The organism is Nostoc sp. (genome assembly GCF_036917575.1).
Lineage (GTDB): Bacteria > Cyanobacteriota > Cyanobacteriia > Cyanobacteriales > Nostocaceae > Nostoc.
The window spans coordinates 1-57,671 of sequence record NZ_JBALDC010000070.1; the positions used below are offsets into that span (position 1 = coordinate 1).

At 41.2% G+C, this 57,671-nt stretch carries 53 protein-coding genes and 3 pseudogenes (1 of these 56 running past the window's edge); 30 read left to right on the plus strand and 26 right to left on the minus strand.

The window, feature by feature from the left end:
- Nucleotides 1-7: 7 nt before the first annotated feature.
- A complete protein-coding gene (locus V7K79_RS19735; RefSeq protein WP_335049687.1) occupies nt 8-250 on the minus strand; it encodes a hypothetical protein in 243 nt (80 codons plus the stop codon).
- Nucleotides 251-578: 328 nt separating this feature from the next.
- Here V7K79_RS19735 and V7K79_RS19740 point away from each other — a divergent pair, with 328 nt between their 5' ends.
- The 3 genes and pseudogenes from V7K79_RS19740 to V7K79_RS19750 all read left to right on the plus strand — a co-directional run bounded on the left by V7K79_RS19740 (nt 579) and on the right by V7K79_RS19750 (nt 2,260).
- Entirely contained in the window at nt 579-1,211 is a 633-nt protein-coding gene (locus V7K79_RS19740; protein ID WP_335049901.1) for a ParA family protein, read from the plus strand.
- A 2-nt stretch (nt 1,212-1,213) separates the two neighbouring features.
- The gene (locus V7K79_RS19745; protein WP_335049688.1) at nt 1,214-1,843 is read left to right on the plus strand and encodes a hypothetical protein; all 630 of its coding nucleotides are present in this window, start codon (nt 1,214-1,216) and stop codon (nt 1,841-1,843) included.
- Between the two features lie 28 nt (nt 1,844-1,871).
- Nucleotides 1,872-2,260 (plus strand): annotated as a pseudogene (locus tag V7K79_RS19750) (tautomerase family protein).
- 32 nt (nt 2,261-2,292) lie between these two features.
- Here the strand turns inward: V7K79_RS19750 and V7K79_RS19755 are convergent.
- Nucleotides 2,293-3,234: pseudogene (locus tag V7K79_RS19755) on the minus strand (alpha/beta fold hydrolase).
- Between the two features lie 274 nt (nt 3,235-3,508).
- Between V7K79_RS19755 and V7K79_RS19760 the strand changes: the two are divergent.
- From V7K79_RS19760 to V7K79_RS19785, 6 genes are all read left to right on the plus strand, one after another.
- Nucleotides 3,509-3,820: a carbon dioxide-concentrating mechanism protein CcmK gene (locus V7K79_RS19760; protein WP_335049689.1), complete on the plus strand. Its 312-nt coding sequence runs from the start codon at nt 3,509-3,511 to the stop codon at nt 3,818-3,820.
- An 86-nt stretch (nt 3,821-3,906) separates the two neighbouring features.
- On the plus strand, nt 3,907-4,257 hold the full coding sequence (locus V7K79_RS19765) for a carbon dioxide-concentrating mechanism protein CcmK (RefSeq protein WP_335049690.1): 351 nt from the start codon (nt 3,907-3,909) through the stop codon (nt 4,255-4,257).
- A 1,008-nt stretch (nt 4,258-5,265) separates the two neighbouring features.
- The gene (locus V7K79_RS19770) at nt 5,266-6,453 is read left to right on the plus strand and encodes a HetZ-related protein 2 (RefSeq protein WP_335049691.1); all 1,188 of its coding nucleotides are present in this window, start codon (nt 5,266-5,268) and stop codon (nt 6,451-6,453) included.
- A 225-nt stretch (nt 6,454-6,678) separates the two neighbouring features.
- Nucleotides 6,679-7,944, plus strand: coding sequence for a pilus assembly protein PilB (locus tag V7K79_RS19775; RefSeq protein WP_335049692.1), 1,266 nt, complete (start codon nt 6,679-6,681; stop codon nt 7,942-7,944).
- Between the two features lie 187 nt (nt 7,945-8,131).
- On the plus strand, nt 8,132-8,815 hold the full coding sequence (locus V7K79_RS19780; RefSeq protein WP_334822408.1) for a Crp/Fnr family transcriptional regulator: 684 nt from the start codon (nt 8,132-8,134) through the stop codon (nt 8,813-8,815).
- Nucleotides 8,816-8,983: 168 nt separating this feature from the next.
- On the plus strand, nt 8,984-10,765 hold the full coding sequence (locus V7K79_RS19785; RefSeq protein WP_335049693.1) for a M61 family metallopeptidase: 1,782 nt from the start codon (nt 8,984-8,986) through the stop codon (nt 10,763-10,765).
- A 101-nt stretch (nt 10,766-10,866) separates the two neighbouring features.
- Here V7K79_RS19785 and pyk read toward each other — a convergent pair whose 3' ends face one another.
- Nucleotides 10,867-12,636 (minus strand): pyruvate kinase, encoded by a 1,770-nt coding sequence (gene pyk, locus V7K79_RS19790; RefSeq protein ID WP_335049694.1) that lies wholly within the window; start codon nt 12,634-12,636, stop codon nt 10,867-10,869.
- Between the two features lie 381 nt (nt 12,637-13,017).
- On the opposite strand from pyk, the gene crtR reads away from it, so the two are divergent.
- The 3 genes from crtR (at nt 13,018) to V7K79_RS19805 (ending at nt 15,171) form a co-directional block, all read left to right on the plus strand.
- A complete protein-coding gene (gene crtR, locus V7K79_RS19795; RefSeq protein ID WP_335049695.1) occupies nt 13,018-13,908 on the plus strand; it encodes a beta-carotene hydroxylase in 891 nt (296 codons plus the stop codon).
- 225 nt (nt 13,909-14,133) lie between these two features.
- Complete coding sequence (locus V7K79_RS19800) at nt 14,134-14,607, plus strand: TspO/MBR family protein (RefSeq protein ID WP_335049696.1); 474 nt, start codon at nt 14,134-14,136, stop codon at nt 14,605-14,607.
- 90 nt (nt 14,608-14,697) lie between these two features.
- Nucleotides 14,698-15,171: a TspO/MBR family protein gene (locus V7K79_RS19805; protein WP_335049697.1), complete on the plus strand. Its 474-nt coding sequence runs from the start codon at nt 14,698-14,700 to the stop codon at nt 15,169-15,171.
- Between the two features lie 5 nt (nt 15,172-15,176).
- Here V7K79_RS19805 and V7K79_RS19810 read toward each other — a convergent pair whose 3' ends face one another.
- Nucleotides 15,177-15,884 carry a M15 family metallopeptidase gene (locus tag V7K79_RS19810; protein WP_335049698.1) on the minus strand — a complete coding sequence of 236 codons (708 nt, stop codon included), beginning with the start codon at nt 15,882-15,884 and terminating at the stop codon, nt 15,177-15,179.
- A gap of 110 nt (nt 15,885-15,994) precedes the next feature.
- Here V7K79_RS19810 and V7K79_RS19815 point away from each other — a divergent pair, with 110 nt between their 5' ends.
- The 6 genes from V7K79_RS19815 (at nt 15,995) to V7K79_RS19840 (ending at nt 21,999) form a co-directional block, all read left to right on the plus strand.
- Nucleotides 15,995-17,467 carry an aminotransferase class I/II-fold pyridoxal phosphate-dependent enzyme gene (locus V7K79_RS19815; RefSeq protein WP_335049699.1) on the plus strand — a complete coding sequence of 491 codons (1,473 nt, stop codon included), beginning with the start codon at nt 15,995-15,997 and terminating at the stop codon, nt 17,465-17,467.
- Between the two features lie 106 nt (nt 17,468-17,573).
- Nucleotides 17,574-18,074, plus strand: coding sequence for a DUF2059 domain-containing protein (locus V7K79_RS19820; protein ID WP_335049700.1), 501 nt, complete (start codon nt 17,574-17,576; stop codon nt 18,072-18,074).
- 304 nt (nt 18,075-18,378) lie between these two features.
- Nucleotides 18,379-19,362: a choice-of-anchor A family protein gene (locus tag V7K79_RS19825; RefSeq protein ID WP_335049701.1), complete on the plus strand. Its 984-nt coding sequence runs from the start codon at nt 18,379-18,381 to the stop codon at nt 19,360-19,362.
- A 135-nt stretch (nt 19,363-19,497) separates the two neighbouring features.
- The gene (locus V7K79_RS19830) at nt 19,498-20,517 is read left to right on the plus strand and encodes an ABC transporter ATP-binding protein (RefSeq protein ID WP_335049702.1); all 1,020 of its coding nucleotides are present in this window, start codon (nt 19,498-19,500) and stop codon (nt 20,515-20,517) included.
- Nucleotides 20,518-20,675: 158 nt separating this feature from the next.
- Nucleotides 20,676-21,563 carry an ABC transporter permease gene (locus V7K79_RS19835; protein ID WP_335049703.1) on the plus strand — a complete coding sequence of 296 codons (888 nt, stop codon included), beginning with the start codon at nt 20,676-20,678 and terminating at the stop codon, nt 21,561-21,563.
- 37 nt (nt 21,564-21,600) lie between these two features.
- Entirely contained in the window at nt 21,601-21,999 is a 399-nt protein-coding gene (locus tag V7K79_RS19840) for a hypothetical protein (RefSeq protein ID WP_335049704.1), read from the plus strand.
- A 77-nt stretch (nt 22,000-22,076) separates the two neighbouring features.
- On the opposite strand, the gene V7K79_RS19845 is transcribed toward V7K79_RS19840, so the two are convergent.
- A complete protein-coding gene (locus V7K79_RS19845; protein ID WP_335049705.1) occupies nt 22,077-22,514 on the minus strand; it encodes a peroxiredoxin in 438 nt (145 codons plus the stop codon).
- Nucleotides 22,515-22,708: 194 nt separating this feature from the next.
- On the opposite strand from V7K79_RS19845, the gene V7K79_RS19850 reads away from it, so the two are divergent.
- The 4 genes from V7K79_RS19850 to V7K79_RS19865 all read left to right on the plus strand — a co-directional run bounded on the left by V7K79_RS19850 (nt 22,709) and on the right by V7K79_RS19865 (nt 25,492).
- Complete coding sequence (locus V7K79_RS19850) at nt 22,709-23,113, plus strand: Npun_F0494 family protein (protein ID WP_335049706.1); 405 nt, start codon at nt 22,709-22,711, stop codon at nt 23,111-23,113.
- 285 nt (nt 23,114-23,398) lie between these two features.
- Nucleotides 23,399-24,883, plus strand: a complete 1,485-nt coding sequence (gene cobQ / locus V7K79_RS19855) for a cobyric acid synthase CobQ (protein ID WP_335049707.1) — start codon at nt 23,399-23,401, stop codon at nt 24,881-24,883.
- A gap of 96 nt (nt 24,884-24,979) precedes the next feature.
- Nucleotides 24,980-25,216 (plus strand): 2Fe-2S iron-sulfur cluster-binding protein, encoded by a 237-nt coding sequence (locus V7K79_RS19860; RefSeq protein ID WP_322733411.1) that lies wholly within the window; start codon nt 24,980-24,982, stop codon nt 25,214-25,216.
- Nucleotides 25,217-25,273: 57 nt separating this feature from the next.
- Nucleotides 25,274-25,492, plus strand: coding sequence for a type II toxin-antitoxin system HicB family antitoxin (locus V7K79_RS19865; RefSeq protein ID WP_335049708.1), 219 nt, complete (start codon nt 25,274-25,276; stop codon nt 25,490-25,492).
- Between the two features lie 27 nt (nt 25,493-25,519).
- Here V7K79_RS19865 and V7K79_RS19870 read toward each other — a convergent pair whose 3' ends face one another.
- From V7K79_RS19870 to V7K79_RS19890, 5 genes are all read right to left on the minus strand, one after another.
- Nucleotides 25,520-25,762 (minus strand): hypothetical protein, encoded by a 243-nt coding sequence (locus tag V7K79_RS19870; protein WP_335049709.1) that lies wholly within the window; start codon nt 25,760-25,762, stop codon nt 25,520-25,522.
- A 102-nt stretch (nt 25,763-25,864) separates the two neighbouring features.
- A complete protein-coding gene (locus tag V7K79_RS19875) occupies nt 25,865-26,308 on the minus strand; it encodes an SRPBCC family protein (protein WP_335049710.1) in 444 nt (147 codons plus the stop codon).
- Between the two features lie 88 nt (nt 26,309-26,396).
- Nucleotides 26,397-27,836, minus strand: a complete 1,440-nt coding sequence (zds, locus tag V7K79_RS19880) for a 9,9'-di-cis-zeta-carotene desaturase (RefSeq protein ID WP_335049711.1) — start codon at nt 27,834-27,836, stop codon at nt 26,397-26,399.
- A gap of 276 nt (nt 27,837-28,112) precedes the next feature.
- Nucleotides 28,113-28,289 (minus strand): CopG family transcriptional regulator, encoded by a 177-nt coding sequence (locus tag V7K79_RS19885; RefSeq protein WP_292857258.1) that lies wholly within the window; start codon nt 28,287-28,289, stop codon nt 28,113-28,115.
- Between the two features lie 1,686 nt (nt 28,290-29,975).
- Complete coding sequence (locus tag V7K79_RS19890) at nt 29,976-31,607, minus strand: DUF6930 domain-containing protein (protein WP_335049712.1); 1,632 nt, start codon at nt 31,605-31,607, stop codon at nt 29,976-29,978.
- A 322-nt stretch (nt 31,608-31,929) separates the two neighbouring features.
- On the opposite strand from V7K79_RS19890, the gene V7K79_RS19895 reads away from it, so the two are divergent.
- From V7K79_RS19895 to V7K79_RS19905, 3 genes are all read left to right on the plus strand, one after another.
- Nucleotides 31,930-32,286 carry an iron-sulfur cluster assembly accessory protein gene (locus tag V7K79_RS19895; RefSeq protein WP_292857252.1) on the plus strand — a complete coding sequence of 119 codons (357 nt, stop codon included), beginning with the start codon at nt 31,930-31,932 and terminating at the stop codon, nt 32,284-32,286.
- A gap of 89 nt (nt 32,287-32,375) precedes the next feature.
- Nucleotides 32,376-32,798, plus strand: coding sequence for a tetratricopeptide repeat protein (locus tag V7K79_RS19900; RefSeq protein ID WP_335049713.1), 423 nt, complete (start codon nt 32,376-32,378; stop codon nt 32,796-32,798).
- Nucleotides 32,799-33,009: 211 nt separating this feature from the next.
- Nucleotides 33,010-33,255 carry a hypothetical protein gene (locus tag V7K79_RS19905; RefSeq protein WP_334894665.1) on the plus strand — a complete coding sequence of 82 codons (246 nt, stop codon included), beginning with the start codon at nt 33,010-33,012 and terminating at the stop codon, nt 33,253-33,255.
- A gap of 125 nt (nt 33,256-33,380) precedes the next feature.
- On the opposite strand, the gene V7K79_RS19910 is transcribed toward V7K79_RS19905, so the two are convergent.
- On the minus strand, nt 33,381-34,391 hold the full coding sequence (locus tag V7K79_RS19910) for a TIGR01777 family oxidoreductase (protein ID WP_335049714.1): 1,011 nt from the start codon (nt 34,389-34,391) through the stop codon (nt 33,381-33,383).
- 447 nt (nt 34,392-34,838) lie between these two features.
- On the opposite strand from V7K79_RS19910, the gene V7K79_RS19915 reads away from it, so the two are divergent.
- On the plus strand, nt 34,839-35,186 hold the full coding sequence (locus V7K79_RS19915; RefSeq protein WP_335049715.1) for a hypothetical protein: 348 nt from the start codon (nt 34,839-34,841) through the stop codon (nt 35,184-35,186).
- A 79-nt stretch (nt 35,187-35,265) separates the two neighbouring features.
- Here V7K79_RS19915 and V7K79_RS19920 read toward each other — a convergent pair whose 3' ends face one another.
- From V7K79_RS19920 to V7K79_RS19945, 6 genes are all read right to left on the minus strand, one after another.
- Entirely contained in the window at nt 35,266-35,697 is a 432-nt protein-coding gene (locus tag V7K79_RS19920) for an FHA domain-containing protein (protein ID WP_442938958.1), read from the minus strand.
- A gap of 636 nt (nt 35,698-36,333) precedes the next feature.
- Nucleotides 36,334-38,871, minus strand: coding sequence for a heavy metal translocating P-type ATPase (locus V7K79_RS19925; RefSeq protein WP_335049717.1), 2,538 nt, complete (start codon nt 38,869-38,871; stop codon nt 36,334-36,336).
- 602 nt (nt 38,872-39,473) lie between these two features.
- The gene (locus V7K79_RS19930) at nt 39,474-39,713 is read right to left on the minus strand and encodes a hypothetical protein (RefSeq protein ID WP_335049718.1); all 240 of its coding nucleotides are present in this window, start codon (nt 39,711-39,713) and stop codon (nt 39,474-39,476) included.
- Between the two features lie 283 nt (nt 39,714-39,996).
- A complete protein-coding gene (locus tag V7K79_RS19935) occupies nt 39,997-40,272 on the minus strand; it encodes a TM2 domain-containing protein (RefSeq protein ID WP_335049719.1) in 276 nt (91 codons plus the stop codon).
- A 747-nt stretch (nt 40,273-41,019) separates the two neighbouring features.
- A complete protein-coding gene (locus tag V7K79_RS19940; RefSeq protein WP_335049720.1) occupies nt 41,020-42,594 on the minus strand; it encodes a CPBP family intramembrane glutamic endopeptidase in 1,575 nt (524 codons plus the stop codon).
- A gap of 291 nt (nt 42,595-42,885) precedes the next feature.
- Nucleotides 42,886-44,814 (minus strand): alpha-amylase family glycosyl hydrolase, encoded by a 1,929-nt coding sequence (locus V7K79_RS19945; RefSeq protein WP_335049721.1) that lies wholly within the window; start codon nt 44,812-44,814, stop codon nt 42,886-42,888.
- Between the two features lie 478 nt (nt 44,815-45,292).
- Between V7K79_RS19945 and V7K79_RS19950 the strand changes: the two genes are divergently transcribed.
- Nucleotides 45,293-46,345, plus strand: a complete 1,053-nt coding sequence (locus tag V7K79_RS19950) for a hypothetical protein (protein ID WP_335049722.1) — start codon at nt 45,293-45,295, stop codon at nt 46,343-46,345.
- A 253-nt stretch (nt 46,346-46,598) separates the two neighbouring features.
- Nucleotides 46,599-46,772, plus strand: a complete 174-nt coding sequence (locus tag V7K79_RS19955; RefSeq protein ID WP_335049723.1) for a hypothetical protein — start codon at nt 46,599-46,601, stop codon at nt 46,770-46,772.
- A gap of 107 nt (nt 46,773-46,879) precedes the next feature.
- Here V7K79_RS19955 and V7K79_RS19960 read toward each other — a convergent pair whose 3' ends face one another.
- The 6 genes and pseudogenes from V7K79_RS19960 to V7K79_RS19985 all read right to left on the minus strand — a co-directional run bounded on the left by V7K79_RS19960 (nt 46,880) and on the right by V7K79_RS19985 (nt 51,684).
- Complete coding sequence (locus V7K79_RS19960; protein ID WP_335049724.1) at nt 46,880-48,025, minus strand: AI-2E family transporter; 1,146 nt, start codon at nt 48,023-48,025, stop codon at nt 46,880-46,882.
- Between the two features lie 101 nt (nt 48,026-48,126).
- Complete coding sequence (locus tag V7K79_RS19965) at nt 48,127-48,318, minus strand: hypothetical protein (protein ID WP_335049725.1); 192 nt, start codon at nt 48,316-48,318, stop codon at nt 48,127-48,129.
- 384 nt (nt 48,319-48,702) lie between these two features.
- Nucleotides 48,703-49,695, minus strand: a complete 993-nt coding sequence (locus V7K79_RS19970; RefSeq protein ID WP_335049726.1) for a hypothetical protein — start codon at nt 49,693-49,695, stop codon at nt 48,703-48,705.
- Between the two features lie 606 nt (nt 49,696-50,301).
- A pseudogene (locus V7K79_RS19975) lies at nt 50,302-50,427 on the minus strand (ATP-binding cassette domain-containing protein); the annotation flags it as partial.
- 136 nt (nt 50,428-50,563) lie between these two features.
- Entirely contained in the window at nt 50,564-51,124 is a 561-nt protein-coding gene (locus tag V7K79_RS19980; RefSeq protein WP_335049727.1) for a Uma2 family endonuclease, read from the minus strand.
- A 407-nt stretch (nt 51,125-51,531) separates the two neighbouring features.
- A complete protein-coding gene (locus V7K79_RS19985; protein WP_335049728.1) occupies nt 51,532-51,684 on the minus strand; it encodes a hypothetical protein in 153 nt (50 codons plus the stop codon).
- Between the two features lie 95 nt (nt 51,685-51,779).
- Between V7K79_RS19985 and V7K79_RS19990 the strand changes: the two genes are divergently transcribed.
- Nucleotides 51,780-53,225 carry an alpha-L-fucosidase gene (locus tag V7K79_RS19990; protein WP_335049729.1) on the plus strand — a complete coding sequence of 482 codons (1,446 nt, stop codon included), beginning with the start codon at nt 51,780-51,782 and terminating at the stop codon, nt 53,223-53,225.
- A gap of 359 nt (nt 53,226-53,584) precedes the next feature.
- Here V7K79_RS19990 and V7K79_RS19995 read toward each other — a convergent pair whose 3' ends face one another.
- Complete coding sequence (locus V7K79_RS19995; protein WP_335049730.1) at nt 53,585-55,354, minus strand: WD40 repeat domain-containing protein; 1,770 nt, start codon at nt 55,352-55,354, stop codon at nt 53,585-53,587.
- Between the two features lie 406 nt (nt 55,355-55,760).
- Nucleotides 55,761-56,156, minus strand: coding sequence for a hypothetical protein (locus V7K79_RS20000; protein WP_335049731.1), 396 nt, complete (start codon nt 56,154-56,156; stop codon nt 55,761-55,763).
- Between the two features lie 199 nt (nt 56,157-56,355).
- Between V7K79_RS20000 and V7K79_RS20005 the strand changes: the two genes are divergently transcribed.
- Entirely contained in the window at nt 56,356-57,033 is a 678-nt protein-coding gene (locus V7K79_RS20005) for an SDR family oxidoreductase (protein WP_335049732.1), read from the plus strand.
- Nucleotides 57,034-57,068: 35 nt separating this feature from the next.
- Here V7K79_RS20005 and V7K79_RS20010 read toward each other — a convergent pair whose 3' ends face one another.
- On the minus strand, nt 57,069-57,671 hold the final stretch of the coding sequence (locus tag V7K79_RS20010) for a xanthine dehydrogenase family protein molybdopterin-binding subunit (RefSeq protein ID WP_335049733.1). The gene runs 1,512 nt beyond the window's last position; the window shows 603 of its 2,115 coding nt (coding positions 1,513-2,115); the start codon falls outside the window, past its right edge — the gene reads right to left on this strand; its stop codon occupies nt 57,069-57,071.

Sequence of the window (57,671 nt, forward strand, 5' to 3'; positions counted from 1 at the left end):
TGTAATTCTACATCCATTGCCCTACCTCCCTTGCAGAGTTTTTTCTTCTAATCCTTTTATTTAGAATAACCGGAAAGTGACAGAAGAGGGATACTAGATGGTTATCCGAGCGATTACTCCTGATCGTGAAAGTGTCACCGTAAGTTTGGGCAAAATCATCCACATATTTTAGTGGCTGACTAATAAACTTGATCATCCATAACCAGCGCGGCATTTGAGGCCCATCGGGCAGATTGTAAGTTGTTGTCATAAAATTTTGTGGAGTTGATGGCTTCTGAATTTTATTGTTACGACTTTTCATGTTAATTAGGGTTACAGAAAGCGGTATATTCATGATTGGGGACTAGAGACTGGAAACTGGGCACTGAAAAAGAAAACAAAGAGGATAATAATAACTCTTGTACAGACGCGATTAATGAGCCAGCGCGTTGCGGGGGTTCCCACGGCAGTCGCTCATGGGGGAAACCCCCAAGACCGCGCTGCCTCCCCGTTGTAGCGACTGGCGTCGCGTCTCTACTCTTAACTCAGCACTCAGCACTCCTAACTCAGCACTCAAAAGGCAGCATCGGAAGCAAGCAGTGCCAAAAATCATCTCTATTCTCAACGGTAAAGGAGGAGTCGGTAAAACGACTACCGCAGTCAATCTGGCTGCAAACTTTGCGAAGAAAAAAAAGGTGCTGCTGATTGATGCAGATATTCAAGGTTCTGCCAGTTGGTGGTTTGGGCGCAGTCAGCAGGGAATGGGATTTGATTTATCTCAAGAAACAGATCCCACACTTTTAGGTGATTTAGCAAAGATAACAGGTTACGATTTAGTAGTGGTAGATACACCTCCCGCGCTACGCTCTGAAGCATTAGTGGCGGTAGTTGCGATCGCAGATTATCTAGTTTTGCCTACACCCCCAGCCGCAATGGATTTAGCAATCCTCGTGGAAACAGTTAAGGAAGCCGTCATCCCAGTGGGAACCCCCCATCGGGTATTGCTCACCAAAGTTGATACGCGCAGTCTGGGGGAAGCACAAGAAGCAAAAAACACTCTAACTCGCTTAGGTATTCCTACTTGTAATACCTTCATCCGTGCCTATAAAGCTCATGAACGAGCAGCACTAGAAGGTGTAGCGATTACTCAATGGCGAGGAGGTAACGCACGGGAGGCGGAATTAGACTACCGTCGTGCAGCTGATGAATTACAGCGTGATTGGAGAAAATAATAATGGCTAGGAAACAAAGTCTCTCTGACTTACTACAAGAAGAGGCAGAAAAATTTACACCCTCAGAAGGTGAATCTGCGATCGAAGTTACTGCTGAAAAAATTGCCGCAGAAGAGGCTTCATCTGATGAAGAATCGTCAGCACAAATACATGAGTCAACTTCTACTAAGCGTACAAATCCTACTAAAGCTGATTTAGAAGCAACTGTCAAAGAATTGACGGATAATTTAGAAACAAGCCACGAAAAAGAAGCATCTCTTGCAAAAGAAATTACTGATTTGCAATCAAAATTATCTAAACAAAAAACCTTTGCATCAGAACAAAAATCATTACTAGAACAGCTAACAAAAGAACTTGACGAAACCAAAAAAACAGCACTGCAACTTGCAGAATCAAATTCCCAGCTTATAGAAGAAATCAATACTTTCAAACAACAAGTAGAACAAAAAGCAAAAGAGAAATCTAAACTTGTTGTCAAAGAAAGTAGCGCGATCAAACCAGTAAAAGACCATTACAATCCACTCACCTACAAAAAATCACATCGGTCATCAGAAACACTAGCTCAAAATCAACCTCAAAATCAACCAAATGAGTATCCTGATAGTTCTAATGAGATGTGGTTACTTGACTAAAGTCAGTTAATCAGTTAAGTAAAGGTTAATGGTACAAATCAAAATCTATGGCACTGCTTCATTTATCCGTCATTCTCGCAGTGCCATTTCTGACGCAATTCATTCTTGCGTTGTTGAAGCTTTAATATATCCTCAAGACAAGCGTATCCATCGGTTCTTTCCTCTCGAACCCGATGATTTCATCTACCCCGTAGGACGTTCAGAGAAATACATCATCATTGAGATTAGTATGTTTGAGGGACGCACTATTGAAACGAAAAAAAACTAATTAGGTTATTGTTTTTTCGTTTATCTGAACAAGTTGCAATTGCACCTGTAGATATAGAAATCATGATTACAGAAACCCCAAAACATAACTGGGGTATCCGGGGAACAACAGGAGATGAATTAAACCTAAATTACCAAGTGCAAGTCTAAATCTTTGGAGTTTATTGAGGTTAGAGATATGTTTAAACTCGAAAGTCTAAAATATGCTGTGCGGTGATTTGTGGTTGTTCCAAGTGTGGGAGATGACCACAATCTTCAATCCAGGTAAGAGTACTATGTGGAATTGCCTTTTTAAATCTTATGGCATCTTCAGTACCCAAAATTTTATCAGAATCGCCCCATAAAATTAATGTTTGTTGCCCAATTTGTGATACAGTCTCAAGTCTAAAAGCACTGTAACCACCATTTTTAGTGAAAGAAATTAGAGCTTGATGCCAGCTCGGCATTTGTAAGTGTAATGCCCCACAATATAACGCATCAACAGAGGCGAGAGTTTGATTTTTATATCCAATGCGGGAAACGCGTAGACGCGGAGCGGCTTGTCGTCAGACATCGCGCACCTTCAGATTACTCAAAAACTGAGTTGCTAAATAATCTAATGGGGGAAACATGAATTTGCTCAATGGCGAACCACCCGCTAACCCTGCACTGTCAATTAACACCAGCTTTTTGACTGTTTCTGGGTAAGCTAGCGTAAAATCAATCGCCGTCGCACCCCCCATCGAAGCGCCCACTAAAATTACAGGTTGGTTAATTAGACTTTTCCAGAAATAATAAAGATGGGTTTTAATCGCAATTGGGCTATAGGCAATTCCTGAGAGTCTATCTGTAAACCCAAAACCCAACAAATCCACTGCCCAAGTTTCATTATCTTCCGAAAGTAATGGCAAAAGCCGCCGAAATTCTAATACAGAACTGTCAAAGCCGTGAATTAATAAAATCGGAGTTCCACCACACCCTTGCTTGACAAATGTTGTGGTAACTGCTTGATTAGTTAAAGGAGTAGCGATGTCTGACGACAAGCCGCTTCGCGTCTACGCAGTTGTTTGAATACTCCGAGCTAGTGCGCTCGAAGTAGGTTCTGTTAGTTGCTCAACTGCTGTAGGAAGAAAATTTGGAAACATAAATTTCAGTTTATTGTACTAGCTTGCTTCCACGCATAACTGATTTTGTCAAACAATAAACTTACACAATCTAAGATGCTGAGGTATTATTTGTAATATATAAAATATAAACCAGTGGGCTATCAAAATATTCTAACTCCCAAAAAACGCGATGAATCGCGTCTCTACTCCTCCAAAAATTATGGCATAAAAGAAAGTTTTCCAAAATGTCAAAATTGGGACTAAAGCCACGTACAATTAAAATCGCCTATCCCTTAATCCAGGAGCTAATGCTATGCCAATGGCCGTTGGCGTAATTGAAACTTTAGGTTTTCCGAGTGTCTTAGCAGCGGCAGATGCAATGGTTAAAGCTGGCGAAGTCACAATTGTGTACTATGGTCAAGCTGAAAGCGCTCGTTTGTTAGTCGCCGTCCGGGGACGCGTTGCTGAGGTAAAAAGAGCTGTTGAAGCCGGAATCGCGGCTGGAGAGCAAGTAAAGGTTGGTGCAGTAATTACCCACTACATTGTTCCCAATCCCCCGAAAAATGTCGAAACCATATTACCAATCCATTTCACTGAAGAATCAGAACCTTTCCGCATCTTTTAAGCAATTTTGGTATTCATTATCTGTAGCGAAGCTTCGTACAATTAACTTGTAGCCCCCATATCGTTTATTCATACAGGAGATTAATAATGTCATTACAGGCAGTTGGAGCACTTGAAACTAAAGGTTTTCCTGCGGTGCTAGCAGCAGCAGATGCTATGCTCAAAGCTGGTCGAGTTACCCTTGTTGGTTATATCAGAGTGGGTAGCGCCCGTTTTACAGTTAATATTCGTGGCGATGTTTCTGAAGTAAAGACAGCTATGGCTGCTGGTATTGAAGCCGCAGAAAATGTTTTTGGCGGTACTCTAGAATCCTGGGTGATTATTCCTCGTCCCCATGAAAACGTTGAAGCTGTTCTGCCAATTGCTTACACAGAACAAGTCCAAAGCTATCGAGAATCTGTAGAAAATCCCATTGTTGGTAGATCGAACAATCGATAGATTTAACCTCCTGTAGGGGAATTCAAAACAAAAAATTCCCATAAATGAATTAAAACAGAAGTTTCTTGTCAGGCTTCTGATTATCAAAACTTTAGAGGATTACAAACTTTTCTGTTTTTAGATTTTGCATAAGTTGAATTTTGAGGCAGAAGGAAAGCAACAGTCAAAGTCAATAGTCAAAACCAATATTGACTGTTGACTATTCATTTTTATAAATATAAAAGCTTTAAGAAGAACTTAGCAATATTAAATATCTAGTTGTGACTGAAGCTAGTTTAAAAAAGATAAATTTGCCTATCAATCCCTACTATCCAGAATAGGTAGGCATAGATCGTCGTAGATATTGCCACATAGGATACTAAGACTAATTATGCGCTATAACGATAGTATTTATCTAATATTTTATACACCTACTTGCTAAATAAATAACCTTTAAAACCGCTAAGAACCGTATATACACTTAAAAAACCAGCAAATATTAGAAAATACGACTTAATACGATTCAGATAAGGCGCGATCCTCTTTAAAAAGTAGGGAATTAAGTCAATTTATCAGAAGGGTTGGGAAATCTTCTAGGGCAAAATCTCATTAATACCAAGGATATTTAGATTTAACTAAGTATTCTACTACGTAAGGAGTTTTAGAGAGTTGAAACTTATACGGGTGGAATAACGTCTAACATTGAGTTAAATTAGATTCGTTCCTCAATCTGTTACAAAATGTCAAATTTCTGCGATACATTTCGTGCATGGGTATCTTCCAACTTGAAGCAGATTTCTGTTCTCAACTACAATACATAACTTTACAAAAAGTTTAAATTAATATAATGCTCCCGAAAGCTAGATATACATTGGTTTTGGACAATTTTCACTGCAAGCAAAACATCAATGTTAGAAATTTCTGCATAATGTTAGTGAATTTAAACGTAATAAAAGTAGAATCACTGAGCTATTTTCATGAAACTCATGAAATCTAGGCAGCTGCCAGTTAAACAATTAGGTGGGGCGAATGGGGGTTGTGATGCAAACTTCAAAATTGAGTTTCGAGGAATGCAATCTCACTATGACAATGGATGTGGAAAAACTGGCTCTAGATTGGCAAAAGCGCTTGGCCGTGGAATGTCCAGACCAAAATGAAGCTGCGAGGCAAAGCATTATTCTCTGGCTGTTGGGATCTGACTCAAAACGGTTCGATCTGTATGATCCCAAAGAACTCGATATCGCCAGGCAAGCGATGGAATATCGCTGGAGGATTTTACGTCAACGTTACTTGGGACTGGGGCGAGAACGTGCATATCGCAACTTGATAACCCGATTGGGGAGTTTAGTAACATTACGGAATAAGATTCAGACTTGGGTTTCCCTCAGCCGCGATCGCCAACGTAGTGTAATCGATGTATTACAAGAAGTACTCCAAGAGTTACTTCAAAGCGACACTCAGATGCAACAACAAATGGTTGATATTGCCAAATATACAACCGATAGACGATTGGGGGATGCTCTATTATTTGCCAGTGTAGAAGAATATTGTCTGCGGCCAGTACGGAATCAACCCCTATTAGCTTACCGATTTGTGAATTATTTGCGTCGTACTCAGCGCGGTGGTTTAACCCAAGTACCTGGTCGTGACTTGGTTAGATTAGTGTCAGAAGAAGTTCTTACAGAGGACAGTGACAATCGAGTTAACTTAGTCGATAGTCAGGCGATCGCAGAATATCAAGAAGCACAACAACAAGAGGAACAACAAGGGCTGCGCCAATCAGTACAAAAAGAATTTGAAAATTATTTACAAGAAAATCTCGGTATAGAAGCAGTGGAATGGCTACGACTGTATCTGCAAGGTAAGTCCCAGGAAGAGATTTCCAAAAGACTAAATAAGCCAACAAAAGAAGTCTACCGTCTGCGAGAAAAAATTAGCTACCATGCTGTACGTGTTTTTGCCCTCAAAGGTAATCCAGAACTCGTAGACAACTGGCTCTCAATTTCCTTGCAAGAACATAACTTGGGATTAACTCAAAACCAATGGCAACACCTTGATGAAAAATTGACTACTCTAGGACGACAAATTCTAGATTTGCGCAGAGCGGGTAATTCAATAGAAGTCATAGCCCAGCAGTTAAAACTTAAAACCCATCAAGTACTAGGCGAATGGACGAAAGTCTATCTTGCAGCCCAAGCTTTGAGAACCCAGGAGTAGCCGGTAGTGGAAAATGGAGAATCAAAAACAGGGGAGCAGGGGGGAATGATTAATACCCAATGCTCAATAGTCAGTATTATCCCTAGTTTTTAATCTAAAATTCATATTCTACTTACATTTACTTAAGTATATATAATTGGAATTTTAACAATTTAACAAAGTATCTTTATTAACTACTTATTGAATTAAAGGCAAAATATAAGTAAATACTAAAAAATCAAATCTATGTTGTCTTCAAAGGGCGAACTAAATGATACCGCAGCAAATAGACAGCAAATGCTAACTGCCGCTCAAACTAGGTGGGAGGAAGGAGGCGATCGCGAACAAATATTCCACCTGATCGATCATCTTTTATGCATTGAAGCTTGCCTCTACCACCAGATTTTGCCCTTTGAATTAGAAGACAAAAACCTCTTGGTAGGTATGGTTTATCCAGAAGACAGCGAAGCCCTAGATTATGTTAGTCGCATTTTGTCTTATATCAATTGCACAATGGTGATTGAGGCGATCAGAGCCGATGCCCACCGCAGAATACTATCAGCCTACCTCAACCATAAGAATACATCTCAGCCAGATGCTGTACAGCTGCATCAGCTAACAGCGGACTCTTTTTCAACAAATAGAGTAAGTACGATTGCCGACACACCTATTCCCTCCCTAAATGCCGACTCAAAATCAAATCAGCAACGAATATTGACGGTATTTCAGACACAAAATCATCAACATCCTGGGCAACAGGTATTACCTCCTATCTCAGAGCTAGACCAATCATCTCAAATTACAACGTTCTTTAACCTTACTTCCAAAACTCAACCGGAAGAAACCTCTGAAATTGCATCATCAAACAATTTATCTATTTTGCCCACACAAGCTTTTAACCTACTGGATTCAATTGAGTTGCCAATAACACTACCACCCAAGAAATTACTAGAAGAATTACTAAGGCGAATCTTGGCTGGGGGAATCGGTCGGCTGTACTTAGAAAGACAAGCTTATGAAGGCAGAATACTGTGGAGTGACAATGGAGTTTTGCAGTCTGTATTAGACAAACTGCCGCTCTCAGTTTTCCAAGGAGTACTGAATGAATTAAAGCGGTTTGCTTCCCTGCCTGTAACCACGGTTGCAGAACCAAAACAGGTAGAAAAGGAATACGTATATCAAAAAGATCGCTTATTATTACGCTTGCGAGTCATGCCAGGAATCTACGGCGAAGAGGCAACACTCCAAGTATTGCGGGGAGCAGCATTAAAATTCTATCAACAACAGCAGTTAACACGTCTAGGCCGCGATGCTTTAGGAATTTCTCAGCAACTAAGCATCAAGTTACATGAACTACAAGAACGACTTTTATTGAATTCTAGCTTTGATTCTCAGCAATTAGAAGCTCTAGTTGCCCTGAATCAATTAGTAAAAAATTTAGACCAACAGATCAAAATACTGGCACTAGATAGCAATCTACTAACAAAGAGTAAATCATCCGTCAGTAAGTGAAAACGCTGATTTCGTTCGCATACATAATTGTTATGTTGTAATGGAATCCTAGACTAATAGAGCTTAGAGATTCATCTCAAATAATACAAATTTTGCGATCGTATTCTGAGTAAGATTACGGTTTAAACAAACTGAATAGTAGCAAAGTTAGTTTCCCGCTATTAAATCCTATTGTTACAAATATTTCATGCTAACTGAGGTTTTTAGTGAACTTTTCCCATTAATGAGTACAGCCAATCCACAGACATTGGAATGGCTACTCAACGTTGCAATTGAACATGAATACCCATCTGGGCGAGCCGTTGTAATGGAAGATGCCTGGGGTAATGCCGTTTACTTCGTGGTTTCTGGTTGGGTCAAAGTCCGGCGTACCGTCGGGGAAGATTCAGTAGCTTTGGCAATTTTTGGGCGTGGCGATTTTTTTGGAGAAATGGCAATTTTGGATGAATCTCCACGCTCAACTGATGTCATTGCCCTTTCACCGGTGAAGTTGCTTAGTATCTCCAGAGAGCGGTTTATTCAAATATTGTTTAAAGACCCACAGTTACATCACCGAATGTTGCAACTGATGGTGCGGCGATTGCGGCAAATTAACCTGCGTTTACAAATGCGGTCTTCACCACCAGCCGTCAAACTCGCTCATACCCTAGTGACTTTGGGTGAAAGCTATGGTCAGGAATCAGACTTAGGAAGAGAAATTTTTAACATTCCCTTTAAAGATTTAGCAGAGGTGACAGAAATCGGCGTTGAAGAAACCACCAAAATCATGGAAAAACTACATGAAAAAGGGTGGATAAAAATTGATAGTGCCAATAATATCATTTATCTTGTGAACTTCAAACAGTTGATGAACTTGGCTGGCAAAGTGTAATTGCTTTATGCGATTCTCTACAAGACGCTTTCCATAGCTTGCTTCTTTGTGAGTTTAACGCCAAAGATTTTGAATGACGATCAACGAAAGACATTTTGTGTGCGATGTTAAAAGCAAATTTGTCATGATGGGGAAAACTACCCGTTGATTATTAACTCAGCACGCAAGATGACTGAAGCAACAGCAACTCGCCCCAACACTTATCTCCAAGAAACCGAGCCAACAATTCATTACTTGGTGGCAATGTCCCAACCAGAAACCCATCTGTTTGAGATTACTTTACACCTTGTGGATTATTCCTCACCAATTCTTGATTTAAAACTGCCAGTATGGACACCTGGTTCCTATTTAGTCCGGGAATACGCCAAGAATTTACAGGATTTTGAGGCTTTTGCAGAGAATAAGCCTTTAAATTGGCGGAAGATCGGTAAAAATCATTGGCAGATAGAGAAAATAGGTATTTCAGAATTAACTGTACGTTACCGGATTTTTGCCAATGAGCTATCGGTACGGACAAATCACTTAGATGCTACCCACGGTTATTTCAATGGTGCGGCACTATTTTTTAGGATACCTGGCTGGGATAAGCAACCCATTCGCATTACCATCGTACCGCCACAGCCGGAATGGCAAGTAACTACTGCCTTACCACCCATTGGTGAAGAAACAAATACTTTCTTGGCTAGCGATTTTGATACTGTGGTTGATACTCCCTTTGAAATTGGTTGCCACCAATCGTATAAATTTGAGATATTAGGAAAACCCCATGAATTGGCAATCTGGGGGCAAGGTAATTACCAAGTTCAGCAGCTGATTGCTGATATCCAAAAAATTGTTCAAGTAGAAGCGCAGATGTTCGGCGGTTTGCCTTATGAACGATATGTGTTTTTGCTACATTTATTTAGCCAAGCTTTTGGCGGTTTGGAGCATAAAGACTCTTGCTCCTTAATTTACCAACGTTTTGGATTTCGCGCTCAGGATAAGTACCATCGCTTTCTTCAATTAGTTGCACACGAGTTCTTTCACTTGTGGAATGTCAAGCGAATTCGCCCAAAAGCATTAGAGGTTTTTGATTACGACCAAGAAAACTATACACCATCATTGTGGTTTTGTGAGGGCACTACTAGTTACTACGACTTATTAATTCCTTTGCGGGCGGGAATTTATGATGTTAAGTCGTATTTGAATAATTTAGGCAAGGAAATTACCAGATATGAAATGACACCGGGGCGCAAGGTACAACCCGTTTCTGAGTCGAGTTTTGATGCCTGGATAAAACTCTATCGCCCGGATGCCAATAGCGGTAATTCCCAAATTTCCTACTATTTAAAGGGAGAAATGGTATCGTTGTTGCTAGATTTACTGATTCGCTCTACTCACAACAATCAGCGCTCCCTCGATGACGTGATGCTGAAAATGTGGCAGCAATTTGGGAAAGATGAAATTGGCTATAGCCCAGTACAGTTGCAGGAAGTTATTGAATCTGTCGCCGGAATTGATTTGACTGATTTCTTTAAACGCTACATTGATAGTACTGATGATTTGCCTTTCAATCAGTATTTAGAACCCTTTGGCTTGCAGTTGGTAGCTGAACAGCAAGAAGAACCTTACCTGGGCGTGAGAATAAATACAGAAAATGGGCGGGAGATGGTTAAGTTTGTGGAAATTGGTTCACCTGCACAAGTAGGGGGAATTGATGCAGGTGATGAGTTGTTAGCAATTGATCGGATTAAGGTAACGGCGAGTGGCTTAAGCGATCGCTTGAAAGATTACCAACCAAACGATACCATCCAAGTCGCAGTTTTCCACCAAGACGAACTCCGTACTTATTCCATCACCCTGGCATCACCACATCCAACTAAATATCAAGTAAAGCCTGTTGAGCATCCTAACTCCAAACAGCAGCAAAACTTTGCTGGCTGGCTTGGGGCTGCGATCGCAACTGTTTAGTAAAGGGGCATGGGGCATTGGGCATTGGGCAGAGGGGAAAACTTACTGAACTTCTCCTCTGCTCCCCTGCCTCCCCAGTCCCCAGTCCCCAGTCCCCAGTCCTAAGCCGTTCTCAGCGCCCCAGAGTAAATCAAACCCCGTTGCAGATCCAGCGTTATAATCGCCCCATCTCGAATCACCTGCGTTGCCTGCTTCACGCCCACAATCACTGGTACACCGAGACGTAAGCCAATCACTGCTGCGTGACTTGTGAGACTTTCTTCTTCAGTAATAATCCCGGCAGATTTCCGAATTGCCTCCACAAAATCTGCACTAGTGCGGGGTGCAACCAATATGTCTCCGGGATTAAAGTTACTCACATCCATACCAGTACTTGCCACCCGTGCGCGACCACTCACTGAACCTTGTCCTAGTCCAATTCCGTGACCTAGTACTGCCGTTACTACCTCTACCTTAATCAAATCTGTGGAGCCAGAAATTCCCTGGAGTGTGCCAGCAGTCATTACTACTAAATCTCCTTGGGACAGTAACTGAAGTTCTTGAGCCACGTTAATCGCAGCTTGAAATGTCTGACCGGTGGAAGGTAATCCTAGCACTAACAGCGGTTTGACTCCCCAGACCATCTGTAGCTGCCGCGCCACATTTACATGGGGTGTTACAGCCAAAATCGGTGTGCGAGGACGAAACTTAGAGACATTGCGAGCTGTTGCCCCTGTTTGGGTTAAGGTCATGATTGCGGCTGCGCCTAGTTGTTCGGCAATTTGACCAACAGCTTGACTAATTGCATTGGGAATCGAGCGTCGGGCATCTCTCAAAGAACGCAAGTTTAGGTTTTGGGCTTCTTCCTGCTCCATACGCTCGGCAATTCGCGCCATCGTCGCTACTGCTTCTACAGGGAAGCTACCCACGGCGGTTTCATTGGAGAGCATCACCGCGTCCGTGCCGTCTAAAATCGCGTTTGCCACATCCGATACTTCAGCGCGAGTGGGACGGGGATTGCTCACCATGCTATCTAACATCTGAGTAGCGGTGATGATCGGAATCCCCAAGCGATTTGCTGTGGCAATTAGCCGTTTTTGCAGTACCGGAACATCTTCTGCTGGCAATTCCACCCCTAAGTCGCCTCTAGCAACCATCACGCCATCACACAAAGCCAGAACCGCTTCCATTTGTTCAATGGCTTCATGCTTTTCAATTTTGGCAATCACTGGCACTTGCTTGCCTGTACTGGAAATTAGTTCTTTAATTTCGATCATGTCCTGGGGATTACGGACAAAGGAAAGTGCCACCCAATCGACACCCTGATCTAGACCAAACATTAGATCCTCTCGGTCTTTGTCGGTCATTGCCTTGATTGACAGGTAAACACCGGGAAAGTTTACGCCTTTATTGTTAGAAAGTTTACCAGGCACGGTGATGCGACAATGCAAATCACCTTTGTCCCGGTTAATTTCCTCCACCAGCATTTCTACTCGTCCGTCATCAAGGAGGATTTTTGCCCCAACTGGGACTTCTTCGGCTAAATAATCGTAGGTGACACAGCTAATTTCTTGCGTACCGATCACTGGACGATTTGTCAAGGTGAAGCGATCGCCTTTTGCCAAAACTATAGACCCGTTGTCAAACTTTCCCAAGCGAATTTTTGGGCCCTGCAAGTCTTGGAGAATAGCCACTGGCTGATTTAGTTCAAAAGCGGTTTGCCGAATTAAGCGAATACTACGCTGATGGTCGGCATGAGTTCCGTGGGAGAAGTTTAGCCGCAGCGTCGTGGCTCCCGCTTCAATAATCGCCTTGAGCATTTCAGGACTGCTAGTGGCGGGGCCAATAGTAGCGACAATTTTTGTCCGGCGCAGAGAATCTCTTAATTGCATAGGGGCTGAAGTTAGGGAGCTATCTGGGAAGTCATCGTAACTTAAGTGGCATCTCCTTTTCAGTCACTGCTATATCAATAAGATATAAACAGTTAGAGAGGGTTTATGGGAGAGTGGGGGCTGTAGGATAGAGTAGATATAGTACATCAATCTTGTATCCATCTTTCCCACGAAGGGGTTTATTCCATTAACTTCTTGCCGATTGTCATACCCCACTTATCAGTAAAGACTAGGCTTCGTCTGGAATCATAGCGTTATTCATCTGCCGAATATGCAAAGCTGTGGATAAATCTTGCTATATAAAACTTTGCAAAACTTTATTATTCACTAATATTTATCGTATATTCGTAATGTCTGCTTAAGAAGGAGTCAATCTTAAAGATGATCGCATCGGAGGCACAAAAGCCACTGACAATCCCACCCAAGGAATTTTTAGCGCCTCCTGGTGATTTCAATCCGACGCTACTGTTATTTTCTGTAGCTGTAGCCATCCTGGTGTTATCCAACTTTGGTTACTGGCTTTGGGAATGGCCGCACTGGCTATGCTTTTGCATTAACACGATTGCTTTGCATTGTGCTGGAACAGTAATTCATGATGCCTGTCACCAATCAGCCCATCGCAACCGGGTGATGAATGCGATGTTAGGGCATGGCAGTGCGTTGATGCTAGCTTTTGCTTTTCCAGTATTTACACGGGTGCATCTACAGCATCATGGTCATGTTAACCATCCTAAAGACGACCCAGATCATTATGTCTCTACGGGTGGGCCGCTGTGGCTGATTGCAGTGCGGTTTTTATACCACGAGGTGTTTTTCTTTCAACGGCAACTGTGGCGTAAATATGAGCTATTAGAGTGGTTTATTAGCCGCTTAATTGTTGGTGTAATTGTTTATATCTCAGTGCAATATCACTTTTTGGGTTACATTCTCAATTTTTGGTTTATACCGGCTTTTGTGGTGGGGATAGCACTAGGATTATTTTTTGACTATTTGCCCCATCGTCCTTTTGCAGAGCGCGATCGCTGGAAAAATGCTCGCGTCTATCCTAACCCAATTCTTAATATCCTGATTATGGGACAGAATTACCACTTAATTCATCATTTGTGGCCTTCTATTCCTTGGTATAATTACCAACCTAGCTATTATTTGATGAAGCCTTTGTTAGATGAAAAAGGATGTTATCAAACTTCAGGGTTGTTGCAGAAAAAGGACTTTTTTGAGTTTGTTTACGACATCTTTTTAGGGATTAGATTTCATCAACAAAAAGAATAGAGTGTTGCATAAAGCTATGCCTACGGCAGGCTACGCCAACACCTCCAAAGCGGTAGCGATGCCCAATACCCCATTCCATTCCCAATACCTATAATTTAAATTCCTGCCAAACGGTGTGAAGGGATCAAACTCAGGGATGATGAGTAATTAGCAATTAAATTGACAAAATTACACTATAAAGAGTGATATTAAGCGATAGATAGCGCTTGTAAAGGACTAATGGGTATGATTAAATCTTGGATGGTGATTGGGGGCGTGGCTTTCTTGGTTGCTTTGGCAGCGAACGTGATTACGCCTAGCGATCGCCAATGGTTCAAGCGTTTACAACGACCAAGATGGCTAACTTTTGAGGGTGCAATTCCGATTATTTGGACTGTAATATTTATTTGCGGTGCTTGGTCAGCTTATATTGTCTGGGAAAAAGACCCAAGAAGCACCTCAACTTGGTTAATCATGGGTTTATATCTGCTATTAGAAATTGTTACCATCGCCTATACGCCTGTAATGTTTAAGCTTCGCAGTCTGAAAGTGGGCACAATTCTCGGTGGCACAGGTTTGATTATTAATATTTTATTGATACTTGCAGTCTTAGGGTTTTCTGGTTGGGCAGCACTATTACTAGTTCCTTATTTGCTCTGGAGTCCTATTGGTACTTATACCACTTGGCAGATGAGCCGTCTCAATCCTCAAGATGCCTAAGAATCGCACCAGAGAATGATTAAACATCTAGCCTAAATTGTCAAACTTGCAGTGTATGACTTGACAAAATACACAAAACTTGAGTGCATTATGATTCCATCTTGGATAATAATTGGGGCTGTAACTTTCTTCATCGCCTTTGGTAGTTTCTTGATTACGCCGCGTGATGTGAAATGGTTTGCACGATTAAGTCGCCCTCGCTGGCTAGTTTTTGAGCCGCTAATTCCGGTGATCTGGACTGTGATTTTTATCAGTGGTGCAGCTTCAGCTACTATTGCCTGGCAAAAAAATCCCGGAAGCCTAATTACTTGGCTATTAATGGCTTTATATCTCGTGGTGGAAATTATCACCGTTGCCTACATACCTATAATGTTGAGGTTTCGCAGTCTCAAAGCTGGAGAAATCCTTGGGCTAATCGGTTTGATTTCAGGCGTTGTTCTCGCAATCTGCGTTTTGCCGATTTCTTTAATGGCGGCGCTGTTACTTCTTCCCTATTTAGTTTGGACTCCTATTGGTACTTACACCACCGACGAGTTAAAAGAGTTAAATCCTCAAGATGCATAACGTATTTATAAAAGACGCCCATAACGTGCGGTGACAGGATTAGCTGGATTAGATTGATTATTCAGCCAAGCCCACATTTGATCGCCGATAGAAAAATGCCACCACTCTCTAGGATTGCGTTGAAAGCCGGCTTTTAACATTACATCATGCAATAACTGACGGTGAACATGATACTTTTGCGCTTGTGAGCGATCGCTATTGGCATAATAATCGGGATGCGATCGCTCTGACATCTCATCAATTGGCGAACCCATATTTACTATTTGCCCTGTATCATCTACTAGCGTTACATCTACCGCCCCACCAGTACTGTGAGGAGGCGGAGTTCTTTCATCCAAACTTGGTGTAGCCCAAATTGCATAAACCGCTTCCCAAATTTCTTGGCTTTGGTTTGATGATAACTCTACATCAGTCAGTCCTCTATTTTGTACTGCTTGCGCGAAGCTGTAATCTACCATAAACTGCTGAACTGCGATCGGGCGATAGGCATCAAAAATTTGGATATGCCAGTTAGGATGCAGAAGATTAAGATAATTTTGGGCTTGCAGCAAGTTTTCAATAACGCTCTGACGGAGATAATAAGGAGAGCTATCGCCATAAGGCGCACCTAACTTTTCATAAGGATGGGGAGATTCTACCGCAAACAATTCTAAAGGAATCTTGATTAGCGGTTCACCACACTCAAAAATTGGGATTTTATGATAGGGTCTCATCTGATAATTTCATAATTCGTAATTATTACCTCATGCTGTGCATCAGGAATAATTTATTTCTGTACACTAATAAACTTACCTTTCTTGTAGTTTGAATTACGAATTATTAAATGCTCAATCAAAACCAAATACCTTTATTAGATGCCTTAAAAGCCAATGCAGCAAGACCTCATGCGCCTTTTTACACCCCAGGACATAAACTAGGTGAGGGAATTTCTCAACCTTTGGCTGATCTACTTGGTAAAGCCGTCTTTCGCGCTGATTTAACTGAATTAGCAGATTTAGATAATCTCTTTGCACCCCAAGGCGTTATTCAAGAAGCACAACAACTAGCAGCAGCAGCTTTTGGCGCTTCGCAAACATGGTTCCTTGTCAATGGTTCTACCTGTGGTATTGAAGCGGCAATTCTCGCTACCTGTGGCACGGGTGATAAAATCATTTTGCCTCGCAATGTACATTCATCTGCGATCGCTGGTTTAATTCTCTCCGGTGCTATACCAATTTTTTTCAATCCTGAATACGATCCAGTTTTAGATATTGCCCATAGCATCACGCCCAATACCCTACAATCTGCACTTCAACTGCATCCAGACGCTAAAGCAGTGTTGACAGTCTACCCAACATATTACGGTGTTTGTGGAGATTTAAGGGCGATCGCTAACATCACACATCAGTATAATATCCCTCTACTTGTAGACGAGGCACACGGCGCACACTTTGCCTTTCATCCCGAATTACCCACTCCAGCTTTAGCCGCAGGTGCAGATTTAACTGTACAATCCATCCACAAGGTACTTGGTGCGATGACACAGGCATCGATGTTGCACGTTCGAGGTAACAGGATTGATTGCGATCGCATCACTAAAGCTTTGCAACTCTTACAGTCTACCAGTCCTAGTTATTTGCTTTTAGCTTCTTTAGATGCAGCGCGTCAGCAAATGGCACTCTACGGAAAAATGCTGATGTCTCGCACTTTGCAACTTGCTGATGAAGCTAGAACAAAAATCAGTCAAATTCCTGGATTATCAGTTTTGGAAATGCCTCAGTTAGAAAAATCCTTCGGCTTTATAGCTTTAGATAAAACGCGACTAACTGTCACTGTTTCTGGTTTAGGTTTAACCGGATTTGAAGCAGATGAAATTCTGGATGAAAAATTTGCTGTCACTGCTGAATTTGCCTCACTACAACATCTTACCTTTATCATCAGTTTGGGCAACACCTCAGCTGATATTGAGCAATTAGTGCAAGCTTTTACCACTCTTGCCAAAGAATATCGCCGAACCAACTTAATTGTTAAAAGCCATCTTTGGCACGAGCTTTTCACTATACAGTGTCATGCTTTATGTTGTTCTCCCCGTGAAGCTTTTTTTGCTATTAGTGAAATACTACCTTTGACAAAGGCCAATAAACGCATCTGTGCAGAAATCGTCTGTCCCTATCCCCCAGGAATTCCTGTGTTAATGCCGGGAGAAGTCATCACCAAACCCGTCCTTGACTATCTGCAACAAATCCAGGCAATGGGAGGATTGATCAGTGGTTGTACTGATAATAGTTTACGCACCCTAAAGGTAGTAAAAGAATGACTTGTATGGTAAATTTAAGGATAATAATTTGAGACTATTACTCACAATGGTTCTTCATTTGTCAAACTTACCTAAATAATCCTCTCTTAAAAATAAATTTACATCAATGAAGATAAATTTTTTGTTTGTAGCAGTTGTACTTTCCTTAGTAACAACCTTCAATAGGGCTGCTTTTGCTCAAACTCCAACTAATACTATTGCACCAAGTAGTAATGCTCAAGAAATAGAAAAAACTAATAATATCAAGAAGTTGTTTGAAATAACTGGTGTCAAAGATATTTCTCGACAAATCATCACTCAATTATTAAATGATTTTAAGTCTACTTATCCTCAAGTACCTCAAAAGTTTTGGGATAATTTTGCTGCTGAAATAAAATCAGATGATATTGTAACTGAAATTGTTCCTATTTATAATAAATACTTTACTAATGAAGAAATCAAACAACTTATTATATTTTATCAGACACCTTTAGGAAAAAAAACAATTACCGTTCTTCCCCAACTTTATCAAGAATCTTATGATGTTGGGAAAAGATATGGAATAGCAGCAGCCCAAAGAGCTTTAAAAAAATTGGAAGCAGAAGGATATATCCGTCCTAATCAATAAATCGGTGTATAATGTTAAATTTAATTTCTAAATAGATAATTTTTAAGTTCTGTTCAATTACTAATCCTGTCAATAAAAAGCAAAGGGGCAAAGGAGAAAGATTTTTTTGTTCCTCTTCTCTAGCTGAACCTGTTGATAAAAATTTAATTTATGCAGTCAACAGTAAATATGCGGTTGAGCAGATGATTTAGAGAAAAATATACAGTCGTTATACCAATGTAAAACTTCAATAAAAATAGCTAGCAGAGTAGTGCAATCTTTAATTTATACCCATAGGATAATGTTGATGCTTAATAACTAAAAAATGAAATCAAAAACTTATTATAATTGGGGGCTAGTAGCAGCTCCGATTGTAGTTACTCTAGCGCTGGGTTTTTCAGCAAGAGCGAATGCAGTTGAGTTAGGTGCTGCCTCTGATTACAATGTATTTGTTTTGGGAGATATCTCTCAAAAATATACAGATATCGAAGGAAAAGTTGCTGCTAGTGGTAACATAAATTTCGTCGGCGGACTTGGAAGCAGACTTTCTGACAATGGCGGCAACGTAGTAGTCGCTGGACAGAATTTAACTCTGAGCAACGGTCAAGTCTATCACGGTAATGCTGTCTATGGAGGCAGCGCCAATGTAGCCAGCAATGTGGGATTTCCTCAAGGAACTTTCAGCAAGGGTAATCCCATTGACTTCAATGAAGCAGGGAAAGAACTGCGAGGACTATCTGAATATTTGGCAACTTTAACTCCTACTGGTAATACAACGGTTCAACCTTGGGGTGCTATTAACCTTAGTGGCAGTGGTACTGCTTTCAATGTTTTTAATCTTGCAGGCTCATCTGTCTCCAAGACAAACTATTTTGAAATTAAGGGAGATGCAAATTCAACCATCGTTGTCAATATCAGCGGTAAGGATGTCTCGCTGCAAAACTTTGGGTTTAATATCATTGGCGCAGATAAACAAAAGGTAATTTACAACTTTTATGAAGCAACAAACTTAACTGCTAGTGGAATTGGCATCCAAGGTAGTATTTTTGCGCCTTTGGCTAATTTCAATTTCAATAACGGTCAAGTTAACGGCAATGTAGTCGTAGCTTCTTTGACGGGAAATGGCGAATCTCACAACTATCTATTTAATGGCGATTTGCCAAATGTCCCAACTAAGTACTACAATCCGCCGAAGCCTCCCACACATACTAAGGTTCCAGAACCTGCAAATCTTCCAGGTTTAGGATTAATTGCTGTAGTATTTGGTTTGCTTCGCTACAAACGCAATCAACCAACTTGTTTAGAATAATTAAAAATTTTTGGCAGCATAGCGCATGATGCGAACTTATTTACAGATTTTCGCTCATGCGCTATTTCCTTGCTCTCTACCTTCTACAATAAGGGTAGACTTTATTGAGATTTGTATAGTTGGGGATCGGCTGTCATGGCTCCCGCCGTTTTAATTCAAAATCTGCAAAAACGTTACGGTACTGTGGTTGCCGTCCAAGATGTTTCCTTTCAGGTAGAACCAGGAGAAATCTTTGGTTTACTTGGCCCTAACGGTGCTGGGAAAACTACTACCTTGCGTGCTTTGTGTACGCTGACGACACCGGATGCTGGCAAAATCGAAGTATCTGGCATCTCTGTGTTAGATAATCCGAAAGTGGCAAGACAACTACTAGGCTATGTAGCTCAGGAAGTCGCTATAGATAAGGTGTTGACTGGAAAAGAACTGCTGCAATTGCAAGCAGCACTTTATCACCTTCCAGGCGCAGTAGCCAAACAGCGTATTGAAACGGTATTAGATTTACTCGGTTTGCAAGAATACGCCAACAAAAAGACAGGAACCTATTCTGGTGGTTTACGCAAGCGCCTAGACTTGGCTGCTGGATTGCTCCATGCACCGGATGTTTTGGTGCTGGACGAGCCAACTGTAGGACTTGACATAGAAACCCGTTTTGTGGTATGGGATTTCCTCAGAAAATTACGCGCCTCTGGGACGACTGTAGTAATTACCAGCCATTACTTAGAAGAAATTGACGCTTTAGCCGATCGCGTGGCAATTATAGATCGCGGCGTTGTCATTGCCAGTGATACACCATTACAATTAAAAGATCGAGTAGGGGGCGATCGCATTACCTTGCGAATCCGCGAATTTTCCCCGATTGAGGAAGCTGAAAAAGCCAAAAACCTCCTGAAACCTTTGCCTTTTGTTCAAGAAGTCATCATCAACAGCGCTCAAGGTAATTCGCTCAACTTGGTAGTCACACCTGAGAATGATGTTTTGATTAACATACAGCAAGCGCTGAATACTGCGGGCTTGCCCATATTTGGCATCGCCCAATCTCGCCCCAGCCTTGATGACGTTTATCTCGCCGCCACAGGACGCACCTTATTGGATGCAGAACTGGCAGCTGTCGCCACCCGCGATCCCAAAGCTGAGAAAAAGCAGAATATGAGATAGGGACTGGGGACTGGGGACTGGGAACTGGGAACTGGGAAAGAGTTTTGCCAATGCTTAATCCTTAATCCCCAATCCCCAATCCCCAATCCCCAATCCCCAATCCCCAATCCCCAATCCCCAATCCCCAATCCCCAATCCCCAATCCCCAATCCCCAATCATGAGTGTTACTCCTAAATCTGATATCAATTGGCAGCCGCTAGCATCGCCGCAAGCAGATGCTAATACTACACCTAACTTTTTCGGTGAATTGGTACAAGAGACGTTAGCTTTAACTCGTCGCTTGTTTATTCAGTTGCAACGCCGTCCTTCATCTTTGATTGCTGGAATTATTCAGCCAGTAATGTGGTTAGTGCTATTCGGTGCTTTGTTCCAAAATGCTCCCAAGGGTATATTTGGCAATACAACAAATTACGGTCAATTTTTGGCGGCTGGCATCATTGTGTTTACAGCCTTTGCTGGGGCACTGAATGCTGGTTTACCCGTGATGTTTGACCGCGAGTTCGGCTTTTTGAATCGTTTGCTGGTAGCACCGTTAGCATCGCGGTTTTCCATTGTTTTTGCTTCGGCAATTTTCATCATCAGCCAAAGTTTATTGCAAGCAGCCGTAATCGTTGCAGCAGCAGCATTTTTGGGTGCTGGACTACCTGATGTAGCAGGTTTAAGTGCGATCGCTTTAATTGTCTTACTGTTAGCTTTGGGTGTAACAGCCATTTCCCTCGGTTTAGCTTTTGCTCTACCGGGACACATTGAATTGATTGCAGTGATTTTCGTCACTAACCTACCATTATTGTTTGCTAGTACTGCTTTAGCACCTCTATCCTTCATGCCTCAGTGGTTACAGGTTGTGGCTACCTTAAATCCTCTCAGCTATGCGATCGAACCAATCCGCTATCTTTATTTCCACAGTAATTGGGGACTAGGTAGTGTAGTTATGCAGGCTCCTTGGGGCAATGTTACCTTTGGGGGAGCATTGCTCGTGTTGTTTGGCTTTGCCCTAGTCGCCTTAGTGAGTATTCAACCCCAACTGCGGCGCACTCTAGCTTAAAAAGAATAAAATAGATCAATTTTAGAGTCAAAACCCCATGAAAAAACCATTTTTACAAATTACTAGACTCTTTGTAGCTACGGTAGCAGGAATTAGCTTTGCTTCCTTGCTCATGGCTCAACCAAGTTCCGCTCAAATCAGCAGCCCAACGGATGCTTTCCCCAGTAATAGTACAACAGACCAAAATACCGATCCTTTCTCCCGTTCCAACTCAGACAATTTCAATATGTTTGATCTGATTCATCGGGCAAATTTCGGGACTCTCAACTGGGATTCTAACCAACAGAACCAAGAACTAAACTCAGCAGCAGCAGCCTTTAAAGCAAGGCAACAAAAACTAATTCAAGGTCAACAACAGCAACCAACCCTCAGTTTGCCAACGGTTACACAACCATCAGTTACGCCGCCATTAGTGACACCACCATCAGGTAACTGAATTCAAACAAAGAACCCCAAGCTGTAAAAGCTTGGGGTTAAGACTATTTAAAAAATCTTGAATGATCGGGTAAAAAACTACAATCCAAGTGCAGATAAAATATCGCTAGCATGGTTGCTGGTATTTACATTAGCGTCAACATGAGTAATTTTGCCGCTGGGGTCAATTACGTAAGTGACGCGCTTGGCATAACCGCCGCCATCCACATCGAAAGCTTTGATGAGGGATTTATCGCTGTCAGCCAGTAAGGGAAAATTCAAATTATATTTTTGGGTGAATGCTTGATGGGAGACTTCATCATCTGCACTTACTCCCAAGATTGCAATATCTTTACCTTGATATTGAGACTGGGCATCCCGGAAACTACAGGCTTGTTTGGTGCAGCCTGGAGTATCATCTTTCGGGTAAAAATACAAAACAACCGTCTTTCCGGCAAAATCAGATAAAGAGACTGTGTTGCCGTTTGTATCTTTGGCGGTAAATGCAGGTGCATCCGTACCAACTGCTAGAGGCATAATAAACTTTTCCTGTTTCAGATTGTTGATGCACTTGAAATTTTACATTAATTTATAATGATTAAATATAATTACTAAAAAATAGTAGAAATATACTTTCGGTAACTAATTTTGGTTTAATGGGGTGCTTGATACAAGAAAAAATATATTCTTAAATTAATCTTTGTGAGAAGAAAAACTTTTACCAATACACAATGGCTGCTGTTGATTCCCAAAACCCAAATATTTTTGTCTATCCTCAAAGCACAGTAGAAAGAGCAGAGCGATCGCTAGTGTGTTCATCCTTCAATTTATCTTTATTTGAAGTGATGGCACACCAGAGTGTATCATTAGCTGCGATCGCTCTAGAAAATGGACTCAAGCAGGGCTATACTAAACGCCCTTTATCAGAATTAGCCTGTGATAACGCTTTGGGCTGGTTGATTGAAGTAGGTGTATTGCGCCGAGAAGTCGATGGTCAGGGAATTACGGATAGTTTTCGTCTCACTCCCTTGGGACGCCAGTTAGTAGAACAGTATCACGGAAAAAATTGGCGTACTCCTTCATGGCGCGATCATTTCTCTGATGCTTTGATTCGTTGGTTACGGAAACCTTTTTAGAATAAAAAATCCAAGAGTTAGGATTAGGGAATCAAAGGGAACAATATATACGGAAACATCACATCTATTTATGAAGTCTTTACCATAACCATTCAACTGCAATTTGTGATGGTTATAGTGGGCATTACGTATAGGGCATGGGGCATTGGGCATTGGGCATAAAAGCTAAAGGTGCAAAGGAGCAGAGGGGAAAACTTACTGCAACTTTTTCCTCTGCTCCCCTGCTCCCTGTTGTTCGCTCCTAAAAATTAACTCTGTATCTTGAAAAACTAAGTGATAGCAATTATGAAATCAATTATGGTAGTGGGGACAACATCCCATGCAGGGAAATCACTTTTAACTACAGCGATTTGTCGCATTCTGTCACGGCGTGGTTGGCGAGTGGCTCCCTTTAAAGGTCAAAATATGGCTTTAAATGCTTACGTCACCGCCAGTGGTGGAGAAATTGGCTATGCCCAAGCAGTGCAAGCTTGGGCGGCGGGAGTCGTGCCTTGGGTAGAAATGAACCCAATTTTACTCAAACCCCAAGGGGATATGACTTCGCAAGTAATTATCAAAGGTAGGTCTGTTGGTAAAGTAAGTGCTTCAGATTACTACGAGCAATATTTTGAATTAGGGTGGCGGACAATTGAAGAATCGCTACAGCATTTAGGAACAGAATTTGACCTGCTGGTTTGTGAAGGTGCTGGTAGTCCAGCAGAGATTAACCTCAAGCACCGCGACTTAACTAATATGCGGGTGGCAAAATATTTGAATGCACCAACCATATTGGTAGTTGATATTGACCGGGGTGGTGCTTTTGCCCATGTCGTTGGCACATTAGAATTATTGGAACCAGATGAACGCGCCTTAATTAAGGGTGTAGTAATTAATAAATTCCGAGGACAGCGATCGCTCTTAGATCCGGGGATAAAATGGTTAGAAGAACGCACAGGTATCCCCGTTATCGGTGTTATACCCTACTTGCAACAAATGTTTCCCGCAGAAGACTCCCTTGACCTGCTAGAACGTCAATCGTCATCGAATAAAGCCCAAACTGACCTCAACATTGCCGTCATCCGCTTACCAAGAATTGCCAATTTTACCGACTTTGACCCACTAGAATCAGAAAGTACAGTTTCAATTAAATACTTAAGTCCGAAGCAAGATTTGGGACATCCTGACGCCGTGATTATTCCAGGTACAAAGACTACAATTGCTGACTTGCTACTGTTGCAAAAAAGTGGTATGGCAGAAGCTATTCAAAACTACGCTGCATCTGGGGGAACGGTTTTAGGTATCTGCGGTGGCTATCAAATGCTCGGTCAAATCATTGCCGATCCAGAAGGAATAGAGGGACAAGCGGGCAGATTTCAAGGGTTAAATCTCTTACCAATTAGAACTGTAATTACAGGACAAAAAATCGCCCGCCAGCGCCAAGTTAGCTCAAATTATCCACAACAAGGCTTGCCAGTTAATGGCTTTGAAATCCATCAAGGGCGATCGCGCATCGAACAGCAAGGCATAGATCCCCAATCATACCATGCCCTGTTTGACGATATTAATTTAGGATTAGTAGATAGTTGTCAATCAGTGTGGGGCAGTTACCTCCACGGGCTTTTTGACAATGGGCCTTGGCGACGGGCTTGGTTAAATCGCCTCCGTCAACAGCGGGGTTTAAAATCTTTGCCCACTGGTGTTGCTAACTACCGAGAACAGCGAGAGCAGATTTTAGACTCTCTAGCCATTGAAGTTGAAAGCCATTTAGACTTAAGTCAGTTTTTGTCTTAAGCTAAAATGCGTTGAAATGTCATTAGTCATTGGTCATTGGTCATTGGTCATTTGCAAATGACAAATGACACGCCCTAAATTAAATGCGTAACATTGATGATTGTTCGTGTCCGCTTTTTACCAGATGACGTTACAGTAGATGCCGAAGTGGGAGAAGCCCTCTTAGATGTAGCAGACCGGGCTGGGGTATTTATTCCCACCGGTTGTCTGATGGGGTCTTGTCACGCTTGCACCGTCGAATTAGAGGATGGAGAAATCATTCGCGCTTGTATCAGCGCAGTACCGCCACGCGAGGAATTGACGATTAATTTGTTTAGCGATCCAACTTGGTAGTTTTTTAACCCTCTAAATTTAAAATGTCAAATGAGGAAGTAAAGGTAAATAAACAAGATGAGTAAGCTTAAATACCAAATGGTAATTAAGTGGTTTGAGGAAGATGATTGTTTATTAGTAGGATTCCCTGATTTTCCAGGACAACGCTGGCGGACTCATGGGGATACTTACGAGTTAGCTGTGGCAAATGGAATTGAAGCCTTAGAGTCTCTAATTAGTGCTTACGAAGCTGTCGGCGAGCAACTTCCAGAACCATCTTATGAGGCTGGATTATAAGGATTTGAACTACCAAAAAGACTTTCACTAAAAAGAAAGATTGTGCAAATTCACAATTTCTATATCACCATTATGAAACTGAACAACAACGTCATGAGATGAAGTCTCTTTCAGAATTGTTGCAATCCTACCGAGTGGATAAACTATGCATTTACCACCAATATAAAAATCGTAAGTTCCTGCATCAGCTTTAAAGCAAGGTACTCCTTTTGAAAAAAGTGTCTTTACTTCACCAGATTCATTGATGACGTTCAAATTAATGTGACGCATTCAATTCTCACAAAATTTACAATAAACTCATAAAAGATTATGACCTTTTCTAATAAGTGTCATATACATATTGTTTCCTACGGTCTGTTTTTGCTATCTATATCAATTAGCTTTAACATTCAACGCGTATTCTTTAAACCTTTCCAAATCAGCTTGAATTGTCGATTCAACTATTCGCCCCAAAAATAAGTTATCCATAATTTTGCCAATAAGTCCGGGGATAGCGTAGGAAATCGTCATTTTGACAATGCTACTATTCTGGCGATCGTAAAAGCGAATCGCTCCCTGATTCGGCAAACCATCAACCGATTCCCATTGGATAATTTGGTTAGGAATAACTTTGAGGATTCGAGATTGCCAAGTAAATTCTAGACTGCCAGTTTTTAATTTCCAAAGAGATATATCTGGATTATCTGGCGGAATTTTCACTGAATCAATCCACTTCATCCACCGAGGCATTTGCTCTAAATCAGACCAGAGGCTCCATACTAAATCTATGGGAACCTCTACTTCTACCTGCACAGTATGCTCTAACCAGTCTGACATTTCTTTTATTCCTTCTCTATGAGATGCGTTGCGATTGCGTTCTTTGCATCCTTTGGAGTAGCCTGCGGCAAGCCACTACGTGTCTACGTTATTTCTTTAAACTCTCCAAAATCACTTTTGCTGCACGCCGTCCAGAAATAGTAGCACCTTCCATACTATCGATGTAGTCTTGCTGAGTATAACTCCCTGCAAGGAAGAAATTATCTACTGGTGTTTTTTGGTTGGGACGGTACGCATCCATCCCTGGCGCTTCCCGGTAGAGAGATTGAGCAAGTTTTACCACGCTGTACCAAGTCATATTTAGCTCCCGCGACGAAGGAAACAGTTCATGGACTTGCTTGAGGACATGGTGTGCGATCGCTTCATTACTTTGGGCAATAAACGGATCTCCTGGTGTCAGCACTAGCTGTAACAAAGATCCCTGTCCTGGGCGATAATAATCAGCAGGGCTAGTCAACGCTAAATCGGCAAAACAAGAAAAGTCAGCATCGGCTGTGTAAAGTAAATTATCGATTCCAGCCGCATGGTTTAGCTGTTTGCGTTGCTTTCCATCGTTCAGTTCTGTTACCCAACCATCAAAGCGTAACTGTACTGTGGCCACTGGCACGGCATCCAGTTTGTAGATATTGTCAAATTCTGACCACTTACGCCACTCCTGGGGTAGGATGCGTTGAATTCCTGGAACATCACAGGCAAAAACATAAGCATCAGCTGCGATCGTTTCTACTGCATCTCCTTGGGCAACTACTATACCAGTGACACGGGTTTGTTTATCTGACTCAGTAAACTGAATTTCCCGAACTTGTCGGCGCGTATAAACTTTGGTGCCTCTAGCTTCCAGATATTCCAGAATTGGTTTGTGTAAATATTCAGATGGAGAACCTTCCAGCATTCGCAAAACTGAAGCTTCAGTTCTAACTGCAAATAGCTGGAATATGGTTAACATACAACGGGCAGACATATTTTCGCAATCAATAAATCCCAATGCGTAGGCAATGGGGTTCCACATACGCTTGATGCTGCCATTACTTCCACCATGACTGCGAAACCAATCGGCAAAGCTAACTTTATCTAAATTGCGGATAGTTTTCATCGCCCCATTAAAGTCTACCAATCCGCGAACTATCGGACTAGTACCCAAAGCGATCGCATTTTGCAATTTATCCTGCAACGATAGTTGAGAAGTAGTGAAAAATGCCTTTAAGCCATTGAAAGGCGCACCTGTAAGAAAGCGAAAATCTAAAGCACCAGTGCGCCCCCCTTTATTAATAAAAGTGTGGGTATGTTCTTTGAGGCGTAAGTTTTCTAACACCCCCACTTTTTTCATTAAGTCAAATAGTTGGTAGTAGCACCCGAAAAATACATGTAACCCCATTTCTAGATGGTTGCCATTTCCATCAACCCAACTGCCAACTTTACCACCAACAAAAGGACGAGATTCAAAAATCTCTACTTCACAACCAGCATCAGCTAAATCTACTGCGGTTGCTAGCCCAGCCAGTCCCGCACCTACAATTGCAACACGCATTCCGTCGTTCCTTTTCAGTTTCTTTACAGATTGTAACTGGGTTGGTGTCGGAATTTGCTACTTAATATCAACTCCAGCAGCATATTAAGGCTTGCCAATATCAATACTAAAACCTCTTTGATTACTTTTTTTAGCCCCGGTAAATGACCAGACGCGATAAAAACGCGTCTGTATCATCTAGACAAACTTTTGTCCATAGCGGTGGACTCTCAAAAGTCTCATAGATATTTTTTTGATGGCAAAGCAGTTTTTTGGATAAGTTGTGAAAGTAACTTCTTAGTTGTTTGCATCTTTGCTGTCATCGGAGACAGGCAAACTTCTAATCAGTTCACGAATCACATCAGTTGCAGGTCTACCTGTTTGTTGACAATATTTTTCTAGTTTTTCCGCTTCCTGCGTTGCGAGATTAACTGTTATGCGTTTAACTGCCCATTTTTTATTTGTCATTATCATGCTATCTGCTGTATATTTAGATGATCGAAAGAGTCTAAATTAAAGAGGGAACCGATAAGGTTATCAGAGTTTGTATCTGGAAATCAAGTAATACCATTAATATTAAAAATGTTTGTTTTGTCAAAGGATTGATTATTTTCTAAAAAAATTAAAGTACTACACTTTATTTGTTACTATTGTGACAGCATAAATAACACATAGTTGCTTTTGAAGATAATAACCCTACTAACAGCATGAGCAAAGTCTGACAATGAAGTTTTCTAAATGAATTCGAGACACCTACTATTGACTCAATGAAGATTTCCAAAGTTATTCTTCATTGAAAGCATTTGACCTTCTCTCTTCTCTCAAGTTTGTCAAACCCGCTTGGAAAGAATATCTGCTAGAACACAAAAAAATAAAGCTTCAGAATCATTGTCATGCTGAAATGCTGGTATTACAGGTGGGTTAGAGTGGTATATACACAACGTGAAAGTAATTTAGAAAGTAGGCAAATAAGCGATCGCTTTCAAATAAACACCCATCTATAACCAAGCAGTTAAGAGCTACTTGATCTGTTATGAATTTGGCTTACCTCGATCAAGCTGATTGCTTTTTAGTACCAATATAGTAGCTACAAAAAAGACGACAAAACTCAGTCTACTGAGGGTAAATTGCCAAGCAATTTATTAAATTTTGACAGCAATATCTGTAATTTTACACAGACAAATTAATCACTTGCAATATGATGTCACTTGACTGTTGTCGATACTAATATTTTAGTTTTATTTCATATTTTTATAATAACTTATCGTCACAATGCAATAAACTTTTGCATATTTCATTTTCCTTACAGCGATATAACTTGCTTGAAACTCAGCAAGCTTTTGCGATTTTTCTTATTCATCTATCTGGAAGTTATGTGAATCATTTTTAGCCAATTAAGGCACTATAATTTTGCCATAAAATTTTCTTTTGGTACCTAAGCTAAGATATAAAATACTGTCAATAAAATTGTAATTACAACTATTTTTGTTTGGTAAGTATACCTATAAAAACAATTGTATATTTTAGTTTTTTCGGCAGTGTGTTTATTATAGCTATTATTTACGCGCTTTAAATAATCTTCATTTAGACACTACCAAAGCTATTTTTTCTCCTTTATAAAAAAATTACAAAGAAAAAGATATATATCTGAACTTTTGCTTAATGATATTGATATATAACAGGATGCTAAACTCAAAAAATTGTTAAAAAAAAGATTCCAATATCTAAGTGCATCAGTCAAATTTGATTTAAGCAGTCTTTGTAGACAATGTTTGATGATCTTGTAGTTATTTATACTGAAGAGGGTAAGCCTAAAAAGACTAAAAAACTATAAAAATACAGGTACTTCATGAAATTTAGATAAAGTTTGCTTTTAAGATTGGTAGGCCTATTAGTATTGACATATACATGAATATTCATTACAAAATGCCACGCCGTGATGGGTACACGGATGACGAAGACTGAGTGTAACCAGAAACGCTCTGCCATCGGTTAAAAGACTGCATAGGAAAGATGGAAGGGGTAAACGTTAACACACAGACAAAGCCTTACCCTTTTCCTCTCTTAAATGCAGTTTCAGTCAATATGTCAATCAAATACACATCAACTTAATTTCTCATACTGATAATTTTAGATTCAGGATTGCAGTAATTCATGCAATTAATCAAATTTGAGTTGGGGCATAAGTTGGAGAGTACCAATACCTAAATCTTTTGGTGAAAGCGATCGCCCTTCAAACAAAGCCATCATATCTCGTAACTGAGGATTACCACGGGAGGCTCCAGTTAGTCCTTTGGCAATGATTAAACCACAGTAGCCCTTAGTATTTTTACACCGTTGATTCCATTTTTTTCGGGCTTCGACATGAATCGGATCTTCATCTAAAAATTCACCGAATAGGAACAATTCGCCATTTTGAGTTTGCAATAAACCCAGGTCGTAGCGATCGCCATCAAAAGGATCGGCACCTGGATTAAAGCAAATTGCTTTCAATCCACCTGCTGCTTCAATTCTTTCAATTACAGTCTTCGCCTTAGGCCGGGAAGTTTGAATTAAAATCACCGGCAAACCATCACCCACTTGTTTGATTTCACTAGCCTGGTGGTAGCTGACCCCTTTTCGTAGAGAATCCAGCATTTCCCAGGACACTACACCTAAGCTGAGGAAGGAATCTTCTGGTATCAAGTCATCTTGCAATGATTGGAAATCAAGATTGTCAATCTCCTGATCGTCAATACCAAAGCCTGTCATATCCTCTAATTCTGCTGCTAATTGCGGCATGGTAGAGACTGTCACAGCTACAGATTTAGTTGATTCTTCTGACTGCGGCAGAGAAATGCGATAGCGACGGCTGAGGGTAGAGAAGATATCTTCATGAAGTTGGCGACGGTGATCGCGAATAAAGCGACTCAGGCTTTCGATCGCAACCAAGATTACCAATGCTTCTTCGTCATACAAAACAGACCGGAGTCCTTCTAAGGGGTGAATATTACCAAAAGTAGGGTCAATTTCTGATAGTGGCAGATCCGCCAAATCATCTTCTTTATCGTCATCTTCATCAGTTTCATCAACGCTTTCAAAAGTGAGAAACAGGCAATCTTGCTTGAGGAACGCTTCTTCTAGATGCTCTGTTGATTCTTCATCTGTTAGAACTGCGGCACGAAACTGTTTTAAAGACTCTTGTGAGCGATAAAACAAAATCCCATACTCCATTCCTAGCATTCCCATAATTGAGGCGTAGAGTGTGCCAACATCCCACTTATTAATCTCGATTGACAAAATTTGCTGTTCTTCCAAAAATTCCCAAGGTGCTGCTTGCCAAATTGCAAATGCTTTCTCTCGCAATATTTGCGCGTACTGTGGAGGTAAGTCAGGGGTTTGACTATCGAGGATATCGGCGAATCCCCGAAATAGTTCGTCAATTAAAGGCAGTTCTGGCGCGTAGTCAATGGCGATATCTAAATCTTGCAGCACTCCCCGCAGGTAAAATTGGATCTCGCGGTCTTTGACTACAATTCTTTGAGGTCTAGCAGGTCTTGCTGGACTCTGAGGATGCTCCATTGCTTGCATTAAAGTGCGAACTATTGCTTCTGGGCCGATATCTGAAGCTACTACGTCCATTCCTCGAACAACACCTTGGGAGTAATCTACCCAAAGAATGCATTCTCCCTTTGCCTCTGAATCTGACTGCTGGTTTGGTGATGACAACGGACGGCGATCGCCCTCCCATACAGAAGGAATTTGAGTTAATTTCTTCAACCGACGACTGGTAGAGCGATTAAAACTTGTCATAGAGATCAAAAGAAGCAATTTGGAAGTAAACTTTGGGGGCTAACTAGCCTCGGATTAAATTTTTATGGCTGCACCTGAAGGGTGGTTGCTTCTGTTGCTGCCGCAAGGCTTGAATTTTAAGAATACCGAATGTATAAACACATTGAGTCTCTCAATTCTAGAATAAAAATCTTTGGCTACTTTTGACGGAGTGTTTACAATTTGGCATCTTGCAACATCTAAGCCGCTAGAATGAATACAAAAACACCCAACGAGCAACCCAGAAGCATTAACAAGCCGACATAGGGTAAAGCTTATACTAATTAAGGAGTTGAAAAAGCAGATGACACAAGCAATTGAGGCTCAACAACGCGGAATTCTGTTGAGCGAAGCTGCATTGCACCAAGTAAAATCCCTCCGGGACAAGCAAGGCACAGACTTGTGCTTACGGGTAGGAGTGCGTCAGGGTGGGTGTTCTGGGATGTCTTACATGATGGACTTTGAAGACACTAGTAAGATCGCCCCTCATGATGAAGTTTTTGACTACGATGGCTTCAAAATTGTCAGCGATCGCAAAAGTCTGTTATATCTCTACGGTTTAATGCTCGATTACAGCGATGCCATGATTGGCGGTGGTTTCCAATTCACTAACCCCAATGCTAATCAAACTTGTGGTTGCGGTAAGTCATTTGGGGTGTAATATTGTCAGTTGTCATTTGTCGTCCCTGGTTATTGGACGAAAGACAAATGACAAACGCTCAATGACTAATGACTCATGATTAATTTAATATGACTCAAACAGTTGAATCCCTGTTTGATACAGGTTTAGAACGCTATAAAGCAGGAGAATCAGCAGAATCTTTAATCCCTGTGTTTAAAGAAGTGTGCGATCGCGCTCCTAAAACTAGTGCAGCTTGGGTTTGTTTATCGTGGTTGTATCTACTCGATAACAAACCCAATTTGGCTTACAAAGCTGCACAGAAGGCAGTCAAGTTAAATCCACAAGATCCCCAGGCTAGAATCAATCTCGCCTTAGCAATGCTAGAAACAAAGCAAAAAGGTTTGCGGGAACATATTGATATAGCACAGCAGTTGATTTTTGTCAACGAAGAATGGAGTGATGAAATAAAAAATAGTATTGAGGACGGTTTAAGTAGAAAACCAGATTGGCAGAGTTTAACAAAAGTTAAAAATTGGCTGTTTGAAAAGTAGAGGATGGGGACTGGGGACTGAGAACCAGGAGGACAAGAGGGACAAGGGGGAATTTATTCAAGTAAGTCTCTAAGTTGTCTGTTCCCAATCCCCAATCCCCATTACCCCTTATCCCCAGAGGGGGCCCCACCATTCCCAATCCCCAGTACCCAATCCCCATTACCCCTTATCCCCAGAGGGGGCCCCACCTTCCCCAATCCCCAATCCAATCATGAAAGATAAATTGTTAAATTGGCTAAACATGGTTTTAGTCGCCGATGTTTTTTTGGTTTTGTTTGGCTTTGGCTGGTTAGCGATCGCTGCGATCGGTGATGCCGCAGGAGTAAACCTGGGTTTGGATTTATGGCATCAACTGTGGCAACCCTTGTTTAACCCCGCAATTGGCATCCTCATGGGTGGTGCCATTCTCAGCGGTATTATCAGTTGGGTTTCCAAAAAATTTATTTCTAGTCAATAGTCAAGGGACTGGGGACTGGGGACTGGAAAAAAGCAGGGAAGCAGAGGAGAAGGAAGTTGCAGTAAGTCTTTTTTCTTTGCCTCTTTGCCCCCAATCCCATTACCCAGTACCCAGTGCCTTTGAATCTATTTAAGAATTTGTGTTAACGCCGATTGCAAATTAGGATATTTGTATTCAAAGCCTGTTTGCACGGTGCGTTTTGGGATAACTTGCTGACCTTCTAAAACTACTATCGCCCCGTCTCCTAAAAGAGCTTCGATCGCAAAAGCAGGAACAGGCAACCAGGAAGGTCGATTCATCACTTGTCCCAAAGTTTGGCTTAAATCTGCCATTCGGACTGGGTTAGGGGCAGTGGCATTATATACATCTTCTATTTCCGGTTTAGTTAAAGCTTGCAAAATCAGGTTAACTAAATCGTCTACATGAATCCATGAGAACCACTGCCGACCACTGCCAATAGGACCACCAGCGAAGAGTTTGAAAGGTGGAATCATTTTACCTAAAGCACCACCATTGCCCAAGACAATCCCAAAACGCAAAATTACCAGTCGTACACCAGCATCTTTTACTTTTCTCGCCTCAGCTTCCCAAGCTTGGCAGACTTGGGCAAGAAAATCGTTACCAGATAGACTGGTTTCATCAAAAGTTGCCGTTTCACTAGTGCCGTAGTAGCCAATCGCCGAAGCGTTAATTAACACAGAGGGGAGGCTGCGCGTTGCAGGGGTTCCCACGCCACTCCCCCCAACGGAGGGAACCTCCGCAAGGGGGTGGCTGCCCGTTGTAGCGACTGCCGTTTTAGGATTAACGTTGGCTATTGCTTCAACTATTTTTTGTGTACCTAACTTCCGACTATTGAAAATTTCTTGTTTCCGTTCTGGTGTCCAGCGTCCTTCACCAATAGGTTCTCCTGCCAAATTAACTACGCCATCACAACTAGTGATGATATTTTGCCAAGAACCAGATGCATTTGGTGTATAGGCAATAATTTCTACATTGGGGAAAGACTCAGATGGAAAAACCTTTTGAGCAAAAGTGGTATTCCGAGTTAATACTACTATTTTATGACCTTCTCCGTGTAATCGTTGTATCAAGCGACTACCAACAAATCCTGTTGCTCCAGTAATTGCGACTTTCATTTTCTACCTCAGCCAAACCTTTATTGTAAAGTTTGATCAAACTTTCAGCTTACCAAAGAAGGCAGGTGGCAGGAGGCAGGAGGCAGGTGGAAGAAAATATATTTATTTTTTGCCCTCTGCCACTTTCTTCAAGATCGAGTAAATTTATTTATGTTCGTGGAGCGTATCTTAGACAAGAAAGAATAAAATATGTATTTCGAGCGGAAAGCGCCACAAAAAACACTGCGTCCTTATTGAAACCCCGTTCAGCTGACACTCACAGAACGCCTAAATTTATTTATGGGGTTTACCTCCTGCCTTGTTTACGACACGCTGCGCGATCTGCCTCTTCGTTGACTGGATATCTGGGAGTACCTGCTCTCAAAAACTTTGATTTTTTAATAATCTTTATATTTAGATACTTCGGTATTATAGGATGGACGCAGTGTTGCAAGGCGTGGGGCTATTATGGCTCGCTATACCTGTTCATTTATTGTTTCTGTCAAGAGTGACCATCTGTTGCCGTTACTTGTAGAACTTCTACAGGACTGTCAGTTGGATATTCAATATCACACAGCCGAATATATTATCGGTCGTGAGGTTCCTGGAAATGTTCCTTTTCCTAAATTAACAACAGTAGAAGTACTGATTGATAAATCAAAATCTACTGAAACAGAAACTCGGATGAGTATTGTAATTAAAAATGAAGAACTACCAATTCACCTAGATAATTACTGCCGACAAATGTTTGAGTTAATCAAGCAAGCTATTGAAAGTAGCCGCCATTGGCATTTGATTGAAAGTATTGCAGGATAGCTTTGGCGATTGAATTTATACTCCCCGGCTTTAGTCGGTGGGAGTATCAGACTGTGATTGGTAGTTATAATTCATTCTTTTATTCCTCTAAATCCTCTGCCATACCGGGGTTTATTAGTGTAATATCGTACTCGCTCGAATCCGTTTGTCCTAAACGCTGAGTATTTCTTAAAAGGTAATAAATGGCACGTACTTGAGGGCCAAAAACGATCTCGTCTTCATTTTTCAGATCGTGAGCTGGTATCTTGCGTCCGTTAATCATCAAACCGTTGGAACTAGGTTTACCTTTGGCATCGCCATCTACAATCCGGTAATAGTAGCTATGACTATTATGCTCTCGTGGCAATCTCACTAATGTGGCATGGCGGCGGGAGACAAACTGCGACATCAAACGGATATTACATTCGCGGTCTCTACCAATAGAGTAGACGGGGTCCTCCAGAGAAAATTCTTTGCGACCTTGATCGTCTTCAATAATCAGTAGATGGTTTTCATTGGTTTCTGCTGCCATTGACAAATCGGTGGAACTGTATTGATTAAAATTTGTTTTGTATCGTATCTTGCCATTTTCGCGCACCATCAGTCTGTAGTGCTAATCTAAATAAGCTTTAAAATTGCATAATACCTTGAAAGAGTAGAACATGATCGTTCTACTCCAGTAGCTATGATAGCTTTGGTAAGTGTCTTAAAAAGCTTTGTGCACTGATAAAACTTGAATACCGACTCAGTTTAACTTTATAGCAGAGTGCTGTTAGCGGATAGCTAAGGTTTAGCCCGTGCTGAGAAAAAATCCAGTTGTTTCAAGGTTTTGAGCAATCAACAATGTCCTAACTACCGAGAAGTTTGCTATATATGGGATTGATTCAGAATTGTGAATTCTGAATCAATCAGTGGATAACCACCAAATTTTCAGTTTGGTGGGTGTCTTAAATTCGGTTATAGCGTTTCTTAAGCAACTGAAATACACCCAAATCTTGTTTACCAAGGTTAGTAGGTTTGAAAATGTACCTCACCACGTTGGTAACTGCTATATCCCTCTGCTGCTTTTTTGCTCAGAATACAACAAGGGTATTCTGACGACTGACTCCTGAATTTTGTTTTGATAACTAAAATTTGTGGTGGCAAATTGGATGCGTAAAAAAGTATTCTACAGACGATGAGCGAATCGCCGTAATAATATTGAGTTGGTGACGACGCTAACTGAGCTAAAAGCCATTAATGCAGCAGCACCAGATGGGTTAAGCACAAAACCCAAACTAGGGAATAAAACACCTGCTGCTAAAGGAATGCCAAGTGTATTATATGCAAAAGCCCAGAATAAATTTTGGCGGATTTTGTTGAAGGTGGCGCGACTAAGCTGAATAGATTCGACGACATCGTTTAGGCGATCGCGCATTAGGATAATTTCAGCAGTTTCCATCGCCACATCTGTCCCGGAGTGTAAGGTAATTCCGACATCAGCTTGAGATAAAGCTGGAGCATCATTGATTCCATCTCCCACCATTGCCACAACAGATTGGGGCTTGGGGAAGGTGGGGCCCCCTCTGGGGATAAGGGGTAACGGAGATTGAGGATTGGGAAGAATTTTTCCTAGTCCCCAATCCCTAGCCCCCAGTCCCTCTTTCTGTAGAAACTGTATTGCTGCTGCTTTTTTAGCTGGGGGAACACCTGCGATTACATCAGCGCTATCTAATCCTAATTGTTTGGCTATGGCGCTAGCTGCTTCTTGGCGATCGCCACTGAGTAACATTACCCGTAAGCCCATCTGACGCAACTTGTCTACAGTCGATCGGGCATCCGATCTGAGGGTATCAGAAACACCAATTAGTCCGACTAAAGTTCCCCCAATTGCGACGCAAACGACTGTTTTACCATCTGTTGCCAAATCCTGTGCTACCTGTTGTGCAGTTTCGTTAATGGCAATGCCGTGCCAACTCAACCATTCCCAGTTACCCAACAATACAACTTTATCCTCTACTACAGCAGATACCCCTAGCCCTGGTTCCGTGTGAAAGTCTACAGCCTTTGGAATAGATAACTGTTGCTGCTGTGCTTCTTGCTGAATCGCTTTTGCTAGGGGATGGTGAGTACCGCTTTCTACAGCTGCTGCTAGTTGGATTAGGGATTGAGCATTGTTATTCTTCCCCAGTCCCCAGTCCACATTACCCATTTCCTCAATTAACAGACAATCTGTGACGATGGGATTACCTGTGGTGAGAGTGCCAGTTTTATCAAATACTACGGTGTCTAACTGGTGTACTCTTTCTAAAACATCGCCACCTTTAATTAACAAACCTTGTTCTGCGCCCATAGCAGTTCCAACCAGAATGGCTGTTGGTGTGGCAAGTCCTAAAGCACAGGGACAAGCGACTACCATAACTGCGATCGCTAGTTTTAAGCTGATTAATAGGGGGGAGTAGGGGGTTGGTAGAGACGCGATTAATCGCGTCTCTACGGAGTGATCAGCGTGCCCGATCATTTCCATGCCACCAGACATGGTAATATCAGTCCAAATATGAGTGCCGAAAAAGTACCAAAAAACAAATGTTAAGACAGATGCTGTCAGTACTCCGTATGTAAAGTAACCAGCTACTGTATCTGCCAATTTCTGTACTGGAGCTTTCCGAGTTTGGGCAGCTTCTACCAGGGCAACAATTTGAGCTAGAGTTGTATCACTTCCAGTACGGGTTGCCTGAATAGCGATCGCTCCTGACTGGTTTAGCGTCCCTCCTGTCACCGTATCTCCTGGTTTCTTGATTACTGGCACTGCTTCCCCAGTTAGCATTGATTCATCAACCGTTGTTTGACCAACCACTACTTCACCATCAACGGGGATTTTATCACCTGGCAGCACTTGTAAGCATTCACCGACACGCACCTGTTCAGCGGGAATCTCAACACTAAAAGAACCTATTCCGGCTTTCTCTGGGTTGGCAATCAATCGCGCTAAGAGTGGCTGGAGTGCTAATAATTTCCTAAATGCAGCCGCCGCGCGACCTCTAGCTTGTTGCTCTAATGTCCTTCCTAAGAGAATGAAGCCCAGCATCATTACTGGTTCGTCAAAGAAGCATTCCCAACCCAATTGGGGAAAAAGCAGTGCTACTAAACTAGCAATGTAGGCTGTCAGCGTTCCTAATCCCACCAGGGTATTCATGTTAGGCGCATTTCGCCGCCACCCCAGCCAGCCATCTACTATAATCGGGCGACCGGGTATTAACAGCGCTACTGTCGCTAGTCCACAGTGAAACCAGATATTATTTAGCACTGGCAGCACAGAGCTACCAAGATTACCAAAATGTCCACTTCCCGACAATATCAGCAACACCGCAGCGATCGCCAACTGCCATAGAGAAGAACGCATTTCTCGGCGTTGTCGTTCTGCTGGATCTGGTAAGGTTGATATTTCGCCTGCTATGCCATTAGCTTTTCGAGGTTGAGTCGGGAATCCAACAGATGTTAATCGCTGTGCCAGTGCATCTGCATCTATTGCACCAACTTCTGATTCTACAACTGCTACCTCTGTGGCTAGGTTCACACAGGCACTCTTGACTCCTGGATGTTGGATCAGCTGTCGCTCTACTGCGTTCACACACCCAGCACACTTCATACCCCCAACATCTAGAATAATCTTCTCTAGGATTGGGTCAAGTTCTACGGCTGGCTTAGTTTTTGGGACAAGTTGCATGGCTTGTGTTTAGATTCGCTACAGAAATTCAACGCCTGACTAAAAGCGTCTCTAATTTGAGCGTAGGCGAAATATGGAACTACGACTGTATGTCAACCCTATTAAATTTATTAATTTATCGTATCTTGCTGAAGATCAATGACTATGGCTGCACTCTAATTCAATGTTCCTGATTCCCAGATTTATCTGAACCTATCCCACTAAGGGACTTCCAATTAAAAAAATAATCAATCGTTGTGTAGGCAGGGGGACTCTTAGCTGGGGGAGAAAGAAAACTATCATCTAAATAAATTGGTTAATTTATTCTCTGGAAGTCCCTAATAAGATTTTTTGAATCCAGATATGAATAGTAGCAAGGTCAATGAATGTATTAAAAGATACTTTCTTAATGAATGGCTAGACGACGATATTTACGTTAATATAGCCGTAGTCACACAGGTTAGGACACTTGGAAAGAGTGAAAGAAGAGAGTTAGCAATAGTTTTACCTCCAGCAAGAACTGCCCTCTGCCTCCTGCCTCCTGCTATACCAAGCAAAACAACGTTCCTATTGAAATTTTGGAACGGCGGCTTCCCTTGACTCTGAGCGTCGGTTTGCAGCGCTTATAAATTTGGTGGCGGATCTGAACTTTGTTGATTTGGAGTTTTTAATTCCTCCATAGGTAGCTGACAGTTCCAACGTCGATAAGTGACATAAATAATAGCTGCCACCTGTATTGGTGCGATCGCAATCAAGTTTTTTAAGAAATAGTTGATTTCCAAATGAGACATAACACTAAAATATCCTAAGCCTAACAAGAAGAACATTGCCCAGTTAAGCTGTTTAGGTTTGAGAACGAACATATCAATAAAAATAAATATAGGAGGTAGAAGTGCTGTATAACTTCTACTAAAGCTAAAGGGTGAAGCACAAGGGAAAAAGGATGCTGCTTTTGTTGCTCACTGCCCTTTATCCCTGCGCTTTTGCTGCAATCCTACACTTGGAAACCTGTGTTATACCAATCTGAAAAAAGAATGCAACAAATACATACGCACATAGCTTTGTTCTGTCTGGCTTTCTTAATGTGTGAATTTTGAATTTTGAATTGGTATTACCTTCTGCTTCCAGTAAGAGGCTATTCTTGTACTAAAACCAGCCTTGCTTCTTTTCAAAATAGGTATTTACAAATCCTTCAGGGGATTTATTTAAGTAAATCATGCCTTCAATCAAACCTACAAGTTGCATAATTAACAAGGCAACTCCGTAGGTGAAAGAACCCCCAACTACAGAAATCACTAACATAATAAAGCCTTCCGAAGCGTATCCTAGAATAAACTTATGAACCCCAAACGCTCCCAGGATAATGCCACAGTAACCAGCTAGAAGTTGTTTAGTAGGGTGGCTAGGGTTGAGATTTGCCATATCAGTGCTGCTCCTTGATAAGTGAGTATAAAAATAAAGTCTTTATGGTAATGGAAGCAGATACATTTACTTGCTTAATAAATAGATTTTTAATTTTTTCAGTACAAAAAAATCCAAGATGAATAATTAAAATCAGCTTCTATTCCACAGGAAACACCAAGATGTCTTGCGGTATAGGCCGATCTGGCGCTTCTTGATGACTTTTACTGGATTTGACGATCGCAAACCCTAGTGCAACAGTTTGGCAGATTTTTAGCTCAGAAGTTTATCTTGAGCAAAAGCTGCTATTTACACTACTTTTTACAAGTTCATCAGTATTATTTCCGGATCGTTTTGCGATCGGATGTGAAACGCCATTGCATCAATAGACAAGACAATTAGGTGGCTAGTGGGAATCTAGAAGCGCAAAAGGCATCTTCCATATCTTTACTAACCACTTTTTAGTTACCCATTCCTACTTACATGAGCGCAAACTGGAATTGCATTCCAATTTATGACAGCTAAAAACGGTTCAAGAAGACAATTAACATCTCGAAAATGGCTAAAATCTACCCGAATGAGAATAAATGCTTAATTAGATAGTTTGTTATCTATTGTTAATAGCATTCTTTAATTTGTTTTTGCCATTATCTTAATTGGATTTTCAGCTAGTATTTATGCTTATAACCAATTATTATTAGTAAATTGTCTCTATCTATGCAGATAAAAACAGATATTCCTGTTTTTAGCAACAGCAAACTAAATGTATTAATTACTACCCAAAACGAACAAGCTTAATAGTGTACCACTATTCCAAAGGCTGTGAAGGAGCATAGGAGCGAGGAGATTGCGCGATCGCGTGTAAACTACTCCCAACACAATGCCCAATGCGGTTAGGGGGAGAATTTCCGATAAGCTAAGGTGAGCGATCGCAAACAACAAACTACTGATCAAAATCGCTCCCCACACGGGTAAGTAACGAGTTAGAGAGGGTAACAAAAAACCGCGAAATAGGATTTCTTCAAAAAATGGAGCGGCGATCGCAGCTGTAGAGAAAAATATGCCGAGTGCTACACCATCTTGGCTTTCTAGCGCTAGTTGTAACAAAGGATTACTCCCACCCTGTCCTTGCCACAGCTGTTGATTAATCAAAGATACCAGCACAACTACAGGTAAAGCCGTGCAATAGCCTCCCAGTCCCCACAAAAACCAGTTATCTTGAAAACGGAAGCGAAACCAGAATTCTGGTAGTGGAAAAAAGCGCTTGAGAGAGAAATACAGCACGGAGAGCGCACCTAATGCTACCAATAAGTAACTAACCAACACAGAAAACGCCTGAAGTCGCACATCCACAATAGGACGCGGGATGGGTAGCAGCGATATTACTAAGGGCACAAGAATTTGCCCCATAAAGAAAAAGCCGATGATAAAAACCTGCAAAACCGTTTCACCACCCCAAGGTGTTGACCAAGGGATATCAGCATTTTGAGCTAATAACGAAGCTTTTCCTTTCAACAACCGTTGAGCAAATAATAAAATCAGCAGTATTAAACCGATTAAAGCTGCCAAAGTGGGAATAGTGCCAATAATCGCCAATTTCAACACTGCTTGAGCAGAAGATTCTTGTTGTGCAGCTTTTACTGCTGATAACGCCTCTTGTCGTTGCTGGAGTTGGTATAACTTAACCAAAGCAGTAGAGCGAAACCAACCTTCTAAATTCTTTTGAATTGGTTCTTGAGCATTTGGGAGGATACGCGGAGGATTGCTCCACAGTCCAGTCAAAACAGCGCCGGTTTCCCCAAACCCTGGATTAATATCTGAGCGTTGTTGTAATTCACTCCAAGTCTTGAAGGCTGTATCTGTCTGTCCTTGCTGTGCTTGTAAAATTCCCAAGCGCAGGTCTAATTCAGCCAATAATTTTTGTAATTCTTTAAAAGACTGCTGTAACTGTTGCTGTCCCTGTTTTGAGGTTTTAATAGTGGGAGGAGTATCTGGTAGAGGTTTCGGAGGTGTGGGAGTTATTTCAGCTTGAGAGCGTAATTGTGCAAGTTTGTTGTTAACTTTGTCTAAATTAGCTTGAACTGATTGACGCGCCTCCTGATACTGCTTTGTAGCGCTTTCTAGGGGTTGCTCACCAAGTATTGCTTCCCGAATTCCTTGGAGTTTGTCATCACCGCTATCTTCTGATTGCCAAGCTTGGGCTTGTAAAGCAATATTTGTTTGGTATAGTTCCAAACGACTTTGAAATTGAGGTTCTTGCCAACTGCCAAATAAAGCCGAAACTGCCAATAGAACTGCTATTGGCGTCATCACAAAAAATAAAACCAACCGCTTGAGTGTCATCTATCCCCCTTTGACTAACCAGTGGAGAGCGCGTCCCCCTTGGGAATTATCGCAATAAAAAGTCAGAGGTGGATAGATATTATCATTAATTGTAGAGTGTCGTTTTACTCATCAACAGTTACCTCTCTGCTTTTGGCGACATTTCTCATATTTTCGCTCAATGTACACTATGGCGTACACTACGATTAAATACCCTGAGTTGTGTATTTTTTGTAACTTTTAATTCACAAATAATGAAGAGTGAAGAATCAAAATTTGAATCCTTCACTCTTCATACATCATCTTATATTTCTAAGATTCTCTTCCCGATGCCCAGGTATCACGCCATTTAACAGTACCTTCTTTGGCAATTACCCAACGGCGATTTACGAGATTTTCGCGTAGAGGCGATCGCCCTTCCCGCCACATGGCATATTTATAAGCAATCAGCTGACCAGCACTTTCATCAAAGGGAATCTCAGCAAACCAAGTATTGGTGTTGATGTACTCTAAGGGATAGGCTTTGCCTATATCCCAGTTACCTAACTCTGGGCAATCTCCTGTGACTACAATAATTTCACCTGGTTGGGTTTCTACGCCATTGAGTTGAACGCGGACAATTGTTTGTGCTTTTATCCGTTCGCCAACGTGACTGAAAACAATCACTCCCTTTTCTTCTAGTACTAAGTCATAAATCTTGCTATCTTTTACCTCATACTTGTTGCGAGTCACCACGCAGGTATGTTCTCCATCGGGCAATTCTGTTTCTACTTCTGGTAAAGTAACTTCTCCTCCCCGGTTTAAAGCGATAAAACACACAGAGTCACGATAACGGCGTACATAGCAGTAAACATCAGATGTCAAGTATTTTTGCCAATGGCTACCCATTGATACGGCTGGATTTAGTCGCCGTAAGCCAGACAGCAGCCTGACACAACGATAAATCTCACTCTCACTATCCCAATTTTCCATCATTGGGCGGTTATACGGGTCGTTACCGCCATCAGTATCGTTATGCAGATATTGTTCTGTGCCGTAGTAAATGCAAGGAATACCGCGACAGGTCATAATTAAAGCGATCGCCACCTTTAGCATCGCTGGATCGGGGTTCAGCGATTGGAAGCGGGACATGTCATGGTTATCGATGAAGGTAATTAGCTCTGTTGCCCCTTTATAGCGATAATCTTGATCGAAAATATATTGAATTGTTTGGAATCCCATTTCTGAACCTTGCCCTAGTGCAGCTCGAATTGCCACACACAACCCAAAGTCTAGAAGTGTCATGCCTGAGTGGTTAACAAATTCCACTGATAGTTCGTCATTAGGATTACTGTAAATCCATTCACCAAAAATGAATACATCTGGTTTGTGATTCGTCATCTCGCCAGTGAATTCTTGCCAAAACCAAATCGGCATGTGCTTGACAGTATCTACCCGCAATGCATCTACACCCCGATCTAGCCATTGCTTAATTGCTGATTTGATATACTCCCGATATTCAGTATTGTTCTCATTGAAGGTTGCTAGACCAGATAATTCACAGTTCTGTACTTGCCATTCGTCTTCCCAGTTTTGCACTTGGCCATAGTGGTGATACCAATTCTTCTCATCATCATTGAAGTCAGCAATTTTAACACCATCATCATACAATTCACCTTTGCTACCGCTAGTATCAGGTGTGCTATGGTTGCAGACAATATCCAGCACTAGCTTCATATTGCGCTTGTGCAGTTCTGTAATTAACCGATCGAAGGTTGTATTTTTTTCTTCTTGAGTGGCGTTTAAAGAAGGGTTTTCTCCGTCAGCAATGTATCGAGGATTGAGCCGTTTAAAGTCTTTTGTCCAATAGCCATGTATTGCTGCATTGCCAACAAATAACTCTTCAACCTGCTCGAACAGTGGAGTCAACCAAATGGCAGTCACTCCCATATTTTTGAGATAATCTAATTTATCGATGACACCTTGTAAGTCGCCACCCCAGTACTTACCCCAATCTTGTCTATCCGGATCGTGCAATTCTGAGTTTGCACCTTCGCTGTTTTCTGGATCACCATCATAAAAGCGATCGACTACGAGAAAATAAATTGTTTCCTGACGAAATTCAATATCTCTGGTGTAAAGGAACTCTAAAGCAATTTCAATATCTAACTGCGGTTCTTGTATAAGAGCTTCTATATTTTCCTTTGCCGGATCTACTTTATATTGATCTGGTGAAAACTGGGATGGTGGAGTTTGTACCATAAAAAATTCAAAATTTCATGTAATTCACACTTGTAGAACCAACAGTACAACGTTTCGAGTATTGTGTGTTACTACAAATTTTGGTATTGTGACATCCTGCCTATGGTGTATGTATCTATCGCTAGCTAGTTTATAATTCTATCGATAGATATAATTCATCTGCTGGAGGATAAAAATAAAGGGATATAGCAGTTAATTACGATAATTGCTCGATCACAAAAATTTACAATATTTAATTAAATTGACTTGCGGTAAATATTGAGCCTAACTGCTGTTTAAGTGTATATTCGAGAACAGATTTTATCAGACCTTAACTCCTGGAAAATTAGTTGTAAACAAGCTTTTGTTACATCTACTCGCTACTGAGTTAACCACGTATAGTCCAACTTTTTCTCTAGAAGATTCGCTCCATTGGTAAACTGACCATTGTCACTTTCAATCTGTTATTACTATCAAGGAATTAATTTAGGTAGCATTTATGACCAAATATGACAAGGTTTTTAACTCACCAAAGACATCAGAGGAATCACTAAGTCCAGAGGAAGCAGTGGCGGCGATCGCAACTGTGACTGCGATCGCAGATTCATTGGTTGAAGATGTAGATGCAGAAAGTTTAGCGGGTATCCTCTGGGAATTCGAGGTTTTCGAGGAATACTCAGAAGATGAAATTGTAGAAATTGTTGATAGACTCATTTTCATTGCAGAAGAAGAGGGAATTGGGCCTTTGTTTAATACCGCCAAAGTATCTCTCTCAGATGAATTAGTGCTAGATGGTTTTGCTGCTGGGGTAATAGTGCTTTTAGACGATGAACTAGCCATTCCCAAACCAAAACAAGCCTACCTCAAAAAGTTACAAGCAGCCTTAGAACTGGAGGATGAAGAAGCAGAGGAAATCATCAAAGAGGTAATTGCAGCTTTTAAAGAAGCAGAAGATGAAGAATATGCAGACGACGATGATGATGAAACAGTGGTCATCGAAGATTTTAGCGAACAGGCATATCAATCCCCATTAGGTAATTTTACCGTGCCGATTCCGGTCGATCCGCAGCAGGGCGGTAGAATTCAAAGTCAGGAAGGAGTAGTTGGCTTTTCTGATGACATCGGTACTTTGCTGAGAATCGATTATTATCCTTTCCCCCTAGAACAATTGGAGGAACTGGAGTCTGTTGGCCAAGAAGAATATTTACAAACAATTTTAGTAGACAAGTATGTACCCCAAGCGATTTTTGCTAATGTACCAGATGCTTCTGTGGAGTATACCGAATATCTGAAAGATACTTTGCGAGGCGCTTACTACGTGTTAATCGATATGCCCAAAGGTTCCACAATTTCTAAGCAGGAAAATAATGGAACTGCAATTAGATTAGATGCATACCGGGGGTTGCTCACCTTTATTAGTGGGGAATTTTTATATATAGTTAGTAGTCAGCACAGCTTTATTAACGGCGAAACTCCCAATTCCCTTGAAGAAGAAGCCGAAGACATCAAGGAGAGTATTTTAAAGTTTGTTGAGACTATAGAGTTCACCTAGTAAAGCTTTGCGTAAAAGCGTAGCGTTTTGAATGCAAGCCGACGCATTAACAATGCAAGCCAATGTATTAGGATTGCAGAGTCTTGCAAAATTTAATTCGCTACAAATTACAGATGCAGTGCAATATGCAAACACGCCATCGCTAAATGTCTCAAACCGATTCCGGCTCATTAAGTAGGTCAGCAGAATAAAACCCTCTTCCCTCCTGCCTCCTGCCTTATCTTAACGACAAAAATTTACGCCCACCTACTTAATGACTTCATTGCTCTCCTTCCCAGCGCCATCTGATCGCCTTCCCAAGCAAAGAGTGGTTCTGAAATATCATGATCAGCCATCAGGGCATCAACAAGGGCGATCGCGTTTGCTGGCTTTTGAGGTACTAGCTGCGGTGTGCGGGCGGAGGATGAATTGCTGCATCCCCTACTAAGGCAATGCGATCAAAAGTCATTTGGGGCACACCCAGATCCAAAATGGCTTGTACAAACGGTTCTTTTTTTGCTGCTATTAGCTTTTGAAATGGAGTAACTAAGACTATTATTTTTTCAAGATATCATCATCAATCGAGGGATTTTCATTTATATCTGGATTTTTTGACATCAAATTATCATCTGTTTCAGGAGATTCAGAAACTATCACAAACTCAGTCTCTTTTCTATTGTTATTTTCCCATTCATCTAAAACATCTTTAATTAACACTTCTTGCAACCAAATTTTAGCGACAACAGTTAGAGGTAGCGCTAAAAATAGTCCTAAAAAGCCAAAGAAAGTTACGAAAAATAGCTGGGCAATTAAGGTTATGGCTGGCAGCAATGATACTTGATGCGCCATGACAACGGGCGTGATGAAATTACTCTCAATCTGTTGAATGAAAAAGTAGAGAATTAAAACAGCGATCGCTTTCCAAGGTTCATCCAAGAAGGCGATCGCCATTGCTGGGATTACACTCATCGTTGGCCCCAGATTGGGAATTAAGTTAAAAAATCCTGCTAAAACTGCTAAAGCTAGTGCTGCCTTGACATGTAAAATTGATAAGCCAATCAGACTCATCACCCCTACTACACAGATGGCAATGAAAGCGCCTGTAATCCATCCCTCTAAAGAAACTTCGCATTTATCTAAAATTCCATCTACCCGCCGCCGATAAAATGAAGGGAAAAGCCGCACAAATACTTTGCGGTAAGCCACGGGGTCGGCTAACATCATTCCTGTTAAAACCAATACTAGCAAAATTTTGAGGACGACTTCTAAAGAACCAGATACAAAGGCAAAGGAGTTTCCCAGTAGCCGATTGGCAAAAGGCTGTATTTGTTGAATGAGGCTATTGATATCTGGGATGTAAGGAATTAACTGGTCAGGAATACGAGTTCTCAGGGCATCAAGCCAACTATTAAAGCGTCCAAACCCTTTAGGAACTTGATAGGTTAGTTCTTGAAACTGCTGGGCAAATGGCGGCACAATTAGCCAGAAAAAGCCTACAACACCTGCGAAAAAGATAGCTACTGCTATGAGGACGGCAAATCCGCGCTTGATCCCAAACCGTTGAAAGCGTTTCGCTAGCCGATTTAAGGTGGTGGCTAACACAACTGCGGCAAACATCAACAAAAGCACTTCCCGAATTTGCCACAGGATGTATAAACAAAGAAGTATGGCGATTAAGCCGATCCATTGACCCAGGTTCACAGGCTAACTCCCAAAGGTTGGCGAGATGCAATTTTATTGTAATTAAGCTAGGTTAGCTGATTTTAGTAACTTGTGCGTAAATGGTTTGAGTTAATTTTGAGTTAATTTTGTTTTTGTGCTTGAAATCGCCACAGTAGAGCGATCGCGACAAGCGCAATCGGCAATAATACTATAATCAGCGCATTGCTTGCTGTTGCCGGAATTAGTAGACTTGGCCCTGCATACTTAATCAATACTGATAACAAAGCCGAGAGTAAAAGCAGTTTCAGAATTAATCCTAGTTGATTTTCCATAAGAGTACAGCAATACAAATTTTTGTGGTACGCACAAATTTGCGCTGTACCGTCTATTTTCTACAATAAACCCACAAATACAATCCTTGTAAATTCACAAAAATATAATTTTGAGTACCTGAAGCGAAGGATGTGATACCAATTTGCAATTATATGTAGTATTTCTCCCCTTGCCTCCCTTGCTTTCCCTGCTCAAGAACAGCCTGGCAAAACTAATATTTTTGAACGCAATTCGATATGAGGCGCGATCGCTAATCAACTTGGTGAGTGCTGCCTGAAGCACAGACAGCACATTATACACTATTAGAACTATACAGAAAGTAATCAAAGCAGCCTTTGAGTAATTTAAACTAAGCACAAATAAATGCACAGTTTTAGCAAACTTTATTTGCTCCGAACTAGCTCAATTCTATATTTGGCTTTGAGCAACTCAGCAAATTCTATCAAAAATTTTTTCACTCTAACTTGAATATATTTATGATTTTTAGGTACACGTTTAGCTATATACTTTAAGAAAGCAATCTGATAACCAAACTTATATTTAATTGCAGAAAGCATATTATATTTTATTTGGTTATCTAAACCTTTCTCTAGGTTTTTTAACTTTGATACTTCACGATGATATACGGGATGCTCTCCCCAAACGCAGGCAAAGTGTACAAGAGCAGGTGACACCACATGATTGTATTTTTTAAAAGTCGATTGACCTTTAATCGCATCTATATTAAAAGAACCACGAAGACCGATAGGTGTTCGCATCATTTGACCATTATCTTCAAACATACTTTGATTGTGTAGCATCATCGCTAGACTAAAAATACGTTCATCATTAGGGCCATCACCACGAAATTCACTAATACCTAGTTTTCTCCAATCTCTTGAAAATTCTAGTGCTGTTTCAAAAAATGCCTTAGTAGTATTGTTTTTTTCAAAATAATAGAGACCTCCATTAAATCTAGGTAGTTTTGTGAGATTAAATCGTTTGAGTGTGTCATCTACATCAATGAACTTATCTTTATCGCCTGCTTGAAGATATACATTACCTGCCACACTAAAACTTCTGCCTTGAAAATCATTAAAAATAAAGTTAATATCCCTTACTGCTATGCAATCACTATCAATACAAAGTGTACATTCAAATGGAGAATAATCATAGACATGAAGCTTTTGTTTGACGTTAGATCCGTATTGCTGTCTAAGGTCTATAACGTAATCATAAAGTTCAAGTAACTCTTGATCGTTTTGATTGTCAGTAACAATAGCACGCGAAATATCTGGTGAATGAAGGCGCAGAGAACGCGCCAATGACTTTGCCATTTCTAGATAGTAAGATGCTCCGTAAGCATAAGTGATAATGCCACGTTGTGAAATAATCATTATTTTTATTAATTAACGGTGTATCAGCTGGAGTTATCTAGCCGAGTTCTAACTTACACACTAAAGGATAGATATTTAATAATATCAATTAGGCTTAAATTTTATATAAACTGCTGATGAAGTTTAGTCTAAGTTCTATTTAAATTTGTTTAAGCATACCTAATTAGTTGGCTTTAGAAAAATGAATATAATATCTAGCAATAAACAACCAAGAAACAACATAGATATCGGATTTTATATTCATCCAACTCTCAAATTAAATCTAGAAAATAGATTTTTATTACATCTATTAACTTGATATTGAAATCATTGCCAGAACCTAGCGCGATCGCTGGTAGCATACTTACTGTTAGTCTGGGTTTGCTGGTAAACACAAACCAGTAGGGTGCGTTAGGCTTAACGCCATAACGCACCTTTTAGTTAAGACAATTGTTACTATCTTGAAAGTATTCTTTGCTAATTGTGTCAATTGGCTGGGTTCTATTATCTAAGGTACTATAGGACTCATATTTGATTGCGTGAAAAAACTCAGTACACCTTTATTCCTTTTTCCCAGTCCCCAGTCCCTAGTCCCCAGTCTCTACGAGTAATTTAGGAATCAAATCAGATTGCTATAGTTGCTTCATCAAATAGTAAAATCCTGGGTTTGAACACCAATGCCCTCGCAATCAACAGCCGTTGTCGCTATCCGCCAGAGAGATTACTACCTCCTTGACTCACCACTGTATGGATTTGTATTGCCAAGCCTCATCCATCGTCAGAAACTTTGAATTTTTCCCTGACTACAACGGGAAGGGGGTTAGGTTTTTCGTGGGCCTTTCCAGATGACCTGAAAAGTCAGAATCCAGCTACTTTACGGAACGCTTTTTTACGTCAAACTCAACCAGCCAAAAACTTGTTCAACAGTCAGTTCCAACTCGATACCCTCAAGAATGGGTAATTTATCAGCACCTTCGTATAATTCCAATCGCTGTCCAGGAAAAATCCCTAGCACACTTTCGTCTTCTGGGTTAATTAACCAGCCTAGTTCAGTACCATTGCGCGAACAATGCAATAATTTACTCAATACTTTTTTTAACTTTTGGTCTGGGGAAAGAATTTCAATTGCCCAGTCCGGATGAATTTCAAAGCGATTAACAATTCTGCCAGATGAAGTTTTAGGAATTCTATCCCAGCGAAACACAGAGACATCAGGGACAATAGAAGCACCGCCAAAAGTGCAGCGTAGTTCTGGAAAAGCGTAAGCAATTTTTTGGCTTTTAGCTATGCCGTTAATTGTTTCGCAAAGAGTAGTTTGGAGTAAGCTATGTTCACCTTGAGGCATTGGTTTTTGAATGATTTCCCCGTTGATAAAATCTGATGCTGGTTCAGTTTCCGGCAGTTTGAGGAATTCGTCTAAAGTTAGTTGGGGTTGACTGGCAATAGTCATAAGTGAGTGAAATAGAGGGGATGGTTTAATTATGGGCGAACTCGCAAAGCGCCCGCTGGAAGCAGAATATAGTTTAAATACTAATCAGTAAAATATAAATTCCATTTAAGATAAGCAGAACCAAAGTAATAATTAAACCGGATCGTATAGATAGAGGATTTAAAATTACTAATAACCATAGGAAAGCCACTTCAACTATAGTTACTCCAAAAACTTTCAAAATATATCTAGCTAGATAAAAGAAATAAGTAGTAGGAGAGCTCGTCTTCGCATAGCTTATTAAATCTCCACTTGACTTAAGCAAGATCAAATTTAGTCCAAGAATTCCTATCGTTGATAGTACAGAAACAATGAGTCGAAATAATCGAATTTGAAGTCTCATATTTTTTGATAAACTCAATCAATCTTTACTTGCAGTACCAAAGAGCGATCGCTGTAGTTGCTACGCGGTAAATGCTGTTAGCCATTAGGGTGCTATCGCTGTCTTCGTAACGCACCATCAAAAACTCAGGGTGCGTTACGCTACCCTCCGGGAACGCTAAAAGCGAACGGCATAACACACCCTACTGCTACTACTAATTACTTCTCTACTCCCCATTCTGCACTGACGAGATACAGTTGTAAAATTACATATCCTCTAGTCAAGAGTATTGTAATGTTTAGGCATCTACTACCCATAGTAATTATTACAGCAGTTCTAAGTAGCTGTTTGAATCTGACAGCCTCTACTGCCTTTGCACAACAGATATATGAACCAACAACTGAGTCGCTATCAAAGCATGAAGTTCCAGAGTGGTTCAAAGATGCTAAACTCGGAATTTTCATTCACTGGGGCGTGTACTCCGTACCTGGTTGGGCACCACTGACTGGTGAACTGAACAAGGTAGTTGCAGAACGCGGTTGGGAATATTGGTTTCAGCACAACCCTTATGCTGAATGGTACTACAACTCCATGAAACTTGAGGGCAGCGACACTTATAACTATCACCGTGCAACCTACGGTGAAAATTTCACTTATGACGACTTCATCCCCACCTTCAACGCAGCCATCACAAAGTGGAATCCATCGGAATGGGCAAAACTGTTTTCTCAAGTAGGTGCGCGGTACGTTGTGCTGACGACCAAACATCATGATGGCTTTTTGTTATGGCCTAGCAAAACCACAAACCAGTCAGGACGAGTGGCGGCGCGGGATCTTGTGGGCGAACTGACACAAGCCGTTCGTAAACAAGGTATGCGTATGGGTCTGTACTACTCTGGCGGTATTGATTGGTCACAACAAGATACAACAGTGACAGACTTTAACACGTTGGTCGCAGCCATTATCCAAGATAAAGCTTACGCTGAATATGCTAACGCTCACTGGCACGAACTCATTGACCGCTATCAGCCGTCTATCTTATGGAATGACCTTGGCTACCCTGTTGGTGAAGCGAACGAGATTATGGCTTACTTTTACAATCATGTATCTAACGGTGTCGTTAATGACCGCTTTGATTTAAATGGGCAATTCGGTTTACACTTCGACTTCTCTACACCTGAATACAATCAACTCAAACAAATCGAACCAAAGAAATGGGAAAGTACAAGGGGTTTAGGTTACTCGTTCGGTTACAACCAAAATGATACCGACTTGAACATGATTTCAGTAGATGAACTAGTTGACTCATTCGTTGACATTGTTAGTAAAAACGGCAACTTACTACTCAACATTGGCCCAAATGCCGATGGTTCAATCTCCAAACTGCAAATTGAACGGTTGCTCGGCTTAGGCAAGTGGCTAGATATAAATGGTGAAGCCATCTTTGGTTCGCGCTATTGGATACGCTCAGAAGATGTATCCACTCAAGGCATCCGAGTACGCTACACCACAAATAAAGGTAATTTGTATGCTGTCTTACTTGATACTCCGATGAATCAGACGCTGACAATCCCAGGGCTAATTCTGCCGAAAAATGCAAAGATTACAATGCTAGGAGCAAAAGGTAAACTTGAGTGGCAACAGTACGGACAGAATTTATTTGTGACGTTACCGGATACGTGTGTAAAGAAAAAATCACCAGCTTACACGTTGAAAATCAGCCAGATACCTCTTTCTTGAAGCTCAGATAGTAACATTAACAAGATTGCGATCGCAAAACATTTACCCTTGATTCTAATTTGTAACGCTAATTCACCAGTTAGCACTCAAGAGAAAAAGCTCATCAAACTGTAACCAAAGGTAAAGGCTGCGATCGCACCCATGAAGACACTGCCATAGAGCGTACAATTGCAAAAAGGGACTAAAGCCGAATAGCGAACGCCCTATCATTAACCTCTGTTGGCGCAGAGAGTTTTTAAAGTTTGTTGTCTAGGAGTATCAAAGACTCGTCAACGGAGATAAAAGGTGGATTCATCCAGTTCAAATACTTGTCAACGGAGTTCAAAATGGATGAACAGACGCGATTAATCGCGTCTCTACTAACTACGTTGCCAAATTTTAATAGTCTTATCCAAACTCCCGCTAACCAACATCTCGCCGGAAGCTGTGAAGGCTAATGCTGTAACTATATGAGTATGACCTGTAAACGTACCCAGCAATTCCCCGGTTTGTAAATGCCACAACTTGATAGTTTTATCAGCACTACCGCTAGCAATAATTTGCCCATCCGGACTTAAAGCGATCGCATATACTCTATCTTGATGCCCTTTCAGGGTATGAAGTAATTTTCCAGTCTCCAATTGCCAAACTTTAATCGTTTGATCCCAGCTACCACTCACGAGGATTTTACCATCTGCACTGATTGCTAAGGAACAAACGATGTGAGAATGACCCATGAGGGTATGCAGTGGTTCTGCATCTTTTAAACTTTTAATTCCCGTTTGGGGTGAGGTGCGCCAAACTTTGATTTTGCGGTAGCTACCTGTAACTAGAGTTTCGCCGTCTCGACTTAAAACTAGGGAATGAGCTGCTGTATCATCTAAAGAAAGTGCGATCGCTACCTGACGTTGCATCAAATCCCAAAAGAGAATTTTTCTGTCATCTCCGCCAGTCGCTAACATTCTGCCATCTGGGGTGAAGGCAGCACACCGCACTACTCCATTGTGTTTGTGCAAAATATCTATCAAGTCTAAAGCGCCTACGTGCCAAAGCTTAATTGTCGAATCTGCACCACAACTGACTAAAGTCTGTCCATCTGAACTAAAAGCTAGGGAATTCACTTCATCTACCAGCCCAGATATTACCCAAGGATACTCTGATAATGTCTCTATTAATTCACCCTTGCTTAAATCCCAGAGTTTCGTCTCTCCCCGACTACCACTTGCCAATATCGGTAAGGCTTTGCCATTGTTACATCTAGAACTGAAAGCTAGGCAATTAATGCCTCTAGTGTGTCCTTGCAAAGTCTGCCAGCATTCCCACTCACCGACTATATCCTTAAGGCGATGCTCTGATGGTAGAGTCTGTATTGTATGTGCGATCGCTCTTGAGTTAATTACTGGCGACGTGTCTTTTTTGCCCATCAGTGATTCTAAATACCAACTCAATCCCCCTGCATACAACAAATTACTCGGAGTCACATACAGTTTTGGTTCGCTAAATTCAAGTTGATTTGTAGGTAAAAAGCCTGTTATTATGCTTTGCTTTTCATAACCTAAATCACCATTAGATGGATAAAACAAACACAGAAAAATTAATACTTGATGATTTTTTAAATCTTCTTGAGTAACCGACCACTTAATTTTGTCTTTCTTAATACCATTAAAACTTTCTCCATCAGCAACGTAAACTTGCACACTGTGCTGAGGATAATCTTTGAGTAGATAAGAAAATTTACTTTCGCCACACAAATTTCCCTCATCATCTAAAATCATGTTTTGCAAAGTATCTTGTGACACCTTTTTTACTAACTTATCCAAGCGCTCATTTATTACCCTGTCAACAATATGCTCTCGTAAAAGATAATTTTGGGCTTGTTGCTGGAAGTATTTGGGAAAAGGTATCGTCCAGTCAGGAGGCTCAGGATATTCCGGCGGTGTCGGCGGCGGATTTTTGGCGAGAACTTCTGCTTGTTGACGAGAAAGTTCTTGGAGTCTAGCCAATGGCTCACCCCAAAAGGCTATAACTTCAGTGTGACAACCTTTAACTTGACTTTCCAGCAAAGATAAGTCATAAGTTTTAGGTTTTTTCACACGTTGAAGGAAGTCAGTTTGTTGAGCTTTGAGTAAGCTAATCCAATCCATCTGCATTCCTACGGCAAACTATTGCATACCTACGGTAAGCTATACAAATGCAATTACTCAAGTTTATTACCTTAGTTCATTAAAAATTCAGTAATATTAACAGTCAAATCAAATACAACCATTGACAAATGTTTCCGGGAAAGAAATAGATGGATAGCACTTAGACATTTCATGAACTAATGCAATTGCAGTATATAGAATTAGATGATATCAGTCAATTATAACGGAGATAGAGAACGAGATACTGTTTCCCTAGAGACACTTCTAGCTGTAAAGCAAAGTTGAATTTGAGACGGATTGAAAAGATTATAGTCACGTTAAGTCAGCAAATAGCTACATAAAAATAACCTAGTAATGATAATTATCGTAAATATCATCTGAAATCGATATAAATGGTGAAGATTGGCTAATTTTAACCTTTGCGTTTTGGTTGTTTGGGTGTAGTACTTACATCAGAGGAGTCGCCGAAAGTATCCCTTGCTTCAATTTGTTTAATTTTCATTTGCAAGTTTAAGTCATCACTGCTAACAATTGTTTCTAAGTTCGCTAATCTCTGCTCTAGCAGTTCTATTTGCTGCTGTTGCAAATAGTTAGTTTTTGATTTTTGCTCATCAGAACGCCAAATAGCAACTGTACCAACAGCTGCGCCACCAATAGCAACCAAAGGAAGAATAGCACCGCTTCTAGTAACGGCTGATAACGGAACGCAAACTCCGAGAATAGCTACTGTAATTACCCAAATTCTTGTGGTGGCAGATAATCTGACATCTTGGTATTGTTCTAGATTGGGTTGAGATTTTTTAGCCATGACTAAATCCATTGAAAGTTATTTGCTAGATTGACACAATCGTTTACTAAAATACTTCCTACAATTGGGTTATATTTTTGTAATTATAGTTACTCAGTTATTTCCGATCGCTAGATTGGGATTGCTAGGAGCTTGAGCAATTATTAACTCCTGCCAATCCTCTGATAAAATCCTTAGAGCGTAAATAGTTAAGTTTATTATGACAAGTGCATCTTATATTTTTCTAGCTGGTGCAAGTCGCGGTGTTGGTCGAGAAATTGCTCAATATCTCACAGCACAACAGCTAAAAGTCAAAGCACTCTTGAGAACAGCAGCAGTTGCTAGTGAACTAGAAGCAATGGGTATTGAAGTAGTTCAGGGAGATGCCTTGAATCTTGGCGATATAGAACGCGCAATGGTAACAGATGCACCTATTCACACCGTTATCAGTACAATTGGCGGTTTACCATCAGATGTAGAAAGGCCGGATTACCTTGGTAATAGAAATCTGATCGATGCAGCAGTTAAAGCTGGGGTACAAAAGTTTATTCTTGTATCTTCCATAGGTGCTGGCAATAGTGTTGTTGCTGCCTCACCCCAAGTTTTAGAGGTACTGGGAAAAGTTTTAGCTGAGAAAGACAAAGCTGAACAACACTTAATTGCCAGTGGACTCACTTATACAATCATCCGTCCTGGTGGACTAAAGTCAGAACCAGGAACGGGTAATGGCGTTTTGACTGAAGATCCGCACATTATTGGTAGCATCAATCGTGCAGATGTCGCGCAGTTGGTTGGTCGCAGTTTAAATAGCGATCGCGCCAATAATAAAATCTTGTCAGCCGTAGACCGAAATATGCTGTTTGGGCAAAGAGAATTTGCAGAATTTAGTTTGGGTTAGTACCCCTAAAACTTCTTCTCAATGCCCAATGCCTTTTAGATCAACTTGTCAGGTGTAATGGGTAAATCACGGATGCGCTTACCTGTGGCATGGTAAACTGCATTGGCGATCGCAGCTGAAACACCTGTGATCGCAATTTCGCCTACACCTCGTACACCTGCTGGATTGAAGTTGAAATCAGGTTCTCCGACGAAGGCCACCTGAATGCGAGGAATATCTGCATGGGCTGGGAAGTGATAGGTAGCAAGGTCATAAACCACGGGGTAGCCGATGTTTGGATCAACCTGGCACTCCTCCATTAAGGCTTGCCCAATACCCATGATCACGCCACCACGGACTTGACTGGCGACTGTCTTAGAGTTGATGACTCGCCCGATATTCATCACTGACACCCAGCGCGTCACCCGCAAACGCCCGATTTCTTCATCCACGCTGACTTCGCAAAAATGTGCCCCCCAAGATTGGAACGCCCATTTCTTGGTTTCATCGCCAGGAGCAGAAGATGCTGTGGCCTCAATTGCTGCTTGGCCGGACTGAGAAAGAGTTGCAAACGCCTCTTGTGCAGTCTTAGCATTAGCAGTTTTCAGAACTTGCTCACAAGCTGACATGACCGCCGGAACCAAAGATGCTGTCATCAT

Excerpts from the sequence above, each read along its gene's own strand:
- V7K79_RS19735 (WP_335049687.1), bottom strand. The coding sequence starts at position 250 with ATGACAACAACTTACAATCTGCCCGATGGGCCTCAAATGCCGCGCTGG.
- V7K79_RS19745 (WP_335049688.1), top strand. The coding sequence starts at position 1,214 with ATGGCTAGGAAACAAAGTCTCTCTGACTTACTACAAGAAGAGGCAGAA.
- V7K79_RS19760 (WP_335049689.1), top strand. The coding sequence starts at position 3,509 with ATGCCAATGGCCGTTGGCGTAATTGAAACTTTAGGTTTTCCGAGTGTC.
- V7K79_RS19765 (WP_335049690.1), top strand. The coding sequence starts at position 3,907 with ATGTCATTACAGGCAGTTGGAGCACTTGAAACTAAAGGTTTTCCTGCG.
- V7K79_RS19770 (WP_335049691.1), top strand. The coding sequence starts at position 5,266 with ATGGGGGTTGTGATGCAAACTTCAAAATTGAGTTTCGAGGAATGCAAT.
- V7K79_RS19775 (WP_335049692.1), top strand. The coding sequence starts at position 6,679 with ATGTTGTCTTCAAAGGGCGAACTAAATGATACCGCAGCAAATAGACAG.
- V7K79_RS19780 (WP_334822408.1), top strand. The coding sequence starts at position 8,132 with ATGCTAACTGAGGTTTTTAGTGAACTTTTCCCATTAATGAGTACAGCC.
- V7K79_RS19785 (WP_335049693.1), top strand. The coding sequence starts at position 8,984 with ATGACTGAAGCAACAGCAACTCGCCCCAACACTTATCTCCAAGAAACC.
- pyk (WP_335049694.1), bottom strand. The coding sequence starts at position 12,636 with ATGCAATTAAGAGATTCTCTGCGCCGGACAAAAATTGTCGCTACTATT.
- crtR (WP_335049695.1), top strand. The coding sequence starts at position 13,018 with ATGATCGCATCGGAGGCACAAAAGCCACTGACAATCCCACCCAAGGAA.
- V7K79_RS19800 (WP_335049696.1), top strand. The coding sequence starts at position 14,134 with ATGATTAAATCTTGGATGGTGATTGGGGGCGTGGCTTTCTTGGTTGCT.
- V7K79_RS19805 (WP_335049697.1), top strand. The coding sequence starts at position 14,698 with ATGATTCCATCTTGGATAATAATTGGGGCTGTAACTTTCTTCATCGCC.
- V7K79_RS19810 (WP_335049698.1), bottom strand. The coding sequence starts at position 15,884 with ATGAGACCCTATCATAAAATCCCAATTTTTGAGTGTGGTGAACCGCTA.
- V7K79_RS19815 (WP_335049699.1), top strand. The coding sequence starts at position 15,995 with ATGCTCAATCAAAACCAAATACCTTTATTAGATGCCTTAAAAGCCAAT.
- V7K79_RS19820 (WP_335049700.1), top strand. The coding sequence starts at position 17,574 with ATGAAGATAAATTTTTTGTTTGTAGCAGTTGTACTTTCCTTAGTAACA.
- V7K79_RS19825 (WP_335049701.1), top strand. The coding sequence starts at position 18,379 with ATGAAATCAAAAACTTATTATAATTGGGGGCTAGTAGCAGCTCCGATT.
- V7K79_RS19830 (WP_335049702.1), top strand. The coding sequence starts at position 19,498 with ATGGCTCCCGCCGTTTTAATTCAAAATCTGCAAAAACGTTACGGTACT.
- V7K79_RS19835 (WP_335049703.1), top strand. The coding sequence starts at position 20,676 with ATGAGTGTTACTCCTAAATCTGATATCAATTGGCAGCCGCTAGCATCG.
- V7K79_RS19840 (WP_335049704.1), top strand. The coding sequence starts at position 21,601 with ATGAAAAAACCATTTTTACAAATTACTAGACTCTTTGTAGCTACGGTA.
- V7K79_RS19845 (WP_335049705.1), bottom strand. The coding sequence starts at position 22,514 with ATGCCTCTAGCAGTTGGTACGGATGCACCTGCATTTACCGCCAAAGAT.
- V7K79_RS19850 (WP_335049706.1), top strand. The coding sequence starts at position 22,709 with ATGGCTGCTGTTGATTCCCAAAACCCAAATATTTTTGTCTATCCTCAA.
- cobQ (WP_335049707.1), top strand. The coding sequence starts at position 23,399 with ATGAAATCAATTATGGTAGTGGGGACAACATCCCATGCAGGGAAATCA.
- V7K79_RS19860 (WP_322733411.1), top strand. The coding sequence starts at position 24,980 with ATGATTGTTCGTGTCCGCTTTTTACCAGATGACGTTACAGTAGATGCC.
- V7K79_RS19865 (WP_335049708.1), top strand. The coding sequence starts at position 25,274 with ATGAGTAAGCTTAAATACCAAATGGTAATTAAGTGGTTTGAGGAAGAT.
- V7K79_RS19870 (WP_335049709.1), bottom strand. The coding sequence starts at position 25,762 with ATGCGTCACATTAATTTGAACGTCATCAATGAATCTGGTGAAGTAAAG.
- V7K79_RS19875 (WP_335049710.1), bottom strand. The coding sequence starts at position 26,308 with ATGTCAGACTGGTTAGAGCATACTGTGCAGGTAGAAGTAGAGGTTCCC.
- zds (WP_335049711.1), bottom strand. The coding sequence starts at position 27,836 with ATGCGTGTTGCAATTGTAGGTGCGGGACTGGCTGGGCTAGCAACCGCA.
- V7K79_RS19885 (WP_292857258.1), bottom strand. The coding sequence starts at position 28,289 with ATGATAATGACAAATAAAAAATGGGCAGTTAAACGCATAACAGTTAAT.
- V7K79_RS19890 (WP_335049712.1), bottom strand. The coding sequence starts at position 31,607 with ATGACAAGTTTTAATCGCTCTACCAGTCGTCGGTTGAAGAAATTAACT.
- V7K79_RS19895 (WP_292857252.1), top strand. The coding sequence starts at position 31,930 with ATGACACAAGCAATTGAGGCTCAACAACGCGGAATTCTGTTGAGCGAA.
- V7K79_RS19900 (WP_335049713.1), top strand. The coding sequence starts at position 32,376 with ATGACTCAAACAGTTGAATCCCTGTTTGATACAGGTTTAGAACGCTAT.
- V7K79_RS19905 (WP_334894665.1), top strand. The coding sequence starts at position 33,010 with ATGAAAGATAAATTGTTAAATTGGCTAAACATGGTTTTAGTCGCCGAT.
- V7K79_RS19910 (WP_335049714.1), bottom strand. The coding sequence starts at position 34,391 with ATGAAAGTCGCAATTACTGGAGCAACAGGATTTGTTGGTAGTCGCTTG.
- V7K79_RS19915 (WP_335049715.1), top strand. The coding sequence starts at position 34,839 with ATGGCTCGCTATACCTGTTCATTTATTGTTTCTGTCAAGAGTGACCAT.
- V7K79_RS19920 (WP_442938958.1), bottom strand. The coding sequence starts at position 35,697 with ATGGCAGCAGAAACCAATGAAAACCATCTACTGATTATTGAAGACGAT.
- V7K79_RS19925 (WP_335049717.1), bottom strand. The coding sequence starts at position 38,871 with ATGCAACTTGTCCCAAAAACTAAGCCAGCCGTAGAACTTGACCCAATC.
- V7K79_RS19930 (WP_335049718.1), bottom strand. The coding sequence starts at position 39,713 with ATGTTCGTTCTCAAACCTAAACAGCTTAACTGGGCAATGTTCTTCTTG.
- V7K79_RS19935 (WP_335049719.1), bottom strand. The coding sequence starts at position 40,272 with ATGGCAAATCTCAACCCTAGCCACCCTACTAAACAACTTCTAGCTGGT.
- V7K79_RS19940 (WP_335049720.1), bottom strand. The coding sequence starts at position 42,594 with ATGACACTCAAGCGGTTGGTTTTATTTTTTGTGATGACGCCAATAGCA.
- V7K79_RS19945 (WP_335049721.1), bottom strand. The coding sequence starts at position 44,814 with ATGGTACAAACTCCACCATCCCAGTTTTCACCAGATCAATATAAAGTA.
- V7K79_RS19950 (WP_335049722.1), top strand. The coding sequence starts at position 45,293 with ATGACCAAATATGACAAGGTTTTTAACTCACCAAAGACATCAGAGGAA.
- V7K79_RS19955 (WP_335049723.1), top strand. The coding sequence starts at position 46,599 with ATGACTTCATTGCTCTCCTTCCCAGCGCCATCTGATCGCCTTCCCAAG.
- V7K79_RS19965 (WP_335049725.1), bottom strand. The coding sequence starts at position 48,318 with ATGGAAAATCAACTAGGATTAATTCTGAAACTGCTTTTACTCTCGGCT.
- V7K79_RS19970 (WP_335049726.1), bottom strand. The coding sequence starts at position 49,695 with ATGATTATTTCACAACGTGGCATTATCACTTATGCTTACGGAGCATCT.
- V7K79_RS19980 (WP_335049727.1), bottom strand. The coding sequence starts at position 51,124 with ATGACTATTGCCAGTCAACCCCAACTAACTTTAGACGAATTCCTCAAA.
- V7K79_RS19990 (WP_335049729.1), top strand. The coding sequence starts at position 51,780 with ATGTTTAGGCATCTACTACCCATAGTAATTATTACAGCAGTTCTAAGT.
- V7K79_RS19995 (WP_335049730.1), bottom strand. The coding sequence starts at position 55,354 with ATGCAGATGGATTGGATTAGCTTACTCAAAGCTCAACAAACTGACTTC.
- V7K79_RS20000 (WP_335049731.1), bottom strand. The coding sequence starts at position 56,156 with ATGGCTAAAAAATCTCAACCCAATCTAGAACAATACCAAGATGTCAGA.
- V7K79_RS20005 (WP_335049732.1), top strand. The coding sequence starts at position 56,356 with ATGACAAGTGCATCTTATATTTTTCTAGCTGGTGCAAGTCGCGGTGTT.